We start from the raw sequence: 56,970 nt of genomic DNA, 5'->3' as shown, positions 1-56,970 counted from the left end.
GACGCTGGCCGTAGCGGTCGGCGCGGCAGCGATCGCCCAGACGGTCCGCCCGTCCAGCCCGGACACCTCGGAGGTCGCCAGTCCGCGCGGGGTGGACCCGGGGATGGTGCTCGTGCCGGTGGCGTACGGCTCTGGCACCCGTGATGCTGCAAGCGAACTGCGCGCGTTGGCAAGCAGGCTCGTCGACGCGCAGCACGACAGCCGCACCGGCCGGTACATGTACCACCACACGAAGACGTGGGGCGACCCAGTGATGAGTTCTGCCGACGGTCGCTACCAAGTCGCTTTCGCAAACGACACCAAGGTCTGGCAGGCGGCGGACGGGACTGGTGAGCAGGTCACAGCTCAACTTGAGCCACAGTATCCGGACCAGGAGTCCCGGGACTACTGGCAGCGCAACCTCGAACCCACGGCTGCCGCCTCCGCTGCGCCGAACAGGGTTGTGCTGCCACCGATGGACCTCGCGCCGCTGCCGTCGGGTCGAGCACAACTGAACGAACTGCTCAAGGTCAGGTTCGGTGGCACCGCCGTCAGCAAGGAAGCCGCAACGGTGTACGGGCGGTATGTCGTCCCGCGCCAGACGCGAGCAGGGATCTTGCGGGCCCTTGCCGATGTACCCGGGTTCGTGTGGCGGGGTCAGGTCACCGATCGGGCCGGTCGGAAGGGGGTGGGCATCACCTTCGACGACCGCGCGCACAACGCGCAGTCTTTGCTGATCTTCGACCCGAACACAGGCGAACTGCTCGCTCACGAGCGGCTGACCCTCTCGCCGGTGCGGATCAGCTTGTACCAGGTAATCCTCGACACCGCCTGGACCGATCGACCCAACTGAATTGCCGGCGCCGGGGCCGCTTCTACGAGGTGGTCCCGGTCGGCGTTGCGCATTCACGGTGGGCTGGGCAATCCGCGCACGGGGTGGATCCTGCTCGCCGGTAGGGATATGCGTGGCGCGTATGCCGTGAGCGCGTGTAACGGCTTGAATGGATACGCTCGACGGAGCGCGACGGACACAGCCACCCGCGAATGGCGAGGTTTGCCGGTGAAGTCTGCGAAATGCCCCCGGTGTGGAGGCCGCCTGGCCCGTGACAACGGCACCGGGCGCTGCGCGCCCTGCCAGAGCGCGGAACGGGACCGGCTCAGCGCGCCGCCGCAGGTGCCGGCGTCGTTCTGGGACCACGAGCCGGTACGGCGCGCACTGGCGGAGCGGCATCTCGGGCGGGTGATCCGGGCGTACCGGCATCACCCCTACCACGGGCGGGCCGCGTTGCCGCAGGCCGTGGTCGCGGAATGGCTGGGCATCACGCAGCCCCAGCTCAGCCGCATCGAGAGCGGACCGCGGATCGTCCACCTTGACCGGCTTGAACACTGGGCGAGGTTGCTTCTAATCCCCACCAGCCAGCTGTGGTTCGACACGTCGAAAAGCAAGCGTGATCTTGGAATCGCATCGGCGTACCAAGATGTCGCCACGGGTCCTGACGAGAGGCGGCGGATGCTGTTGGCCGGTATCGCCGCCGTCGCGGCCGGCGCGGGATTTCTCGGTGGCGCCACCGTCATACGATCCCGGCGTATCGGCGCTGCCGATGTCACTCGACTGACCGCCCTGCTGGAGCTGTACCGGTCGGTCGACTACGAGTGCGGTGGCGGTGTGCTGTACCGGGAAGTGGCCCGGTTCGCAGAGTCTGTCTACCGGATGCTCGACTGGTCACACTCGGCCAGCTTGACGCCCCAACTCGTCGCGGCCGTAGCAGCGGCTCGTCAACTGGCCGGATGGACGGCGCTGGACGCGGGCCGACACGCGGACGCGCAGCGGCACTTCGTCGCGGGCGAACGGGCGGCGTTGGCCGCAGAGGACGCGCCGTTGACTGCCAGGATCCGCTACTGCCAGGCCAAGCAACTGCAGCACCTATGGCACAACCGCGATGCCCTCGCCACACTGCAGCTTGCGCACGCGCAGCTCGGCGCACAGGCGACCCCGGCGGTCAAGGCCCTGCTCGGGGGCGCGGAGGCAGCCTCGCTCGCGGCTCTTGGCGATCACAGGGCGGCTGAACGAACCCTCGGTGAGGCCAGCAGACAGTTCGAGCGGATCTCCCCCGACCGCGAGCCGAGCTGGATGGGCTTCTACGACCGGGGAGAGTTGCTGGCCCAGTATGGCCGGGCCTATCGCGACAAGGCCCGACACGACAAGAGGTACGGATCGGCAGCGGTCCGCTTCGTGACCGACGCGATCGATGCCTTCGGTACCGGGAATGTGCGCAGCAGCGTGCTCAACGAGGTCGGACTGTGCAGCGCGCTGTTCCTCGCCGACGAACCTGAGCAAGCGCTGGAGGTCGGACGCCGCGTGCTCGATCAAGCTCAGAGCATCAGCTCGGCCCGGGTGATCGACCGGATCAGCAACCTTCATCGCGATCTGGCGCGACACCGCGAGCTGCCAGCCGTTGCCGAGTTTTCGCAGAATCTGGCCGCACTCCGGGTGCGGGAGTGAGCGTGGGAAGCGCCGGCCGCTTCACCGAGGAAGCGATGACTGCTGCCATGCGGGAGATCGCTGCTCAGCTTGCCGTGCCGGCCGAGGGTGCCCGACTGCTGCAGCTCACCAACAACGCCGTATTCGCCCTCCCCGACGCAAAACTTGTCATCCGGATTGCCCGGACTCATCGGCTCCATGACCGGGTGACCAAGGTGATCGACCTCGCGCGCTGGTTCGCGGCGATCGACGCGCCCGCGATCCGGCTGGCCCCAGCAGCTCAGAAGCCCATGGGCGTGGGTGAGCTCCTCGCCTCCGTGTGGACCTACGTCTCGCCCACATCCCCGGCCCTCACCGTCGACGATCTCGGTCAGGTCCTTCGGGAGTTCCACTCCCTCTCTGCTCCTCCGATCACCGTGCCCGAGTGGGATCCGATCGGGGATGCTCGCCGCCGCCTGGCCGACGCCGAAGGGCTCAAACCGGACGAGCGCGACTTCCTCTCCCGGTGGTGCGATCGCCTGGAACCACAGGTGGCAGCGCTGATGCGAGGGGCAGAGCCATGCCTCGTTCATGGGGACGCCCACGTCGGGAACCTCCTCAGAGAGCCCTCCGGGCGCGTCGTCATGTGCGACTTCGACGCCACCTGCCTCGGCCCCTGGCAGGTCGACCTCGCTGCCGTGGCGGTGGGCGAGGCCCGTTTCGGCAAGGTCGGCAACCACGCCAAGTTGGCTGCCGCCTACGGCATCGACGTCACCACCGATCCGTGTTGGCCGCTGCTCCGAGAGGCGCGCGAACTGAAGATGATCGCTGCCGCCACACCACTGCTGGCTAGCTCACTCGCGGTCGCTGAGGAGTTCAGACACCGTCTCCGGGCTGTTCGCGAGGGTGACGATGGCTCGCCGTGGACACCGTTCGCTCACCTTCGAACAGCAACGAAAGGTCTCGGCGCATGCAGACTCGGGGCCACCGGTCCAGGCCGTGTGCGGCCTCACGTCGGCGGATGGCCCGAAGGCCGGGGGTGAGGTCGCTGTCGTCGAGGGCCCGGAATGCGCAGCGGACGTAGTACGGGGCGTTCCACGGCACGTCCGCGAACGTGGTGAGGGTCAGGGCAGGTACGCCGCGGGTCGTTGCCTGGTCGGCGAGGTGGGCGAGTAGTTGACGCCCGATCCCGCGCCGCGCCCAGCGGGGATGCACGGAGACCTGCTCGACGTGGAAGTTGTTGTCGACGACGTCGGTGATGAGATAGCCGATCGGCACGTCGGTGGCGTCGGTGGCGACCCAGGCATGGCCTGCCTCGTGGTACCGGGCGAGTACGTCCAGCGGCAGCGGATCGTCGTCGGCGATCTGCGGCATGGCGATGTCTCGGAAGCATTCTCCGGCGGCGCGTTCGATGTCCTGCAGGGCGGTCAGCTCGGCCTGGCGAACTTCGCGGATCTGCATCCCGCCATCGTGCCGGCGCTGCCGGTCAGCAGCTACTCCTTTTGCGTCGCCGCGCCTGGGCTCGCCCGACCGGGACCGCGATCCGTTTGTGCAGTCAGCTCGACAGCGTCAGCTCGGATGTGTTGGGGGAGCGGAAGAAGGCGGGCGGTAGCGTCGAGGGGGTGAGCACCGGATCTCCTCGCGTCCTGCCCGCCGACGGCGACCTCACCGAGGCCGCGACCGTTCTGCGTACCGGCGGGTTGGTGGCTTTTCCTACCGAGACCGTCTACGGCCTGGGGGCGAACGCGTTGGACGCGCGGGCGGCGGCCCGGATCTTCGAGGCGAAGCAGCGACCGAGCTTCGATCCGCTGATCACCCACCTTGCCGACGCGGCCGACCTGGAAGCGCTGGTGGGTTCGGTGCCGCCGGCGGTGGCGGCGTTGGCGGACAGGTTCTGGCCGGGGCCGCTGACGTTGATCGTGGATCGGCCGGACGCGATCCCGCCGATCGTCACCTCCGGGCTGGCCACGATGGCGGTCCGGGTGCCGGACAACGAGTACGCGCGGCGGCTGATCGCCGCTGCGGGCGTGCCGGTGGCCGCGCCGAGCGCCAACCGGTTCGGCCAGCTCAGCCCGACTCGCGCGGAGCATGTGGTACGCGGGCTGGGTGCCGCCGTGGAGGTGGTGCTCGACGGCGGGCCGGCCCGTTGCGGGATCGAGTCCACGATCGTGGACGCGCGGGGGGACCGTCCGGTGGTGCTGCGGCTCGGCGCGCTGCCGGTCGAGGAGGTGGAGAAGGTCACCGGCCCGGTGACCGTTCGCCTGGGCAACTCGGGCCAGCCGGTCGCGCCGGGCACGCTGGCCGCGCACTACGCCCCGCGTACGCCGTTGCGGTTGTTGGCGGCCGGTGAGTCGGCGGCCGGGGGCGGACCTCGGCGCGGTTATCTGGCCTTCCGGGACCGGCCGGCACAGAGTTGGGCGGCGGTCGAGGTGCTCTCGGCGTCCGGTGACCTGACCGAGGCCGCGGCACGGCTCTTCGAGGCGTTGCACCGGCTGGACGCGGCCGGGGTGACCGAGATCGTCGCCGAGCCGGTGCCGGAGACGGGCGTGGGTCGGGCGGTCAACGATCGGCTTCGTCGTGCCGCCGCTACCTGGCAGCCTGCTGGCTGAGATGCTGCTCGCCGTCGAGCTGCGGTAGGCGGGCGACCAGGCGGGTGAGGGCGCCGTTGGCGAGGGTGGCGCCGAGCGCGGAGCCGGTGGCGATGGTCCAGCCGACCGGCCCGAGCGGGGTGCAGCCGAAGAAATGGCTCACCCCGGGGGTCTGCACCACCGCAGCCAGCACACCGACCGAGGCGGCGGTGGAGACGAGCACGGCCGGGCTGGTGCCGCCGGCCAGCACGGTCTGGCCGAGTTGCGTGCCGACGAGGGAGACCAGGGCGACGGTGCCGGCCCGGCGACGGGTGCCGGTGTAGCGGGCCAGGGTCCAGCCGGCGGTGGCGCCGAGCGTGGTGGCGGCGGCCCGGAGCCCGATCTCCCGGGTCATGGTCGCGCCGAGCGACGTGTCCGGCCCTTCGCGGAGCAGACTGTCGGCGTGGTCGCCGCCGGGTGGTCGGACGGCGATCGCGAGCGCGGGTGCCATGTCGGTGAGCAGGTTGACCAGGAGCAGTTGGCGACCGTTGAGCGCGGCCTGTCCGGTGGTGGCGGCGGTCAGCACGCTGAAGGCGATCTCGCCGAGGTTGCCGCCGACCAGGATGCTCAGCGCGTGGCGTACCGACGACCACATCGCCCGGCCCTCGACCAGCGTGGCGATGATGGTTTCCAGCCGGTCGTCGGTGACCACCAGGTCGGCCGCCGCGCGGGCCGCCGGGGTGCCGCGTTGGCCGAGGGCGATGCCCACGTCGGCCAGCCGGATGGCGGGCGCGTCGTTGGCGCCGTCGCCGGTCATCGCGACGGTCCGTCCGTACTTCTGCAGGGCCTGGATGATGCGGACCTTGTGCGCCGGGGTGCATCGGGCCACCACGTCGGTGGCGGCGATCCGGGCGGCGAGGGCGTCGTCGTCGAGCTGGTCGAGTTCCGTCGCGGTGACCACCCGCTGCGCGTCCCCGTCGCTGATGGCGGCGGCGATCGCCTCAGCCGTCGCCGGATGGTCGCCGGTGATCATGACGGTGTGTACGCCGGCCTGGCGGATCCGGCGTACGGCCGGCGCGGCGCTGGTGCGTACCACGTCGGCGAGTGCCAGGAAACCGGTGAAGACGAGGTCGTTGACGTCGTCGTCGGTGATGGCGGGGTCGCCGACGACGGATTCGGCGACGGCCAGGATGCGGTGGCCCGCCCCGGCCCGCTCGGCGAGCAGCCGGTGCAGTTCGGCCCGGCCGGCGTCGTCCAGCGGCTCGTCCCGGCCGCCCGCGCGGCGGGCGGTGCAGCGGGGCAACACCTTCTCGGGTGCGCCCTTCACGCTGAGCAACTTTCGTCCCTGAGTCTCGCCGACCGTGGCGTGATAGCCGCGGGACGGCTCGAACGGCAGGCCGCCGATGGCGCGCCACCCCGGCGCGCCGTCCTGCTCGGAGACCTCGACGGCAATGGCGCCCCGCCGCACCGCCCGGTCGGTGTGCATGGACAGTTTCTCCGGGTCCGCCGCGCCGGGGGTGGCCCGCAGCGCCGCCGCGAGGGTCCGCCGCAGCCGCTCGTCGAGTTTCTCCACCGGCGCGTACCCGTCGGTGTCGCCCACCGTGGCCAGCATCAGGTGCCCCTCGGTGAGGGTGCCGGTCTTGTCGAAGCAGAGCACGTCGACCCGGCCCAGCGCCTCGATGGTGCGCGGGTTGCGGACCAGCGCGCCGTGCTCGGCCAACCGGCGGGCGGCGGCCAGTTGGGCGGCGCTGACCAGGAACGGCAGTCCCTCCGGCACCGAGGCGACGGCCAGGTTCGCCGCGGTCGCGGCGGTCTGGGCCAGGGGTACGCCGTGCAGCAGCCCGGCGCCGACCACCGCCACGGCCGACCCGGCGGCCAGCGGGACGGCGGCACGGGTCAGCCGACCCAGCCGTGCCTCGACCCCGCTGCCGGGTGGCGCCTGCCGGGCCAGGGCGAGACTGCGTCCGGCCTCGGTGTCGGCGCCGGTGGCGACCACCACGCCGATGCCGTGCCCGGCGGCGATCGTGGTTCCCTCGTAGAGCATCGACCGGCGTTCGGCCACGGCCGCGGCGACCACCGGCTGCTCGGTCTTGGCGACCGGGAGCGACTCGCCGGTGAGGGAGGACTCGTCGGCCTCCAGCCCGACCGCCTCCAGCACCCGGCAGTCGGCGGGTACGGCGTCGCCGGAGGCGAGCACGATCACGTCGCCGGGTACCAGGTCGTCGGCGGGTACCACCCGCTCGGTGCCGGCTCGTCGGACCCGGGCCGTGACCGCCGAGCGGGACAGCAGTTCGGCCAACGACTTCTCGGTGTTGCGCTGGTGTATCGCGCCGACCAGCGCGGAGCTGCCGATCACTCCGCCGACCAGGGCGGCGTCGACCAGCGAGCCGAAGCTGGCGGAGAGCACCGCTCCGGCGGCGAGCACCGGGGTGAGCGGGTTGGCCAACTCGTCGACGAAGGCCCGCAGCAGGCCACCCGGGCCGGGTGTCTCGCCGGGGCCGGCGGCCTGTCGGCGTTCGGCCTCGGCGTCGGTCAGCCCGTTCCGCCTCGTGTCGAGCTGGTCGAGGACGGTCGGTGCCGGCATCAGGTGCCAGGCGGTGATCGCGGGGGCGGGTGACTCGGTGCGTCCGGAGAGCCGGCCGGCCCGCCACACGCCGTGCGCGAAGGCCAGCGCCGCGGCGCCGTTGACTGCGGTGAGCGCGCGGCCCGGCAGTTGGGCGGGGGCGGCGGTGAGGGCACCGAGTGCGCCGAGGCCGGTGCCGGCCAGGCCGATACGCAGGTTCTGCGTGGTCATCCGGCGGGCCACCCCGGCCGCCTCGATGATCAGCGCGACGACCCGCAGGTCGGTGCCGACCAGCAGGTGCGCCCCCCACGGCGGGAGCGCCTCCGGGTCGGCGAGACCCAGCCCGCAGTCGGCTGCGGCGAGCGCCCGCCGGTCGCCGGAGACCAGCATGACCACCGCGCCCTCGAGTTGCAGGCCGTGTACCGATTCGGCGAGCCGTTCGCCGCCGGGTATCAGCGTGTCGGCGTCGTACCGTTGGGCGTTGTCGCCGGCCACCACGAGCCGCAATCCGGCCTGTCGGGCGACGGTCGGCAGGGCGTCGATGCCCGGTGCCGGTTCCGGCTCGATCCGCAGCACCGCGACCAGGGTGTCGCCCTGGGCGAGGCCGAGCAGGTCGCCGCCGCGTTCGCGTAGCCGCCGGCTCTCGTCGGTGTCGCCGGGGTCGCGTGCGTCGAGGCGGTCCAGCGGGCCGAGCCGCCAGCCGTCCAGTTGACGTACGTCGGCCGGGGCGGCGGGTTCGAAGAGCGCGAAGGCCCGCGCGGCGACCTGTGACGTGTCGGCACCGGGCAGCGGGGCCAGGTCGGCCAGTACGCACCGGTCGGAGCCGAGTACCCGGTCGTCGAGTACCAGTGTGTCGATCCGGTCCAGTTCGCGTAGCACGCTGCGGTCCATCGCGATGACGCCACGTCTGGCGAGGACGCGGCCGAGTTGTGCCGCGTACCCCTCGCGTCCGCTGCCGGGCGCCTTGGGCAGCGCGGCGAGGCCCAGCGCCGCGGCCCGTTTCGGGCCGATCACCGGTGTCGCCGCGGCGAAGGCCGCCGCTCCGCTGCCGAGCATCCGGTTGAGGTACCGCTCGACGGGACCGTCCGGCTTGGGGCAGGGACGTTCGTCGGCTGGTGTGCGGGCGACGGCGCGGTCGGGATCGCCGGTGAGTCGGGGTTCGGCCTTGCTCCAGGCGCGCTGCTGGGCGAGCCCTTCGCCCCATTGCACGATCCGCTGCGCGCCGTCGAGCACGATGCCGGTCCAGCCGCCGGTGAGGCCCTGCACCACCGCCTCGGCCAGCGGAAAGATGACGTCGGCGCGTGGGTCGCGACGGAGGCCCAGCCCGGCGAGGGAATGCAGTTTCGGGTGCAAATCGAAGGCGGTGAGCAGGCCGGACACCTCGGCCGGGACCGGGGTGACCGGCAGGATCCGGGTGGCCGCGGAGATGGTGAGGCCGAGCGCGTCGGAGGCGAGCGCGCCGAGCGTACGCGGGGTGCGGGGTCCCTCCTCGGGTGGGTGCGGCGGTGGGATCTCCGGGTCCGGCTCGTGCGGGCAGGTGCGTTCGGCGCGGGCGACGGTGGCGATCAGGTCACGTAGCTTCGGTTCCGGAGTGTCGACGGCCACGACCACCCGCCCGGATGGCGCGTTGACCCGGGCCCAACGGACTCCCGGCATTCGTTCCAGCGCCGTTTCGACCTGACGGGCCAGTGTGTCGCCGCCGTTCTGGCAGACGCCGTGCACCTCGATGTGGTGCCGGCCGGGGCGGGACCACACCCGCCGGCTGGTGAGCCCGAGCGTGCGGGCCAGTCGGGTGGCGGCGGCGCCGAGGCCACGGGAGGCGTCGTTCACCAGCGGTACGGCGACCGGGGTCCGGAGGCGGCGAGCGATGTCGCCGAGGGCGATCATCGACGGGTACGGGTTCGGTGGTCGACCGGCCGCCCGCTGCTCCTGCCGTGCCGCATCTCGCCTCCCACCGTTCGTGCCCGGTGGCCTGGTTTCCCACCGGCGCGTCCGATATGCCCGTCCGCGTGAGGAAAGTTTCCTGCTCACGGCAGGCATGGCGGGCCGGGCCCGTGGAATTCGGGGTGCGTATCGACGCCAGGGAGGCCGACATGAGTGCGCTGACGCGACAGCTCAGCGGGACGCACGAGACGTTGCGGGCGTTCACCCGGCGAGTGGACATCCCGTGGCTCGGCGAGGTGGCGGTGCCGCCGCCGGACAAGCTCGCCTACTACGCGGGCATCGGGGTGCTCACCGCGCTTCAGGTGATCGAGTGGCCACTGGCGCTGGTGATCACCGCCGGGCATCTGCTGGCGGACCAGCACCTGTCGCAAGTGGCGAGAGGGATCGGTGGAGCGCTCGAGTCCGCCTGAGGGTAAGCGGGGTCACCCTTGACCTGAAGGGGGGTTGAGGTCCGAGGCTATGCGGCATGACCGCCACCCTTGAAGCGCCGCCGGTCGCGGCGGGTTCGCTTCTCGTTCCTCGGCTACGGGCGATGACGGTGGGCAGCGTGGCGCTGGTCTCGTTGCTGGCGTTCGAGGCGTTGGCGGTGGGTACCGCGATGCCCACCGTCGCCCGTGCCCTGGACGGGCTGGCCCTGTACGGGATCGCTTTCGGCGGCCCGTTCGCCGCTGCTGTGGTGGCGATGGTCCTCTCCGGCGCCTGGTGCGATTCCCGGGGACCGCGCGCCCCGATGTGGTCCGGTCTCGCCGGATTCGTCGCCGGGTTGTTGCTGGCCGGCGGGGCGACCGCGATGGGCATGCTGGTGGTCGGTCGGATCGTGCAGGGCTTCGGCTCCGGCCTGCTGTCGGTCGCGCTCTACGTCATCGTCGCGCAGGCGTATCCGGAGCACCTGCACCGTCGGATCTTTGCCGCGTTCGCCGCCGCGTGGGTCGTACCGTCGCTGGTCGGGCCGGTGGTGGCCGGGCTGGTGGTGGAGCATTTCGGCTGGCGGTGGGTGTTTCTGGCGGTGCCGGCGGTGGCGGTGCCGGCGGTGTTGCTGATCCATCCGGGCCTGCGGTCGGTCGGCCCGGGCCGGCGCGCGGGTGCGTCGGACCACCGGGGCTCACACGTTGGGGCGCATCGGCTGGGCCTGCGGGGCGGGGGTGAGCGCGGCACTGTTGCACATCGGGGGTCAGCAGCGCGGCGCTGTCGCCACGGCTCTGGTCGGGGCGGCCCTGGTCGGGTTGCTGGTCTGCGCCCCACGGCTGCTGCCCGGCGGGTTCCTGCGTGCCGGGCGGGGCCTGCCCACCGTGGTCGGGCTGCGTGGTCTGGCTTCGGGGGCCTTCGTCGCCGCCGAGGTGGTGATCCCGTTGATGCTGTCCCGGGAACGCGGGTTCTCGCCCACGGCGGCCGGGCTGGTGCTGACCACCGGCGCGCTCGCCTGGTCGCTCGGCTCGTGGTGGCAGGGACGCATCCGCGCGCCCCGATCCCGGGCCACGCTGCCGAGGGCCGGACTGGCCTGCATCACGGCCGGCACGGCCGTGGTAGCTGCCACTGTGGTGCCGGCGGTGCCGGTCTGGGTGGGCGTGCTCGGCTGGGCGGCGGCCGGTCTCGGCATGGGGCTGCTCTACCCGTCGCTGTCGGTGCTCACCCTGGAGTTGTCCGCCCCCGGCGAGCAGGGCCGCAACAGTTCGTCGTTGCAGCTGTCCGACTCGCTCGCGGCGGCGACCATGCTGGCGCTGACCGGTGCGCTGCTCGCCGCCGGCGCGGCGCCGGGACCGGGCAGTTACGCCGGAACCCTCGTGGTGGCGGCCGGGCTGGCGCTGGTCGGTGCGCTGCTCGCCGGGCGGGTGGTGCCGCAGGACACGTACGGGCGAACGACCGCAAGATGACGCCCGCTCTCGTTCATGTTCGGCCTACCGTCGGCCCATGCTCACCTTCATCGCCACCAGCATCCTGTACGTCTGCGGGTTCGTCTTCCTCTACGGGGTGATCCGGCTCGCTGTTCGGCATGCCCTAGAGGACATCGAGGTCCGGCGGGTCCAGGCCCAGCGTGCCGAGGAGATGGCCATGGCTCGGGACCAGGCGATGCTTCGGGACCACAACTACCTCACCAACGGCTGATCCTCCCAGCATCCGGTGCCCCCGGTTCTGGTCGGAGGCGGGTACCGCTGACCACGCGGGGCGACGGATGCGACGATCACATCCGTGATGGGAACGTTGAAGACCGAGCCCGCTCGCACCCGAGGCGACCTGCTGGCCCCGCCGGTCACCGCGGCGCTGGCCCAGTGGCCCGCCGACGCCGGGGTGGACGTCGACTCGGTGCTGGTGGCGCCGATCGACGCCGACCTCGCCGACACCGCCGCCTTCTGCGAGGCGTACGGCGTGGGGTTGGCCGAGTCGGCCAACTGTGTGGTGGTCGCCGGCAAACGCGAAGGAGCGATCCGGTACGCGGCCTGCCTGGTGCTCGCCAACACCCGGGCCGACGTCAACGGGGTGGCCCGGCGGGCGCTGGACGTACGCAAGGCGAGCTTCGCGCCGATGGCCGACGCGGTCGAGCTGACCGGGATGGAGTACGGCGGCATCACCCCGATCGGCCTGCCACCGGAGTGGCCGATCCTGGTCGATGCGCGGGTGGTGGCCACGTCGTACGTCATCGTGGGGTCCGGCGTACGGCACAGCAAGATCGCGTTGCCCGGGGCGGCGCTCGCCGAGCTGCCCGGTGCCCGGGTGGTGGAGGATCTGGCCCGGCCGATCTGACCTTCGGTCAGCTGGCGGAGGACTCCCGCTTGTCGACCTCGGTGAGGGCGGCGAGCAGGGTGTCCGGTTCCTGGGCGCCGGTCACCACGTACTTCTCGGCGAGCACGAAGGTGGGCACGCTCGTCACCCCAAGTTGCCGGGCGGCGGCCAGTTCGGCGGTCAACTCCTCCGACCCTTCGGCGGAGTCGAGGAACCGACGGGCCTCGGCGCCGTCCAGGCCGATGGCGGCGGCGACCTCCGCGAGCGCGTCCCGCGAGCCGATGTCGACGCCGTCGGTGAAGTGGGCGCGGTGCAGGGCCTCGACCGCTTCACCGCCGTGGCCGCGCTCGGTCGCCCAGTTGATCAGTCGATGGGCGTCGAAGGTGTTGGCGGCGATCGCGCGCTCGAAGTCGAGGTCCAGACCCACGCTGGCGCCGACCTCGGTGACCTGGGCGGTCATCTGCCGGGCCCGCTCCGGCCCGCCGAACTTGGCGGCCAGCGCGTCGAGCAGCGGCACCGGCGCGGTCACCGGCGACGGGTCGAGCTGGAAGGGCCGATGCCGCACGGTGACCTTGCCGTCGTACGAGGCCAGGGCCTGGTCCAGGCGACGTCGGCCGATCCAGCACCACGGGCAGACCACGTCGGAGTAGATGTCGATCTCCATGACCGGTAACAACCCGCTGGTCAGCCGATCTGTTCCCGTCGAGGGGGTGGGCGCTGTCCCCTTCCGCCGACGGCGGTCAGTTGGTTCGTTCGCGGAGCTGTCGCTTGAGCCGGGCGAGGATGGCCGTGCCGCCGCGTACCCGCAGCGGGCTGATCGCCTGCGCCAGGCCCATCCGCTGGTACAGGTCGTCCGGTACGGCGAGCACCTGCTCCGGGGTGGCGCCGGCCAGCCCTTCGGCGAGAATGCCGGCGAACGCCCGGGTGGTGGGCGACTCCGGCGGGCAGTCGAACACCGTGTGCACGGTGCCCTCGGTCGTCACCTCGGCGCGCAGGAAGAACGGGGTCTGGCACTCCGGCACCTGCTCCATGCCTTCGTGGCCTGCGTATTGCGCAGGTAGCGGCGGGACGGCGTCGGAGTACTCCAGCAGCATCTCCAGCACCACGTCGCGGGGCGCGGCGGCGAACTCGTCGACGATCTCGGCCAGCTTGCTCGGCATCTCGGGCATCCCGCCAGGCTACCGACGTCGCCGCTCACACCGTGGGCGACTGTTCGCTGATCTCGCTGAGGACCGAGGTCGGGTCGAGCTGCATCGCCAGGTCGCCGAGGGACACGATGCCGACCAGCTTGCGCTCGTTGTCGCAGACGAGGACCCGTCGGATGCCACGCTCGCGCATCAGCGAGGCGGCCTCCCCGGCCGTGCAGAACTGCTCGATCATCACAACCTCCCGGGTGGTGATCGAGCCGATGGTGATGCTTGCCGCGTCGGCGTTCTCGGCGACCGCGCGGACCACGATGTCGCGGTCGGTGAGCACGCCGGCCAGGTTGGCGCCGTCGGTGACCACGACGTCGCCGATGTCGGCCTCCTTCATCACCCGGGCAGCCTCGTCCAGGGTGGTCTCCGCGGGCAGATAGATCACCTGCCTGGTCATCACGTCAGCGACCCGGTAGTCGGTCATGAGAGCCTCCAGACACAGTTAGCCGATCGGGATGCCGTACCCCGTCACCTGACGGCTACACCCTGCGTACCTCGCCCGAGAGGCGTTCCGCCAGCTTTTCCACGGGAAGGTCGGCCCGCTCGCCGGTCGCCCGGTCACGCAGCTCGACGTATCCCTCGGCGAGGCGGCGTCCGACCACGACGGTGCGCGGGATGCCGATCAGTTCGGCGTCGGTGAACTTGACCCCGGCGGAGACTCCGGCCCGGTCGTCGACCAGCACCCGCAGGCCACCGGCGGCCAGCCGCTCACCGAGGTCGAGCGCCGCCGCCAGCTGCGGGCCCTTGCCGGCCGCCACCAGGTGTACGTCGCAGGGCGCGACCGCCGCCGGCCAGACCAGTCCCCGCTCGTCGTGGTGCTGTTCGGCGATGGCCGCCACGGCGCGGGACACCCCGATGCCGTAGCAGCCCATCGTGGGCCGGACCGGCTTGCCCTGCGGGCCGAGGACGTCAACGGCGAAGGCGTCGGTGTAGCGGCGGCCGAGCTGGAAAATGTGCCCGATCTCGATGCCCCGCCGCATGGTCAGCCGGCCCGTGGCGCACCCCGGGCAGGGGTCGTCGGGGCGCACCTCGGCGGCCTCCACCGTGCCGTCGGGGGTGAAGTCCCGGCCGCACACCACGTTGGTGGCGTGTCGGCCCGGCTCGTTCGCGCCGGTCAGCCAGGCCGTCCCCGGCACGACGCGCGGGTCGACAACGTACCGGATGCCGAGCTTGTCGAACACCTGCGGGCCGAGGTAGCCACGTACCAGCTCGGGATGCTCGGCCCAGCCGTCGAAGACGCCCGCGGTGGCCGGGGCAAGGGCGGCGGCCAGCCGCCTCAGGTCCACCTCACGGTCGCCGGGCACCCCGACGACCAGCAACTCGGCCGCCTCGGCGCCCGGCCGCCGCACGGTCAGCACGACGTTCTTCAGCGTGTCGGCGGCGGTCCAGTCGGCCCGGCCGGCGAGCCGGCGCTCGTTGGCCAAACCGACGAGGCTGGCGATGGTCGGGGTCTCCGGGGTGTCGTGCACCTCGGTCGCCGGTTGCGCCTGCGGATCGCCGGCCGGTGGTGCGGGCGTGGTGACGGCCTCCGTGTTCGCCGCGTAGTCGCAGTCGGTGCAGCCGACGTAGGTGTCCTCGCCGACCGGCGTGCCCGCCAGGAACTCCTCCGACGCGGAACCGCCCATCGCGCCCGACGTCGCGTGCACCACCGTGTAGTCCAGGCCCAACCGGTCGAAGATCTTCTCGTACGCCTCGCGGTGCCGGCCGTACGCCGCCCGCAGGCCCGCCTCGTCCAGGTCGAAGGAGTACGCGTCCTTCATCAGGAACTCACGCCCACGCAACAGGCCGGCGCGGGGTCGGGCCTCGTCGCGGAACTTGGTCTGAATCTGGAACAGCGTCACCGGGAAGTCCCGGTACGAGGTGAGCAGGTCCTTGACCAGCAGCGTGGCCAACTCCTCGTGGGTGGGGGCGAGCAGGTGCTCGGCGCCGCGCCGGTCGGCCAGGGTGAAGATGTCGTCGCCGTACTCCGTCCACCGCCCGCTGGTGCGGTACGGCTCCGCCGGCAGCAGCGCCGGGAAATGCACCTCCTGGTCGCCGATCGCGAGCAGTTCGGCCCGGACGATCTCGGTGATCCGGTCCAGCACCAGCTTGCCCAGCGGCAGCCAGGTGTAGCCGCCCGGTGCGGCCCGGCGGATGTAGCCGGCGCGCAGCAGCAGCCGGTGGCTCGGCACTTCCGCGTCGGCCGGATCCTCGCGCAGGGTCCGAATCAGCGTGGTCGACATCCGCAGCAGCATTGCCGCAGCGTACGGCCGGAGGCGGCCGGCGGCGATCCCATTTGCCCGGTGCGTGGCCGGTAACGGTGCCGACCGGGAGTGGCCGGCCGCACCGGGTTTCGGCTCAGCTGCTGTCGGGGTCGCTCAGGCCGGCGCGGTGGGCGATGACCGCCAGCGCGGTCCGGTCCCGCGCATCCAGCTTGGCCAGGAGCCGACTGACGTAGGTGCGCGCGGTCGCCGGGCTGATGAACAACGCGCAGCCGATCTCGTCGTTCGTCTCGCCCAGCCCCACCCGGGACAGTACGGCGCGCTCCCGGTCGGTGAGCACGGACAGCCGGGGGTCGGGCGGGGGCTGCCTCGGCGCGGCGGCGAGCTGCTCCATGACCCGGCGGGTGACGGTGGGGGAGAGCAGGTTCCCGCCGGCCGCGGCGGTGTGCACCGCTCGCCGCAGGTCGTCCGAGGGCGTGTCCTTCAACAGGTAGCCGGCGGCGCCGAGGCCGACCGCCTCAATGATGTCCTCGTCGTCGTCGAAGGTGGTGAGGATCAGCACCCGGGTTGCCGCCAGGGTGTCGTCGGCGCGGATCGCCGCGGTAGCGGCCAGGCCGTCCATGACGGGCATCCGGATGTCCATCAGCACGACGTCCGGCCGGCACTGGCGGGCCAGGCGGAGCCCGGAACGCCCGTCGGCGGCCTCCCCGACCACGCTGATCTGCGGGTCGGCCTCCAGCAGCGTGCGGATGCCGGTCCGGACGAGATCCTGGTCGTCGACCACCAGCACGCTGGTCACGCCGACCCCGCCAGCGGCAGTGCGGCCCGTACGACGAAACCGCCGTTGCGGTGCTCGGCGATGAGCGTGCCGCCCAGGCTCTCGGCCCGTTCCCGCATGCCGGCGATGCCGTGCCCGGGGCGGTCGGCCGCCGGATCCCCGGCGGTGTCCGCCCGGCCGGCGTCGAGCTGGCCGGCGGCCCGGTCGGGGTCGGCCGGTGTCGTGGTGGCGTCGCCGTCGTCGGCCGACCGATCGGCGCCGGTGTCGGTGACGGACAGGGTCAACTGCCGCTCGTCCTGGCGTACCCGGATCTCGACCCGGCTGCCCGCCGAGTGGCGCACCACGTTGGTGACCGCCTCCTGGACGATCCGGAACGCGGCGGCCTCCACCGGCGCCGGCAGTGGTGGGTCGAGGCGTACCCGCACGTCGACATCGAACCCGGCGGCGTCGGCGGCCCGGGTGACCGCGTCGAGGTTGGCCATCGAGACGACCGTCCGGGGCCGGTCACCGGGTGACCGCAGGAGCGTGACCGTCCGGCGCAGGTCGTCCATGCTGCGGCCGGCTGCGGACCGGATCAGGTCCAGCGCCGACCGGGCGGCGGCGTCGTCGCGGCCCAGCGTCTCCCGGGCGACATCGGCGTGCAGCGCGATCACCGAGGTCGTGTGGCCGAGCGAGTCGTGCAGGTCCCTGGCGATGGCCATCCGCTCGTCCTGGACGCGGGCGTCCGCCTCCTGCCGGTAACGCGCCTCGGTCAGCTCGGCGATCCGCCGCGCGTCCGCCTGCACGGCCCGGCGGGACCGCACACTGTCCCCGAGCGCGATCGCCGCCCCCATCAGCAGGACGTGCCCGGCCAGCTCGTAGCCGACGACGAAGGAGAAATCCTGTCCCTCGGCGAGCCGGAAGAACACCGAGACCACGACCACCACCACGGCGGCGCCGACCGACGCGGCGAGCCGGCCGTGTTCGGCGGCGGAGAAGAGGGCGGCGGCGACCGGCACCGCCAGGCCGACCGCCGGGTACCCGGCGGCGTAGTAGGCGAACAGGCCCAGCACGCTGACGGCGAGCACCACCACCGGGTAGCGGCGACGGGCCAGCATCAGCGCGCCGAGGCCGATCGCCCACAGGTACGCCACCTGGTCGGGTCCGTGTCGGCCGCCCTCGTTGGCGGTGATGACGATCGAGACGGTGGCGGCCACACCGGCACCGAGGAGCACGTCAGTGACCCAGGGACGAATCCCGCGTACTGTCCGCTCGCTCGACTGACCGGCCACGGGCTCAGCGTACGGCGAGGCCGGACCCGCCGGAGTCGTCGGAAGGCGACAGCCACGTCGCTCACCGACGTACCGCGATCGGGTCCGCAGGCGGATGGCGCGGCGACCGGCCTTTCCTAGCGTTGCCGTCATGACTGCTGCGAACGCACCCACGTCCCGCCGGCCGGCCCTCGGCCTGCCGCTGCTCGCCCTGTTCGGGCTGGCGCTGCTCGGCCTGCCCCGGGTGGTGCTGCACGACCTGGGTCTGGTGCACGGACGCACCTTCGTCAACCTGCTGCTGGTGGTTCTACCGCCGGTCGTGTGGGTCTTGGTGGTGCTGGCGAAGCGGGTGCCCAACCCGTTCCTCACCCTGCTCGTCGTCGGCCTGCTCTACGGCGTCCTGCTGACGTTGACCCACCAGCTGCTCTGGGGGTTCGCCTTCGACGAGCCACCGACGCTCGGCGGCAACCTCAGCGACCTCGCTCCCGGCGCGCAGACGATCATCATCCGGGTCTTCGCCGCGATCAGCAGCCTCTTCACCGGCGTCATCGTCGGCGTGGTGGCGGGAGTGGTCGCCTGGGGCCTCTCCCGCGTCCGCACCTGAGCGCCGGAAGGGCCCCGGGTGGATCCCTGACTCAGCAGGGCTACGTGAGGATGGGGGGATGATGCGGGCACCTGGTGGTTTGTTGTTGGATTTTGGGGGCGTACTGGGCGACGCGCCGGCTGGTGGGGCGGCAGCGCCGGAACTGGTGCGGCGGCTGGGCGAGGTGGTCGGTGGCGAGGTTCCCGAGGAACGGATCGCGGCCGACCTGGTCGAGGGGGCGCGGGCGTACTCGCTGTGGCGGGACGAGATGAGCGCCTCGGCCGAGCCGGTCGAGCTGCCGCACAACCGGGTGTGGGCCGAATTCGTCACCCACGGCTGGCCGGAGCAGGCGCGGACCGCCGTCGAGCGCGAGGCCACCTCGCTGGCGTACGCCTGGACCTGGCGCGACGAGTGGCAGGTGCGGCCGGGTATCCCCGAGGCGCTACGGGCCGTTGCCGAGGCGGGAGTGCCGATGACGGTGGTCAGCAACAGCCTTTGCGGCGCCGCCCACCGGGACTTCCTCGCCGGCGCCGGGCTGTCCGGGCTCTTCGTTGCCGAGTTCTACAGCGACGAGACGGGGCTGCGTAAGCCCAACCCGAGGTTCGCGGAGTTGGCCGCCGAGGCGATCGGCGTACCGATCGGCCAGTGCTGGTTCGTCGGCGACAGTCTGCACCGCGACATCGCCTGCGCCCGGCGGGCCGGCACCGGCGCGGCCGTGCTCATGCGCTCGCCGCGCACCGACCGCGAACCGGAGCACCCCGACGTGACACCGGACGCCCGGGTCGAGGACGGGCACGGACTGCTCACCCTGCTGCAGCGGAGCTGGGCCGCGAACCGGACGGGCTGACCCGTGCTGACGCTCGCGCCCCGGCTGACCTGCCGGCGATCAGTGCCGCTCGCGTGCTGACCTGGGCTGGTCGGGTCAGTGGCGCTTGGCGCGGTCGATGAAGCTGCGCCAGGCGGGCTGGGTGAAGGTGAGCGTCCCACCTGCTTGCCGAAATCATCCTGAGTCATGCCGGCGGCCAGTCGCAGCCGGCGCAGCTGTGTTCGGATCAACTCGGCGGTCGGCTCGTGTTCCACAGTGCCTCCACAGTGTGTGAGCTGCTCGGATCGGCTTCCCGGGCGGGCGCTGCCGGCACCACGGGCGAGGTCTACGCCTTCCGAACCTAGTCGCAGAGTGAGCATGCTGTCACGCAGCGGTCCTGCTCTCATCCACCGGGGACGGGGTGGGACCTGCGTCGGGGCCGCCCCGCTCTTCCCCCGTGCCGGGGCGGCCCCTCCCGTTGCTGGAGTCCTGCTGGCAGCTGAGGGCGGCGGAGCTGCGGCAGGTCGCGGTCGACTCGGTAAATCGAGTCAGCGGGAGCTGCGGTCAGCGCGGGTCGGAACGCGCCACGCGGAAGCCCACGTCATCGACGGCGAACGTGGGGTGGCTGCGGCGACGTACCGAGGCGCGGCAGCTCCAGTGCTCGTCGAACCAGCCGCCGCCACGTAGCACCCGGTAGGTGCCGTAGACCTCCGCGTCGTAGACGTCCCAGCACCAGTTCCACACGTTGCCCAGCATGTCGTGCAGGCCCCAGGCGTTGGGTTGCCTACCGCCCACGTCGTGCGGGCGTTCGCCGGAATTGTCGCGGTACCAGGCGATCTCGTCCAGCGGTCCGTAGCGGGGGCCGGTCGTGCCGGCGCGGCACGCGTACTCCCACTCCGCCTCGGTCGGCAGCCGGTACCCGTCGGCCGTGCGGTCCCACTGGACGTCCTCGTCGTCGAGCCGGTACGCGGGCTCTCGTCCTTCCCGTTCGGACAAGGCGTTGCAGAACCGGACCGCGTCCCACCAGGAGACGCTCTCGACCGGCAGCTTCGCTCCGGTGAACGCGCTCGGCCGCTCGCCGGTGACCCGCGCGTATTCCGCCTGGGTGACGGGAAGCGTGGCGATCTCGTACGGCGTCAGCTCGACCGGCCACCGGCGCTGCGTACGCCGATCCGACAGTACGACCTGACCGGCGGCCACGGAGACCATCGTGATTGCTGTTCGGCTGCCCATCCGGGCGATCCTACCCAGCGGATGACCTTTGCCACGTTCCGCTCTGCGGGGCAGCCCGGCGAGCGTGCCCGGTGCCACACTTTCCGGTGTTAAAAGGGGGCCCTTCCTCTACCGCAGGCGTTAACAAGGGGCCCTTCCTTACTCCGAAGGAGTAGCGGTGCGCTGGGGTAGTTTCGTCGCGGTCGGGGACAGCTTCACCGAAGGGTTGGACGACGCGTATCCGGACGGCAGCTTCCGGGGCTGGGCGGATCTGGTCGCCACCCGACTGGCCGCCGAGGCGGGCCCGGAATTCCGGTACGCCAATCTGGCCGTCCGGGGTCGTACCTTCCCGAACGTGGTGGCCGAGCAGGTGCCGGCCGCGCTGGCGATGAAGCCTGATCTGATCAGCTTCGCGGCGGGTGGCAACGACGTGCTGCGTCGTAGCTTCGATCCGAACACGCTGGTCAGCCGCTTCGATGAGGTGGTCGCCGAGTTGCGCGGTGGCGGTGCCGACGTGGTGTTGTTCCGGTTCGCCGACGTGATGGCGCGGCTGCCCGGGCAGCGGCTGATCGCGCCTCGGGTCGCCTTGCTCAACCGGGCGGTGGGCGAGACCGCGGAACGGCACGGCGCGATCCTGGTCGACCTGTACGCCGACGACACGTACCTCAACCCGATGCTGTGGAGCACCGATCGGCTGCACCTCTCATCGGCCGGGCACCGCCGGGTCGCCGGCCAGGTGCTCACCGCCCTCGGCGTCGGCTGCGACGAGGAGTGGCTGCTGGTCCCGCCGCACCCGGAGCCGACCCCGTGGCTGGCCGCCCGCACCGCGGACCTGCGTTGGGCCGGCCAGCACCTGGCCCCCTGGATCAAGCGCCGCCTCACCGGCCGCTCCTCCGGCGACACCGTCCTCCCCAAACGCCCCACCCTGACCTCCTTGCCCCCACACCAACCCCGTTGACCATGAAGTTGTTGTCACCCCGTCCGGCGTGTCCGGGCAACAACTTCATGATCAACGCGTCCTGGCGTACGGCGGTGCGGACTCGCTGGTAGAAGTCGGCGAAGTCAAGGGGTGGCGAGGTGGCTCCGATGGACCGTCGACCCGTGACGGTACGGTCCTCGCCGCTATGCGTGCGGCAGTCGGTTCCGGCGTCGGGCGAGGAGCAGCATGATGCCGCCACCCGCCAGCATGGCGAGACCAGCGCCAGTGATCAGCCCGGCCGGCGGCCCGGTGACCGGCAGACCGCCCCCGCCGCCGTCGTCGTCACTGCGGGGTGCGGCGACCACGATGGCGAATCCGTCCTGGTTGTCGCTGGCGTCCACGTCGGCGGCCGGTACGGCGACGGCGTTTGCCGGCAGCTCGGTGCGCTTCAGGACGGACTGGGCATCGACTTGCTCGGTCAATCCCTCGACCTGTACAACTCCGCCCTGCAAGGTGATGGGCGCCTTGGTGGTGGCCGGCACCGTCACCAGGTTGTGCAGCTCGACGGCGGAGTGGATGCCGTCCTTCGGGTTGGTGTCCTGATCGACCGGTACGAGCGCGAGCGTGTCGTAGGTGCAGACCGCCGAGCGTCCGACGTTGTCGATGACGCATTCCTTCGGTGGCTGGGTGAAGCTGACGCCGTCGGGCAGGCGTAGCGTGACCTTGACTCCGCTGACCGCCTTGCGGCCCTGGTTGACGATCCGGTACCGCACCGCGCCGGTCTCACCCGGGTTCAACGGACCGGTCGCCTCGAGCCTGCCGTCCGCGCCGATGCGCACCGACTGCTTCACGTCCGGCGCCATTACCGACAGGTCGGCTTCGGGGTCGTCGACCACGTTGAGCGTGAGCCACTTCCTTTCCTCGATCCACTTCCCGGGCTCATCGTCGTCCCAGGCCGTGTCCACCTGGACTTCGAACCTGCCCTCGTACGGTTCGTGCTTCTCACGAACGTGAATATCAAGGGGAATTTTCACTGTCCCGCCCGGCGTCGGCAGCAACTCGGGGAACATGCCCGAAGAGATGTGGCAGTAGAAACGATCGGGCTCACCGTCGCACTCGCCGATGCCACCTTCCTCCGGCCACTCGACTGTGGCCTTCTCCCAGGCCAACTCGGTGGGCCAGACGTGGAACTGCAGCGCGACCGGGGTTTCGTCGGTCAGATTGGTGATTGCAAGGTAAATCCTCTTCTTCTTGACCCCCAACGACACCGTCGTACCAGTAAGATCAAATTTGAACTTCGGATCCGTATCCACCGCGGCGGCGGGACTGGCGGGAATAGCCATCCCGGCAAGGAGGAGCAGCGCGGTGGCGACTGTTCGCGACAGCCAGCGACGACCAACAGCCACAGCAGAACCTTTCAGGTGAACGGGCAGTGTGGTTGAAGACACTATTGGCAATGCGTTCGCAGCGTTGTCCCGCTCATCCGGAGGGCACCACCCGGGCAGCTCTCGACTGGGTACCTTGGCATCATGTCTGTGCCGAGTGATCCCGATCCCCGACTTCAGTCCTACGCCGATCCGCAGCGGCTGGTCACCACCGACTGGCTGGCCGAGCATCTGAACGACGAGGGCCTGGTCGTCGTCGAGTCAGATGAGGACGTGTTGCTCTATGACACCGGCCACATCCCCGGCGCCATCAAGGTCGACTGGCATCTCGAGCTGAACGACCAGGTGACCCGCGACTATCTGGACCCCGAACGGTTCGCCGAGATGTGTGCCGCCAAGGGCATCGGTCGCGACGACACCGTCGTCTTCTACGGCGACAACTTCAACTGGTGGGCCGCGTACGCCCTCTGGGTCTTCACCCTTTTCGGTCATCCCGACGTGCGGCTGCTCGACGGCGGCCGGCAGAAGTGGATCGCCGAGGGGCGGGAGCTGACCCGGGACAAGCCGAACCGGCCGCGGGCGGAGTACCCGGTGCCGCAGCGTGACGACTCGCCGGTGCGGGCGTTCCGCGAGGAGGTGGCGGCGCACATCGACGCCGGCCGGCCACTGGTGGACGTGCGTTCGCCGGGTGAGTACACCGGCGAGATGCTGCACATGCCGGACTACCCGCAGGAGGGCGCGCTGCGCGGCGGGCACATCCCGGGCGCGGTGAGCAAGCCGTGGAAGTCCGCCGCCAACGATGACGGCACGTTCAAGTCAGCCGAGGAACTGCGCGCCATCTACGCGGACCAGCTCGGGCTGAGCCCGGACGACGACGTGATCGCGTACTGCCGGATCGGCGAACGCTCCAGCCACACCTGGTTCGTGCTGCGCCACCTGCTCGGCTACCCGAAGGTGCGCAACTACGACGGCTCCTGGACCGAGTGGGGCAACCTGGTCCGGGCCCCCGTCGTCAAGGGTCCCGACCCGAGGTGACCGACGAAGTCGGCGGGCTGTTCGAGCCCGCCGACTTCATCGTCGATCCGGGCCGGGAGCGGCGCGGAGGTAGCGCTGGATGGTGGGGGAGAGCCAGGTGATCAGGTCGGCGGGGGAGATGTCGACCATGGGCGGTAGGCGCAGGACGTAGCGGGTCAGGGCCACGCCGAGCAGTTGGCTGGCGACCAGGGCGGCCCGGCGGGGGGCTTCCGCCGGGTCGGCGACCATGCGGGCCACGGCGGCGCTGAGCTGGGTGGCGAAGATTTCGCGTACGCGTTCGGCCGCGCTCGGGTTGGTGCTCGCCGTACGCAGCAGTGCCGGCAGCGTGCTGTCCTCCTCCCACCGGGTGAAGAAGTAGCTGACCAGTGCCGCGCCGAGACGGTCGGGTGGCACGTCGCTCAGGTCCGGCAGCCGCAGGTCGAACTCCGCCGCCGTGGCGAACAGCTCCTCCTTGCTCCCGTAGTAGCGGATCACCATGGACGGGTCGATCCGCGCGTCGGCGGCGATGGCGCGGATCGTCGCCCGGTCGTAGCCGTCCGCCGCGAACCTCTCGCGAGCGGCCCGCAGGATCGCCGCGCGGGTCACGTCCGAGCGACGCGGGCGATGGACCCCGGCCGCCGACTCCGCGTCCGACCCGCCCGCTTCCGGGAGTACGCCTTCCGTCATGCGGCGACGATATGCCAACGCTTGTTGACTTCTGCTCCCGGGGGCGCCTAGCGTTGCCAACAAGCGTTGGCAAACACTTGTTGGCAACTGCTCCACGGGAGGTCGTAATGCTGCCCGAGCGAACGGACGTGCTGATCATCGGAGCCGGTCCGACCGGGCTGACCGCCGCACTCACCCTGGCCCGTCGGGGAGTCGAGGTCACCCTGGTCGACCAGCGCGAAGAGCCGGCGGTCACCTCGCGGGCGGCGGTAGTGCACGCGTACACCCTGGAGGTGCTGGACCGGCTCGGTGCGGGCGCGCCGCTGGTGGCCCGAGGGCTGCGGTCGACGCGCTTCAGCGTCCGGGACCGGGACCGGCTGCTGCTCACCGTGCCGTTCGACCAGCTACCCAGCCGCCATCCGTATGCGCTGATGGTCTCCCAGTCGGTGACCGAGGCGGTGCTGACCGAGCGGCTGGCCGACGCGGGCGTCCGGGTGCTGCGCCCGTACCGACTCACCGGCCTGCAGCACGACGGCGGTGGCGCGGTGGCCCGGTTGGACGGTGCGACCGTGCGCGCCCGCTGGGTGGTCGGCACCGACGGCATCCACAGCACGGTGCGTGAGTTGGCCGGCATCCCCTTCACCGGCCCGGCGGACTCGGCGGAGTCCTTCGTGCTGGCCGACGTACGCGTCGACAGCGCTCTCCCCCGCGACGGCGCGTCCATCTTCCTCGCCCGCGGTGGCCCGTTGGTCTGGGCGCCGCTGCCCGACGGCCGGGTACGACTGGTCGCCACCGTCGCCGAGGCGCCGCCCGAGCCGGACGCTGGTCACCTGCAACGGCTGCTCGACGAGCGCGGTCCGGTACGTCGGCCCGACCGGGTGCGCGAGGTGCTCTGGTCGTCGCGCTTCCGGCTGCACCGGCGGATCGCCGAGGCCTTCCGCATCGGGCCGGTGCTGCTGGCCGGTGACTCCGGTCACGTGCACAGCCCGGCCGGCGGGCAGGGGATGAACCTCGGCATCTGTGACGCGGTCGACCTCGGTGAGACCCTCGCCGACGTGCTGGCCGGCGGTCCCGACCAGTTGCTGGACGAGTACGCTGCCCGCCGGCGCCCGCTCGCCCACGAGGTGGCCGGCTTCGCCGACCGGCTCACCCGGCTGGCCACCGCACCGCCCTCCCTCCGCCCGGCCCGGGACGTGCTGCTGCGCCTGGTCGGGGTGCTGCCGCCGGCCCGACGCCGGATCGCCCTGCGCCTGTCCGGCCTGGAACAGCGGACCACCGACGATGCCGCCCGGGGTCCTGCGCCCGACGGCGTCGTGCCGGGTGGTCCTGCGCCCGGCGGCGTTCCCGGTAGGCGGACTGACTGGTAACCGAGACTGCCCACCGTCAGCACCCTGGGTCTACGCTTGCCCGGTGACGGTGGAGCAGCAGGCCCGGGTAACGAACGGCGGGGCCACGGGGGCTAGGCGGCGCCGGTCCCGCAAGGACGAGATCCTGGAGATCGCGGTGGGGCTCTTCGCCTCCCGTGGCTATCACGGCGTGTCGATGGACGACATCGGTGCGGCTGCCGGCGTGACCGGCCCGGCGCTCTACCACCACTTTGCCGGCAAGGAGGCGATGCTGGTCGCCGCGCTGGTGCCGGTGAGTGAAGGGCTGCTCGACGGTGGGCGACAGCGGGCCGCCGCCCACCCGGGCGACCCGCGTCCCGCCCTGGAGTCCTTGATCGACTTTCATGTCGACTTCGCGCTGGCCAATCCCGCCGTCATCGCACTTCACCTGCACGAGCTGGACCGGATGCCGGAGGAGCCCCGACGGCGCATTCGCCGCCTTCAGCGGCTCTACGTCGAGGAATGGGTCGCCGTGCTGACCGCGCTGCATACCGGGCTGCCCGACGGCGAGGCGCGCGTGTTGGCGCACGCCGCATTCGGCCTGATGAACTCCACTCCCTTCCTCGGTGGTGAGGTCGACCGCCGGCGCCGCGCCGAGCTGCTGCGCAGCGCCACCCTAGCCGCGCTCCTGGCCCCCACCGACCCGGCCTGACCCCTCGTCGTGTTAATAGGGGGCCCCTCCTCTACCGCAGGCGTTAATAGGGGGCCCTTCCTTACACCGGAGGGGGCGTGGTTTCCTAGCTCGCGTCCCACAAGATGGAACGCTCGGAGGAGCCATGATCGAATCGCTGCTGGTCGCCAACCGGGGCGAGATCGCCCGGCGGATCATTCGGACCGCGAAGCGGCTCGGGGTACGCGCGATCGCGGTGCACTCGGAGGCCGACGCCGACCTGCCGTTCGTGGTCGAGGCCGACGAGGCCGTCTGCGTCGGCCCGGCCAACCCGGCGCAGAGCTACCGCAACACCGAGGCGATCCTCGCCGCCGCCAGGTCGACCGGCGCGCAGGCGATCCACCCCGGCTACGGCTTCCTGTCGGAGAACGCCGACTTCGCCCGTACCGTTGAGGCCAGCGGTCTGATCTGGGTCGGACCGGGAGCGGACGCGATCAGCGCGATGGGCGACAAGATCAATGCGCGGAACCTGATGGCGGCGGCCGGGGTGCCGGTGGCGCCCGGCACCACCGAACCGGCGGCGGATCTGGCGGCGGCGGCCGCTGCGGCCAACGAGATCGGCTACCCGGTGATGGTGAAGGCCGCCGCGGGTGGGGGCGGCATGGGCATGGGCGTGGCCGCCGACGAGGCCGCGTTGCGCACCGAGTACGACAAGGTGCGGTCGTTCGCCGAGCGGATGTTCGGTGACGGCTCGGTGCTGATCGAGCGGTACTTCCCCAGGGTGCGCCACGTCGAGGTGCAAATCCTCGGGCTGGCCGACGGCCGGGTGGTGGCGCTCGGCGAGCGGGAGTGCTCGGTGCAGCGCCGCAACCAGAAGCTGGTGGAGGAGTCGCCTTCCCCGGCGGTGTCGCCGGAGCTCCGCTCGCGCCTGCTCGCGGCGGCGGTACGCGCGGGCGAGGCGGTGCACTACCGCAACGCCGGCACGGTGGAGTGCCTGTTGGTCCCGCGCCAGCGGGACTTCAAGGGTGACGGTTCCGGCGTCGACGAATTTTTCTTCCTGGAGATGAACACCCGGCTCCAGGTGGAGCACCCGGTGACCGAGCTGGTTTATGGCCTGGACCTGGTCGAGCAGCAGTTGCGGGTGGCTGCCGGCCTGGCGCCGACTTTCGACCCGGATGCGCTGACCCCGCGCGGACACGCCATCGAGCTGCGGATCAACGCGGAGGACCCGAAGCGGTTCCTGCCCGGCCCGGGTGCGATCAGGACCTGGGTGGAGCCCACCGGCGAGGGGGTGCGCGTCGACTCCGGTTACGTTGCGGGAAACACGGTCACGCCGTTCTACGACAGCCTGATGGCCAAGCTCATCGTGCACGGTGCCAGCCGGACTGAGGCGATCGAGCGGGCGAGGGCGACCGTAGCCGCCTTCGAGATCACTGGCCCAAAGCAGAACCTGCCCTTCTTCGCCGAACTGCTGGAGAACGGGGAGTTCACCTCCGGCGACTACGACACCGCGATCGTTTCCCGGATGCGCTGACCGGCACCGGGGCCGCCAGCGTCCGGCGCAATCCGGCAGTGGTGCGTCCGCGTCCGCGTCGATGTCGGCTGGACCGGGCGGCCCCGATTCACCTCGGTAGCCGCGCCTCGCGTCCCCACGTGTGCTCCCGCGTACCGGCTAGTTCGATGGCCGGGGCGTGCTGAGATCGGAACATGGTCATGTCGACCCGTAAGCGCTGCCGATGCTCCGGATCGTTGCCGCCGACGTCACCGTGCTCGGTGGAGAAGGGCCCCTGGTTGCGGGACGCACCGCGCGGCAAGATCGTGGCCAGCTCGTTGTGCGGGGGCGACGTCGATTCAGGCTCGCCGGTGGGCATCGTGGTGCCGGTGCCGCGCAACTGGCCCTGCAGCCGGTGGATCTCAGCTTTGCTAGTGGCCAACCTGCGCCGGAGATCGGCGTTCTCGCGCTCCAGGTCGGTCGGATCCCGCCGCTGGTCCGGCTGGGTGTGGGCGCTGCTCTCGCCCACTTCGCGGGCCTGTGCGCTGGCGTGTTCGTGGGGCGGCGGTTCGCCGCGTGCCGCATTGTGCAACCGGCCGAACTCGGCCAGTAGGGCGGGGCGGCCCGGCGACGGGACAATGCACTTCACGATGCGGTCCACGGTCTGCCACGGCGGGCCCTTGCACTCGGCGGTGAAGTGCCGGGACAGCTTTTTACGCCAGATCCTCTTTTCGCGTTTCCCGCCCTGGCAGAGCCGCTCCGCGAGCCTGCTCCAGGTGTCGACTGGGCCAATGTGGCGTTCCACGAGGTCACGTACCGCCAGCGCGTACTCGGCGACGGCTGGGTCCTTGTAGCGGCGCAGGTACGCGGCGGCGAGCTGATCGGACGGGGTGAGCCGGTGTCTTGGCGTTCTCCCTTGGGCAGGCAGCGGCTCGGCGTTGTCGGTGGTCATGTCGGTCCTTCCAAGAGCTACATGACACGGACCTCGTATTTTGCCCTCTCCGGTCAACCCCGACCATCAACTTCCGCGGCGGTCGCCCGGTTTCTGGCCGGGTCATTGGCCGGGCTGGAGGGCCCGAGTCGAGACGAAAGCCCTTGTCCGGCCGGGATTCCTAGCAACGGCCCGGATCAGTCCACTTTGGCCGGGTAGCGGCTTCGGTACCCGGCCAGTACGGGCGTACGCGCCCGGTGGTCAGTCGTTGTTCCAGGTGCGTGATCAGCGAGGTCATCGTGTGCTGACGACGGTCAACGGGGCGCGGTCAGCCCCGTGCGCCAGCCGCGCCGCACGCCCTGGAGGCTGTGAAAGGAGAACATGAAGCGACGTATGGAGGACGACTGGCCGGCGGTCGGCCTGCTCAGGAAGGGGGCCTGCTGGATGGATGTCTTGCTCCTGCTGGCCCTGGTCGTGGGTCGGGAGGACGCCGCTACCTGCGCCGGCGCCCTCTCGACCACACTCCGGTGCGCTGCGGAGCTCTTGGAAGGACCGACGCAGCGTTAGATTCCCCGGAGGCGGTTTCGGAGCTGACCGTCAGGTCGGCTTCGAAACCGTGCCGAACTCAAACTAGTCAGCCGCGCGATGCTCGCTCCATGAGGAAAATCCCGAATCGACCATACGGCTGCTGATGTCCCCCGGTAGGGGGATTGCAGCCCGGCTGGAAGGGCCACCTCCAGACGAGCTAGACGCACACCCGGTCCGTCCCTCGGACTGGATCCTGAGCTAGCGACTTCAGCTACCCGGCCGTGCGACGCGTTACCGTACGGATCAACTGGTCGAAATGACGTCACACCGAGGTGACCCATGACTGAACTGCCGGCGTTCGTGTCGATCCGGGAGGTCGGACCGCGTGACGGATTGCAGAACGAGGAGCCGATTCCCACCGAAGCCAAGGTGCGGCTGCTCGACGCGCTCTCCCGCACCGGCGTACGACGGATCGAGGCGGTGTCGTTCGTGCACCCGAAGGCGATCCCGCAGATGGCCGACGCCGACGAGGTGTGGCAGCGGGCGACGAAGGTCGACGGCATCCGCTACTCGGCGCTGGTGCCGAACACCCGTGGGGCCCAGCGTGCGCTCGCCGCCGGGTTCACCGAGATCGAGGTGGTCGTTTCGGCCAGCGACACGCACAACCGGCGCAACGTCAACCGCTCCACCGGCGAATCGCTGGACGACATCGCCGAACTGATCGACCTGCTGCACGGCGCCGGCGCGCAGGCCGAGGTGATCATCGCGACCAGCTTCGGCTGCCCCTATGAGGGGGACACCGATCCGGCCCGGGTCGCGGCCATCGTGGACCGCGTGGTCCGGGACGGCGCCGATCGCGTCGCGTTCGGCGACACCACCGGCATGGGTACGCCCCGAAGGGTCCGTGACCTGCTGACAGCGGTACGCGACCGCAACGCGCACATCCCGGTGCTGCTGCACTTCCACAACACCCGGGGCACCGCGCTGGCCAACCTGCTGACCGCGCTGGAGTTGGGCGTGACCGAGTTCGACGCCAGCGTCGGTGGCCTCGGCGGCTGCCCGTACGCGCCGGGAGCCAGCGGCAACCTGGCGACCGAGGAGGCCGTGCACATGCTGCACGACATGGGCATCGACACCGGCATCGACCTGGACGCCCTGCTCGAGGTCGCCGCGTTGGCCGAGGAGCTCACCGCCCGCCCCCTCCCCTCCGGAGTCCTCCGCGCCGGCCCCCGCACCCGCCTCACCCCCCTCCCCTGACCCCGCGCCCCTCTCTCCCCCTGCCCCCAACCCCCGCGCCGGGGCTCGCAACCCCCGCGTCGATCATGCAGTTTGTGTCGGCCATACGCGGCTTTTGCCCCGATAAGCGGCGACGAAAACTGCAAGATCGCGAGGGTGTGGGACGTGGTGAGGCGTGGCTGGGGTGGGGTAACCTAACGATCGTTCAGGCTGGCGATTCGGGCCGGAGTGGCGGAGTGCCGGTGGCGGGATGGCGGCGAGGGGGCGGCGTGAAGCTCGACGGTGAGGCGCTGGAGCAACTGCGTGAGCGGGTTCGGGCGGGCGGCGCGGAGAAGTACCACGCGGCGAACGAGGCCAAGGGGAAGCTGTTCGCCCGGGAGCGGGTTGCGCTGCTGGTCGACGAGGGGTCGTTCGTCGAGGACGGGGTCTACGCGAACGTGCTCGCCGAAGGGCTGCCCGCCGACGGGGTGGTCACCGGCACCGCCACCATCGACGGCCGTCCGGTCTGCCTGATGGCCAACGACTCGACCGTCAAGGCCGGCAGTTGGGGCGCGCGTACCGTCGAGAAGATCATCCGGATCATCGAGCGGGCGTACGACACCGGTGTGCCGATGGTCTACCTGGTCGACTCGGCCGGCGCCCGGATCACCGACCAGGTGGAGCTCTTCCCCGGGCGGCGCGGCGCCGGGAAGATCTTCTGGAACCAGGTGCGCGCCTCGGGCTCGATCCCGCAGGTCTGCGCGTTGTTCGGGCCGAGCGCGGCCGGTGGCGCGTACATCCCGGCGTTCTGCGACGTGGTGGCGATGGTCGACGGCAACGCCAGCATGTACCTCGGCTCCGACCGCATGGTCGAGATGGTCACCGGCGAGAAGACCACCCTGGAGGCGATGGGCGGGGCGAAGGTGCACTGCGCCGAGTCGGGCGTCGGGCACTTCCTCTGCAAGTCCGAGGCCGAGGCGCTCGACGTGGTGAAGCGCTACCTGTCGTACCTGCCGGCGAACTGGACCCAGCGCCCGCCGACGGCCGACGCTGTCGACGCGCCCGCCAGGACGGACCTGGCGGCGTTGGTGCCGGCGAGCGAGCGCCAGGCGTTCGACATGCGGCGGTACGTCAAGGGCCTGCTCGACGAGGGTTCCTTCTTCGAGATCCAGGCGCTCTGGGCCAAGGAGTTGACCATCGGCTTCGGCCGACTGAACGGCGAGGTCGTCGGCGTGGTCGGCAACAACTCGATGTTCAAGGGCGGGGTGCTCTTCGTCGACTCGGCCGACAAGGCGACCCGGTTCGTGCAGCTCTGCGACGCGTTCAACGTGCCGCTGCTGTTCCTGTCCGACGTGCCCGGGTTCATGGTCGGCAGCGCGGTGGAGAAGCAGGGCATCATCCGGCACGGCGCCAAGATGATCACCGCGATCTCCGAGGCGACCGTACCCAAGATCTGCGTGGTGGTCCGCAAGGCGTACGGCGCCGGCCTCTACGCCATGGCCGGTCCGGGATTCGAGCCGGACGCCACGATCGCCCTGCCCACCGCGAAGATCGCGGTGATGGGCGCGGAGGCGGCGGTCAACGCGGTGTACGCCAACAAGATCGCCGCGATCGGGGACGAGGCCGAACGGGCCGCCTTCGTCACCGCGAAGCGCGAAGAGTACGAGCGGGACATCGACATCGTCCGGCTGGCCAGCGAACTGGTGATCGACGCGATCGTCGAGCCGCACGAGCTGCGTGCCGAGCTGGTCCGCCGGTTCGCCGCCGCCGGTGGCAAGGAACGCCACTTCTCCCGCCGTCGGCACGGGGTCACCCCCGTCTGAGCGGGCCGACCCAGCACGACCCGCCCTGGCGTCACGAGCGCCCAGCGGCCCGTCCACCCAGGAGGAACCCGATGGACTTCCGGCTCAACGAGGAGCACGAGGCGCTGCGCGCCAGCGTGCGGGACTTCGCCCGCGAGGTGGTCGCGCCGGTCATCGCCGAGCACTACGAGCAGCACACCTTCCCGTACGAGATCATCCGGCAGATGGGCAAGATGGGCCTGTTCGGCCTGCCCTTCGGCGAGGAGCACGGCGGCATGGGCGGCGACTACTTCGCCCTCTGCCTGGCCCTGGAGGAGCTGGCCCGGGTCGACTCCAGCGTGGCGATCACCCTGGAGGCGGCGGTCTCGCTCGGCGCGATGCCGATCTACCGCTTCGGCACCGACGAGCAGAAGGCCCGGTGGCTGCCGAAGCTGCTCAGTGGTGAGGCGCTGGCCGGCTTCGGGCTGACCGAGCCGGGCTTCGGGTCGGACGCCGGCGGCACCGAGACCCGGGCCGTGCTGGACGAGTCGACCAACGAATGGGTGATCAACGGCGCCAAGGCGTTCATCACGAACTCGGGCACCGACATCACCGCACTGGTCACGGTCGCCGCCGTCACCGGCATCCGGTCGGACGGATCGAAGGAGCTGTCCACGATCATCGTGCCGAGCGGTACGCCCGGCTTCACCGTCGCGCCCGGCTATTCCAAGGTCGGCTGGACCGCCTCGGACACCCACGAGCTGGCTTTCGACGACTGCCGGGTGCCGGCGGAGAACCTGCTCGGCGAGCGCGGCCGGGGCTTCGCCCAGTTTCTGCGCATCCTCGACGAGGGCCGGATCGCCATCGCCGCGCTGGCCGTCGGCCTCGCTCAGGGCTGCGTCGACGAGTCCGTCAAGTACGCGAAACAACGCCACGCCTTCGGCCAGCCGATCGGCAACTACCAGGCGATCCAGTTCAAGATCGCCGACATGGAGATGAAGGCGCACACCGCCCGGCTGGCGTACTACGACGCCGCGGCCCGGCTGCTGGCCGGCGCGCCGTTCAAGCGCCAGGCGGCGATCGCCAAGCTGCACGCCAGCACGATCGCCGTGGACAATGCCCGCGAGGCGACCCAGATCCACGGCGGATACGGCTTCATGAACGAGTACCCGGTGGCCCGGTTCTGGCGGGACTCCAAGATCCTGGAGATCGGCGAGGGCACCTCCGAGGTGCAGCGCATGATCATCGCTCGGGATCTGGGCATGTAGGCATCGGGCCGCAGGGCCCGGTCGGGGCGGTCGTGTCGGGTTTCGGCATCCTCCGGTCGGGTGGCCGACGATGGCGTGTCGGCTGTCCGGACGGGCCCGTAGTGTCCCTGCCCATGGCTTCGGGTCATGATCGTCAATCCGGTTCGGAACCGTCGACCACCCTGCCCGGGCTGTTGCGGGGGCATCGCCTGGCCGCCGGCCTCACCCAGGCCGAGCTGGCGGCGCGTGCCGGCATCGGCGTACGGACGGTCCGCGACCTGGAACGGGGGCGATCGGCGCGGCCCCAGCGCACCACCGTCGAACTGCTCGCCGCTGCGCTCGGAATGAGCGATGCGGACCGGGCCGCCTTCCTGGCCGCCGCCCGGGGAATCGGCGCGACGGCAGCATCGCCTGATCCGGGCACGCCACTGCACATCCCGCCGCCGCCCGAGCTGATCGGCCGGGAGCGGGACCTGACCGAACTAACCACGACGCTGGCCGATCCGCGCGGCCCCCGGCTGGTGAGCCTGGTGGGGCTGGCTGGCGTCGGCAAGACGGCACTCGCGTTGGCCGCGGTCCACGCCGTCGCCGCCGCCTACCCCGGCGGCACCGCCGGTGTGCTGGTGGGGGCCGGATCGGACGCCCCCGACGTGCTCGCCGCCGCGGTGACGGTCTTCGGTGCGGCCCGGGTGGCCGAGTTGGCTGCCCGCCTCGGTGACCGACGGGCGTTGTTGCTGGTGGACGCGGCCGAACGGGCACCCGACCCGGTGGCCGGGACGTTGCGACGGCTGCTCGACACGGTGCCGTCACTGCGGGTACTGGTCACCGGCCGGCACCCGGTGGGGCTGCCGGGGGAGCGGGTCCGCCCGGTGTCACCGCTGGACGTGCCGCCGCCCGGCGTCACCGATCCCGCGGCGCTCGCCGGAAATCCGGCGGTGGCGCTGTTCACCGCGCGGCTCGCCCAGGTCCGGCCGGAGCCACCGTCGGATGCCGAGCTGCCGGCGCTTGCCGCGCTGGTCCGGCGGCTGGGTGGACTGCCGTTGGCCATCGAGCTGATGGCGGCGCGTGGCCGGCTGCTCGACCTCACCGAACTGCTCGACCGCTACGGGGACCGCGTCCTGGATCTGGACACCTCGGTCGCGCCACGCAGCGGCTGGGCGGCGGACCAGTCGTGGGGCGACGACGCGCGGGCGGCGGTGGCGGAGACGCTGCGGGACGCGGTGGCAACCAGCTACCGGCTGCTCGCGGAGGAGGAACGGATGGCGCTGCGCCGGCTCGCCGCCTTCCGCAACCGTTGGTCGGTCGAGTTGGCCGAGGAGATGCTCGCCGGCACCGACCGCACCCCCGACCCGGTACCGCTGCTGAACCGGTTCCTCGACCTGGGGCTGCTGAGCGTACGCGGCGGTGGGCCGTACCGTTTCCGGCTGGTCGACGCGGTCCGCGACTACGCCGTCGAGCAGGCTGCCGGTGCCGGCGAGTCGACCGCGATCCGCCGCCGGCACGCCCGGGTGGTGACCCGGCTGGTGGAACGCACCGCACCCGGGCTGGCCGGTGCCGCCACCGCCGCCGCCCATCGCCTCGACGAGGTCACCGCCGACATCAGCGCGGCGCTCGGGTTCGCGGCGGTGGACGATCCGCTGACCGCGTTGCGGCTGGCGGCCGGCCTGCCATGGTGGTGGCGACTGCGCGGGCGGGACGTGCCGGGCCGGCAGTGGCTGCTGCGGCTGCTCGCCGATCCGCGTACCGCCGACGCCGATCCGGCGCTGCGGGCCTGGGCGTCGCTCGGCGTCGCGCTGCTCGCCGACGAACACGGCGCGGCCGGCGAGGAGGTACGCAGCGCTCGCGTGGCACTGGAGGCGTTCCGCCGCCTCGGCGACGTTCCCGGTGAGTTGGAGGCGCGCATGGTGCTGGGTGCTCTGCTGGCCGCTACCGGCCGGCCGGATCAGGCGCGGGAGCAGGCGGAGGCGGTGCTGATGGTGGCCACCGAGGGCGGGTTGGTCGGTCAGATGGCAGTCGCCCACCATCACCTCGCGTGGCACGAGATCCACGTCGGCGAACTCGCTGCCGCGCGTCGTCGGCTCGCCACCGTGGACCGGCTCAGCGGGCAGTGCGGGGAGCGGCGCCTGCGGGTGCTGGCCCGCGGCACGGTCGCGGAGGTGTTCCGTCTGGAAGGCCGGTACGCCGAGGCGACCGACGAGGCGCGGCGGATCCTGACTGCCCTCGCCGACCTCGGGGCGCCCCGGCAGCGGCGGCGGGTGCTCGGCACGCTGGGGCTGGCGCTCGCCCAGGACGGCCGGGCCGCCGAGGCTGCCCAGGTGCTCGTCGAACTGCGTCCGCTGGGTGCCACCGGCGCACTGGTCGAGGGACACCTCGCCCTGCACCGGGGCGATCGGGAGGTGGCGGCGGAGTGGTTCGCCGCCGCGGCGGAGACGGTCGGGGCGGACCGGCGTCGGACGGTGGTGGAGGCGCTGGTCGGCCTGGCGGTGAGCACCTCGGATCCGACCGTGCTCGACCGGCTGGACCGGGTTTGCCGGGAGACGGGCATCCGGTTGTTGCGGTCGGAGGAGGAGTTGCTGTACGCGTTGTCCGCGGCTCGGAGCACGGCACCTGTGGACGCTACCGCCGAGCGCGGCCGGCCGGGCCGACGGCCCGGCCGGCCAGCGATGCGAACGGGGGTGGCGCGGGCGAGGAAGCCCCCTGTTGTCACCCCTCGCTCATCGCCCGCGCCGGCACCCCCCGATGCGCCCCCGCTGAGGCGAGAGTAGCCAGGCGGCGCCAGGCCAACTGTCGGGTTTGCGGAACTATCGACCATTGGCCGACTGGTTCTGCCGGTCTTTCTGCCGGTGTCCGTCACGCTCGGCTGGATCGCCGCACACCGAGAGTCTTCCGCCGGACGGCTGGGCGAGGAACGACGATCGGGCACGCCGCGAACATCAGCAGGGACCCGTCCCCTCCTCGGGGTCATCGCCACTGCCGGCCGTGGCGCAGGGATTGACGGCATCGCGTACCCGGCGCAGACCGTCGAGCACGGCGTCCAGCGCCGACGGATCGAGCTGACCGGTGAACCAGTCCTCGATTATCTGCAGGTGGCCGGGCAGGCACCCGTCGAGCCGGCTCAACCCGGCCGGCGTGACGACCGCGTACGAACTGCGCCGGTCGGAGGGGCAGGCGCGTCGGGTGAGCAGGCCGTCGCGCTCCATGCGGTCCACCACCCGGGTGACACCACTGGTGGAGAGGGAGGTCTGGGCAGCGAGGTCGGTCATCCGGAGCTGGGCGCCGGGCGATCGGGCGAGTCGGGTCAACACCTCGAACTCGACCGGTGACAGCCCGTGCTCGTCGAGCTGGGCCGCGAATCTGGCGGACAGCCCGGCATGCACCTCGAAGAGCAGGCCGACAGCGGTGATCCGAGGGTCGTCGAACACGTTCGGGTTCACCAGTCCATCATACCAGTACTTGACACGGGGAATGTTGTCTAGCGTATAGTTGCTTACACAGCAGTCGGCGCAGCAAACAATCTCTTGAAGGGCAGTCTCTCATGACCAGCAGCACCGAGTCGGTTACCCGCGACTGGAACGGCCTCACCATCCCGGCGGCTGGCACCTACCTGCTGGATGCGGCGCACAAGCGGGTCGGCTTCGTCGCCCGACACATGATGGTCAGCAAGGTGCGCGGTGACTTCGCCGAGGCCAGCGCGACCATCACCATCGCCGAGGAGCCCCTCCAGTCGTCGGTCACCGCCACCATCCAGGCGGCCAGCATCAACACCGCGCAGGCCGACCGGGACGCGCACCTGCGCAGCCCGGAGTTCCTCGACGTGGAGAAGTTCGCCACCCTGGAGTACCGCAGCACGGGGGTGAAGTCCCACGAGGGCAACGAGTTCGTCCTCGCCGGTGAGCTCACCATCAAGGACGTGACCCGCCCGGTCGACCTGAAGGTCGAGTTCGAGGGCGCCGGCCGCAGCCCGTTCGGTCAGGACATCTTCGGCTTCTCGGCCACCGCCGAGATCGACCGCGAGGAGTTCGGCCTGACCTGGAACGTCGCCCTGGAGTCGGGCGGTGTCCTGGTCGGCAAGAAGATCAAGATCGAGATCGAGGGCGAGGCCATCCGCCAGGCCTGATCGCCGTACGCCCCGACCGGCCCGCACCGCGCGGGCCGGTCGGCTTTTCTCCGACCGCGCCGCCCTGCGGTCTTTCCGGCGGCGCAACGTGAATTGTCACAGCTTGTTCGCTGGTCGGCCTGCTGCTCTGCCCCCTCTGGCTGGGTAGAGATGCTGGCGGAGGCGTCCGACCCGGTCCGTCGGGGTTCCGCTCGGCAACCGGGTGGACCACGGCAACGGACCGGCCTTCCGGGCCGACCGGTTCGGCGCTTTTACCGAGTATGGTTCACAATGCGCTGCGGAGCGGAGACCGTTCCGTCGCGTTGCGCGCCGGGAGGAAACATGGGCAGGGACGTCGACCGAACCGCCTTCTCCCGTGAGGACCGGGTCAGTTACCGGCAGAAGGTCCGTCGCTGTCTGGATGTCTTCGCGCTGATGCTGGACGACTTCGGGTTCGACGCCGACCGGCCGATGACCGGGTTGGAGATCGAGCTCAACCTGGTGGACCCGAACGCCGAACCCGCGATGCGCAACGACGAGATCCTCGCCGCCATCGCCGACCCGCTGTTCCAGACCGAGCTGGGACGCTTCAACCTGGAATTGAACGCGAACCCGCGGCTCATCGAGGGCAGGGGATTCGCCGATTACGAGCGTGACCTGAGCGGCAGTCTGACCCGGGCGAACGACCGGGCGGCCCGATCGGACACCCGGATCGTCCTGGTCGGCATCCTGCCGACGCTGACCGAGCGGCATCTGGTGGCGGACAACCTCTCCACCAACGAGCGGTACCGGGTGCTCAACGACCAGATCGTCGGTGCCCGGGGCGAGGACATCGAACTCGACATCCGCGGCGTCGAGCGGCTGCGTACGCACACCGACTCGATCGCGCCGGAGGCGGCGTGCACCAGTCTCCAGTTCCATCTTCAAGTCGCGCCAGACAGCTTCGCGGACTACTGGAACGCTTCACAGGCGATCGCGGCGGCGCAGGTGGCGATGGGTGCCAACTCGCCGTTCCTGTACGGACGGCAGCTCTGGGCAGAGACCCGGATCGCCCTGTTCGAGCAGGCCACCGACACCCGGCCGGACGAGTTGAAGGCCCAGGGGGTACGCCCCCGGGTGTGGTTCGGTGAGCGCTGGATCACCTCGATCTTCGACCTGTTCGAGGAGAACGTCCGCTACTTCCCCCCGTTGCTGCCGATCTGCGAGACCGAGGACCCGGTGGAGGTGCTGCACGCCGGCGGCGTACCCGAGTTGGCCGAGCTGCGGCTGCACAACGGCACGGTCTACCGGTGGAACCGGCCGGTCTACGACATCATGGACGGCCGCCCACACCTGCGGGTGGAGAACCGGGTGCTGCCCGCCGGGCCGACCGTCGTCGACATGCTGGCCAACGCCGCCTTCTATTTCGGGCTGGTCCGCGGCCTGGCCGAGTCCGACCGGCCGATCTGGAGTCAACTCACCTTCAGCTCGGCCGAGGAGAACTTCCACGCCGCGGCCCGACGCGGGATGGACGCCATCCTGCACTGGCCGCGGCTCGGCGAGGTGCCGGTGACCACGCTGGTGCGCGACGTGCTGCTGCCGATCGCCTCGGCCGGGCTCGACGGCTTCGGGGTGGCTCCGGCCGAGCGTGATCGTCTGCTCGGCATCATCGAGCAGCGCTGCCGTACCGGCCGTAACGGGGCGGCCTGGCAGACCGCCACGGTCTGGGCCGCCGAGCGGCACCGGAACCTGGACCGCCACGCCGCCCTGCGCCACATGTTGCAGCGCTACGCGGAACTACAGCGCACCAACGAGCCCGTGCACAGTTGGCCGATCGACTGACCGCGCTGTTTCTCCCCGTGATTGCAGGAGGCCCGTCAGCCCTGCTCGTCGCCCGGCCCGGTGGTGCTGGCCGACTCCGTGGTCCGGGTGGCCTTTGCCGCTGGCTTGCGGCTCCTCGCCCCCCGAGTGGTTGGTGCGGCGGGTACTGGCGTGGCTGAGTCGGTGCGTACGGCTGGGTTGTCGACTGCGGTGGTGACCGGATCGGTGCCGAGCGTGTCGTGGTCGCCGACGCGCTGCCCGGGCACGGCGGTGGCTGCGCCGGGGGCGGGCCTGTTCGTCGCGCGCCGGGCCGAACGCTGGGCGAGCGCCGCGACCAGGACGGAACTGCCGATGCCGACTATCACCGCGTACGGGGCGATGAGGTGGGCGGACACCTGCTCCGGGCTGATCGCGGTCAGCCTCGGCACAGCCAGGAAGTACGCGACCGCCACCAGCAACGGGCCGGCCGCACCCGAGGCGGTGGCGCCGACCCGGCGGCCGGCGTCGCGGACACCCGTCCGGGCGGCCAGCGCGCCGATCAGCAGCGCCGACCCGAGCGAGAGGGCGGCTCCGGGCCAGTAGAAGTAGTCCCGGATCCAGAACTGGTCGCTGCCCGAACTGAGCTGCCAGATGCCGAGCTGTGCGGTGGTCAGTCCGCGACCGGCGAGCACCGAGTCGACCACGGCGATCACCGCGAGCAGCCACAGCCAGCCAGCGGTCGCGATGATGTTGGTGGCTGCCGCCCGGCAGCGCAGCGCCCAGAGCGCGACGAGCGCACCGACCAGTACGCCGAGCGCCGCGTATCCGCCGGCCATGTCCCGGGGGGACGGAGTGTCCGGCACCACCGCGACCCGGGCGGGTACGGCGATCAGCAGCACCGTGATCAGTGCGCCCAGCGCGGCGGCGCCGGACAGGGCGCTCCACCACAGGCTGCCCCCGTCCCACCGGCCGGCATCGGCGCCCTGCTCCGGGCCGGCATCGGTACCCTGCTCAAGGCCGGCGGCGGCACCCTGCTCCGGGCCGGCGGCGACGAAGCGGCGATCGTGCAGCCGCTGCGCGCAGACCGCACCGAAGATGGTCGAGGTGGCGGCGATCCAGGTGGCCCAGATCAGGCTGGCCACCCAGGCCGCCGTGCTGGCGGTGGTCTCGGCCGGCGCCCAGTTGAGGATGCCCAGGCCGTAACCGAACCCCAGTTGGGCCGCCCCGGCACCGGCCGCCACGCCGGCCGCGGTGGCGATCGATGCTCCCCAGCCCACTCTGGCCATGCCGGGCAGCGTAACGTCCTGTGCTCGGTGCGGCGAGTCGTGCGCAGTACCAGACCGTGAACGGTGACGGACAGTGCTTGGCATCGGCGGATACGGTCGCCGGTGATAGGGCGGTGGGCGGTATGAACGACGGGACCATGGACGGGCGACCGGGGCGCGGTGACGCCGGTCCGGACCGCACGCTGATCATCGGCGGCGGCCTCGCGGCCGTGCTGCTCGCGATCATCGGAGCGACCGGCGGCTGGGTGCTGGCCGGTGACCAGAAGCCGCCGAGGACCCTGTCCGCCGATGGGACCGGCGGCCCCACCCCCAGCGCCCAGCCCACCACCTCGCCGCCGCGCGGCAAGCCGACACCGGCCGCCGCGCCGAGCAGCATCGCGCCGAGCAGCACCGCGCCGACCCGGCCGACCGGGCTCATCGTGCCGGACCTGGTCGGACTGGACTTCGAGGAGGCCCGGGAGGAACTGCGGGACCGGGGACTGGGCTGGTCGTTCGTCTTCGGCCGCGGAGACAGCTCCAGCGTGCGCAGCACCAACCCGACGGCGGGCACCCCGGTGAAGCGCGGCATCACCGTCGTGGTCGACGTGGCCGGGGCGGCCCCGCCGAACGAGGTGCCGGACCTGATCGGGGACGACTGCCACGACGCGCGCGCCGACCTCGTCGACGCCGGTTTCTCGCCTCGCTACCCGACCGGCAGGTCCGGGACGGTCACCGCCCAGGACCCCCCTGACGGCACCATCGGACGGTGGAACGACGTCGTTTCCATCTGGTGCGGTAGCGCATAGCGGGGAGTGCCTCCCGAGGGCACTCCCCGACCAAGATCTCTGCAGGTGACACGTTTCTGACGCGGAAGGTTGGGGGCCGTGGGGGTGGTTGGGCAGTAGGTTGACGGTCGGGGCCTGATGCCTGCTCGGCTGGCGGAAGGGGACGTGCGATGAGCGACGACCGCCAGGAACCGCCCGACGACCAGACCCGCCCGTGGCCACCGACCGCTGCCGGGGACTCCGAGCCCACGCCGACCGGGCGCGCGCCGGACGAGACGGCGCCGTTGGGGCGTACGCCGGAATCCGGAAGGCCCGAGGAGACCGCACCGTTGCCGCCGGCACAGCGGTCGAGGCCGGCGGCGTGGTCGGGGCGCGCGGAGGTGCCGTCGATCCGGCCGGGCGACGACCGGGAGCTGGCGGCCGGTGACTGGTACGGCGACGAGCAGCCGGGCCGTCCCTGGTGGTTGCCGATCCTCTGGGGGATCGTCCTGCTGCTCCTGCTCGGCCTGATCGGGGTGGGGGTGTGGCTGGCGCGCCAGGCCGTGGACGAGGAGGGGCCGGCTCCGCAGCCGCCGACCGCGGCGCCGCCGACCACCCGATCGACCTCACCGACTCCGCGCTCGCCCTCGCCCGCGCCGACGACCAGCGCCGCCTCGGTGCAGCTGCCGCTGCCGCCGCTGGTCGGCCGCTCGGAGGCCGCGGCGCGGGCGGTGCTGGACCGGCTGGGTCTCGACCATCGGGTGGAGTACCGCCCGTCGGAGGAGCGGGCGGGCACGGTCATCGCGACCGATCCGGAGGCGGGTGAGCTGGTCGAGGTCGGCGACGAGGTCACGCTGGTGGTTGCCGAGGCCAGTGCGAGCCCGTCGCCGACGACGGGTGCGCCGACGACGGGTGCGTCGACCACCGAGCCGACCGCCGCGGTGAGCCCCACCGGGTGAGTGAGCGCTGGCGATTCACCACCCGCGGCGTCTGGTGCCGACGAGCCCCAGGCCGGCGAGGGAGATCGCCAACCCGAAGATGCCCGACCAGAACAGCGAACGGCTGAGTTCATCGGGTGTGCGCTGCTCACCGGTCGCGTGGTCGGTGCCCGCCGGTCCGTCACCGGACGAAAGGGGCTGGCCGTACCCCGCCGTCGGCTGGTCGTGCGGCACCCCGGCCGGATCGCCGGGTGCGAACTCGTCCCAGGCGCCGCCTGTCCCGTCCGGATTGAGCGGGTCGCCCTCCACCACGGTGATCTCGGGAGCCGGAAGTGGCTCGGCCAGCCGGGTGGACGACAGGGTGGGATCGCGGATCAGCACTACCAGGATGGTGGCACCGAGCAGTGCCAGGAGTCCGAAGGAGTGGACGATACGGGACCGACGGGGCCACCGCGCGGACAGATTGACCATGACCATCCCAGGTTCGAGGTCCTGGACGCGCGGGGTGGAGACGTGCCGGGGTGGGCACACCGATTCTATGGCGTCGGTATGCCCGCCCGACGGCTGTTCGCGATGCTCAGGCCACCCGCATCGAGCCTCGGGCGGCCGGTCGACGAGCCGAGCGCACGGCGTGCGGACGCGGCTGTCCAGCCGCCTGCAACTGTCGTAGCCCGGCCCGCTGGACAAAGATCGAGCGCCGGTTGACCGCGTCCCCCGCCGCGTTCAACTCGTAGCCTTCGAGCCAGAGCCAGCCGTCGTAGGTCGGCCGGTCGAGCACCCGGATCACCCGGAACAGAATGGGTCTGCGGAACTGGACGCTCGCCGCGCGTGTCACGTGCAGTACGTCACCGGAGCGGGGAAGCACATGGGCTCCTGAGGAGTTCGGCCGGCGCGACGGCCGGCGAGGTGGTCGGGGGATTCACTCCGGCGACGAGGTCGTGTCTCGTGGCCGGTACGCGTACGGTTTTGCCCGGCGGGCCCGGAATCCGCTGGTGGCGTACCCGATGCCCGACCGCGGGGACCGCGCCGCCCAGAATCCCTGATGATCACTTGGAGAGACAGAGTCGGGACGGTGCGTGACCCGGATCGTACGGACAGAGTGCATCAGGGACGTGCTCTGTGCAAGTTGCAGGTCGCTGTTTGCCAAGATGTGAGCGGCTCGCGCGAAACGGCGCTTGAACGTGTGACCGCCCGGACGGCACACTGGGGGCCGGTTTCTCCCGCCGCGGCCGGGTCGAAGACCGGTTCCACCCCCACGCCGCGAACGCCCGCCGCCCAATGGCCGCGTCCCAGGCGGGTGAGAGCGACGCGTCGAGCGGAGAGGTGACACCGTGAGCGAGCGGCGCAGCCCGACCATCCGGCGGCGCCGGCTCGGCGCGGAACTGCGCCGCCGGCGCGAATCGGCCGGCATCACCATCGAAGCCGTCGCGGAGCAGTTGGAGTGCTCGGCATCGAAGATCTCCCGGGTCGAGACCGGCCACACCACCGCGACGCCCCGCGACGTACGGGACATGCTCCGGATCTACGGGGTGGTGGGTCCCGAGAGCGACGAGCTGGTGCAGATTGCCCGCGAGGCGCGACAGAAGGGCTGGTGGCACCCCTACAGCACGGTGCTGGTCGGGGCGTACGTGGGACTGGAGGCGGCGGCGAGCTCGATCCGTGCGTGGGAGCAGCAGGTTGTTCCCGGGTTGCTGGAGACCGAGGACTATGCCAGCGCCATGATCCGCGCCGCCCGCCCCGACTTCACCATCGAACAGGTGCGGCAACGGGTGCGTGTCCGACTCGGGCGCCAGTCGTTGTTGTCCCAGGATGACCCGGTCGATCTATGGGTGGTGCTCGATGAGGCGGTGATGTGCCGTCCGGTTGGCGGGGAGGCGGTGATGCGTGAACAACTGCGCCACTTGGTGGAGGTGGCCCAACTGCCGAACGTGACGCTACAGATCCTGCCGTTCGAGGTGGGGGCGCACGCCGGCATGGACGGCACCTTCACGATCCTCAGCTTCCCCGAACCCGGTGATCCGGATGTCGTGTACGCGGAGAACGCCACGGGTGGGCTCTTCCTCGAGAAGAGCGACGAACTACAGAAGTACAGCTTCATCTTCGATCACATTCGAGCAGCGGCCATGCGTCCGGAGGAGTCCGTCGGATACATCGCGAGACTGGCAGAGGAGCCGTTGTGGAAATGGCCGCAAAAGAATTCAGGGTCGACCTGAAGCAGGCGAACTGGTTCAAGAGCTCGAAGAGCGGGCCGAACTGTGACAACTGCGTGGAGGTGGCCTACGTGACCGGAGCGATCGGAGTCCGGGACTCGAAAGACAAGGCAGGTCCGGCTCTAGTCTTCGCTCCGGGTGACTGGCACGCCTTCGTCACCAGCACTCGGGACGGCGCCTTCGGTCGGGGCTGACTTCCGGGGCAGTGCTGAAAGGGTCCCCGCCCGGCATGGCCGGGCGGGGACCCCGTGCGCCCGCCGAGGGTCGGCGGGCGGCACCGGTCGCGCGGGATCCGCCGGCCGCCGTCGCCACAACGTGCCCGCCTCGTTGTACCTGTCGGTACGCGCTGGTCGACATCCCCCCGAGCAGGGCGGGTAACCGAGCGAGGCAGGCGAAACGATGACGAGTATCGGGTCAGAGAACCTCACCAACGGGCCGGGGAAGCCGGAGCGGTTCGGCGGCAAGTACCGCGGTGCCCGCCGGGACACCGTGTTGACCGAGGTGGTGTCGACGGAGACCGAATCGGCCGGGCGGGACAGCGCGGTGGCGACCGAGCCGGCCACGCCGCCGCTCACCCTGCCGTCGCTGGACCCCAACCCGCTCACCGAACCGTCGTTCCCGGCGTCCGGCTGGTCGACCACGGAGAGCGGCTCCCTGGTGGATCACCCGTTGCTGCGGGGCCTGATGATGGAGTTGCCGCCCAGGGGCAGCGTGCCGCCCCCGGGCTGGCTGGATCGCTGGTTCGAGGCGACCCGGGCGATCCTGGAACTGCTATACGTGCAGGACGCCGGCCGGACGCGCTGAGGCCGCCGACCGTTCCGGCATGGCCCGCTCGGCGAGCCGACTGTGACGCAGCGCGTGGCGTACGCCGATGGCGCCGACGCCCAGCGCCCCGACGGTGATGGCGGGCCCGGTGACCCCGGGTCCGAGGAACTGGCCGGCGCCGCTCGCCGCGATCAGGGCCGGCACCAGAGCCAACCCGGTCACCTGCAGTGGCAGCCCGATCAGCGGGTGGGCGGCGGTGGCCCGCAACCCGTGCGGAGCCGGTGTCCGGGGCGTGACGGCCAGCGCGCCCGCCCCGGCGCGGAGCCGCCGCAACCGGCGTACGGTGCAGAACGCCACCACCAGCGCCGGGATCGTGGCCAGTATGAGCCCGCTCGCGGCTCGGTCCGCCAGGGTCGCGCCGGCGGTGGCCAGGCCGGCGACCGGCAGAGCCACCGTCAGGCCGAGCCCGGCCAGGGTCAGCGCGAGCAGCCAGCCGGCGTGCCGGCGGAGCCCGCGGGCGTGGGTCAGCCGGGGCAACCTGTCGGCGAGGTAACCGGCTGCCCACCACACGGCGGCGACCGGGAGCAGGAGGGCGAGATGGCTCTGCATGCCTCTCAGCCTTTCCCGATTCCCCGTCCGTCGAATCGGGCCCATCCCCCCGTTGATCCCGTACCCGTCCCCTAGGGGAACCATCGCGTCAGTGTTATGGGGAATCCAACATGTTCATCTGTCCTCAGGCGTCCCACTATCCTCATCTTAATCGGCATTCATCGATGAATTCGCCGCAAGCGGGTGAACGGTCGATGCCGGTCGGAGGGAGGTAGGAAGATGGCTCTTCCACACAGGTCCGTACTCGTCGGGGTGGCCACACTGGCCATGGTGGCGGCGGCGACGCCGGCCATGGCCGGCGAGCCGGTCGGCACGATCCGCAGTGCCGGCGGCGCCACGGCCGTCGAGGGCAGCTACATCGTCGTGTTCAAGGACAGCGAAGTGAACCGCAGCGCGATCGGCTCCTCGGTGGACCGGCTGCTGCACCGGCACGGCGGTGCGACGGCCCGCACCTACAGCGCGGCCGTCCGTGGCGCCGAACTGCGGGTCAGCGCCAAGGCCGCAGCCCGGATCGCCGCCGACCCCGCAGTGGCGTACGTCGAGCAGAACCACACCGTGTCGATCGTCGCCACCCAGCCGAACCCACCGTCCTGGGGGCTGGACCGGATCGACCAGCGCAACCTGCCGTTGAACAGCTCGTACACGTACCCCAACACGGCCGCGAACGTGACCTCGTACATCATCGATACCGGCATTCGGATCACCCACTCGGACCTCGGCGGCCGGGCGACCTGGGGCACGAACACGGTCGACTCCAACAACACCGACTGCAACGGCCACGGCACCCACGTCGCCGGCACGGTCGGTGGCTCGGCGTACGGCGTGGCGAAGGGCACCCGGCTGGTGGCGGTGAAGGTGCTCAACTGCTCCGGCAGCGGCACCAACGCCGGGGTCATCGCCGGTATCGACTGGGTCACCGCGAACGCGGTCAAGCCCGCCGTCGCCAACATGAGCCTCGGCGGCGGGGCGAGCGCCGTGGTCGACAACGCCGTCGTCAACTCGATCAACTCGGGCGTGACGTACGCGGTCGCGGCCGGCAACGGCAACCTGCTCGGCCAGCGGCAGAACGCCTGCAACTACTCGCCGGCCCGGGCCGAGCCGGCGATCACCGTCGGCGCCACCCAGAACAACGACGCCGCGGGGAGCTTCTCCAACTTCGGCACCTGCGTGGACATCCTGGCACCAGGTGTGAACATCACCTCGGCCTGGTACACCAACGACACCGCGACGAACACCATCAGCGGCACCTCGATGGCCTCGCCGCACGTCGCCGGAGTGGCGGCGCTGGTGCTCTCGGCCCACCCGTCGTGGACCCCGCTCCAGGTCCGCAACCACCTGGTCGACAATGCCACCCCGAACGTGGTCACCAACGTGGGCACCGGCACTCCGAACCGGCTGCTGCACGTGGTGAACGGCGATGCTCCGCCACCGACCAACGACTTCTCGGTCTCGGTGTCGCCGACCTCGGGCTCCACCGCGCCGGGCGGCCCGGTGACCACCAGCGTGGCCACCGCCACCACCAACGGCTCCGCCCAGCCGGTGAGCCTGTCGGCCAGTGGCCTGCCGTCCGGGGCGACCGCCTCGTTCAGCCCGGCCACGGTCACCTCGGGCGGGTCGTCGACGCTGACCATCAGCACCACGGCCGGCACCCCGGCCGGCACGTACACGGTGACGGTGACGGGCACCGCGGCCTCCGGCACGAAGACCGCGACCTACTCGCTGACGGTGACCGGCGGCGGCAGCGGTGGCTGCACCGGCACCAACGGCACCGACGTGACGATCCCGGACGCCGGCTCGGCGGTGACCAGCTCGATCACCATCTCCGACTGCAACCGGAACGCCTCGTCGACCTCGACCGTGGCGGTGAACATCGTGCACACCTACCGCGGCGACCTGGTCATCGACCTGCTCGCCCCGGACGGGTCGTCGTACCGGCTGAAGAACAGCAGCATCCTCGACGGCGCGAGCAACGTGAACGCCACCTACCAGGTGAACCTGTCCAGCGAGGCGGCGGGCGGCACCTGGCGGTTGCAGGTGCGCGACGTCTACCGAGGCGACACCGGCTACCTCAACACCTGGACGCTGACCCTCTGACACCGGGCAACCGTCACCGGGCCCCGACAAGCCGAGTCGGGGCCCGGTGACGAGCCGGTGATCAGACCGCGAACCCGGCCGGCCGTTCAGTGGCCGGCGCGGGCGGCCGGGCCTTCCACAGCCCGGTCTTCTGCGCGAACAACCTGCCCAGGTACGCAGGGTTGAGGATCACGTAACGCCGCCACAGCCGCTTCGGCTCCAGCCCCAGTCGCCAGAACCACTCCAGCCCGGCGCGCTGCATCCACGGCGGTGGCTGGCGTAGCAGCCCGGCGTGGTAGTCGAAGGCGGCACCGACCGCCATCAGCGGCATGTCCAGCAGCGGGCGCATCGCGTACGCGAAGACCTCCTGGCGGGGGCAGCCGAGCCCGACCAGGACGAGCCGAGCCCCACTGGCCTTGATCCGGTCGGCGATCTCGGCGTCCTCACCCGGCTGCACGACGCGGAACTTCGACGCCTCCACCCCGGCGATCTTCAAGGCCGGAAACATCCGCTCCAGCGCCGGAATCAGCCGGGCCAGAGTCTCCTCCGTCGAGCCGTAGAGGTAGACCGGCAGCCCCTCGTCGGCGAAGCGGGAGAGCACGTGCAGGGTCAGCGTCGGCCCGTAGACCCGGTCGGTGAGCCCGGCGCCGTGCAACAGGTTCAGCGCCCAGCGCACCGGCTGACCGTCCGGGGTCACCACGTCGAACGAGTTGAGCCGGGCGTTGTGCGCCCGATCCAGCACCCCGGTCATCACGCCGTGCACGGCGAGCGCGGTCAGCGCCAGCGGCCGGCGGTCCTGTGCGGCGGCCACCACCTGCTCGGTGGCCTCCGCGTAATCGGTGGCGTCGACCAGCACGCCGAGGACATTCCGCTTTCTCACGCTGCCGGCACCCACTTGTCCATGTTGGCCTCGTAGATCTCACGCATGATCATTGGTACGTCGTAGACCTGCTTCCAGTCCGGGTAGTCCGCCTGGAACGCCTCGTTGGAGCCGATCCACCACTTGTGGTCGCCGATCCGGTTGGCCTCGACGTACTCGGTGACCATCTCCTGGCCGGTGATCTGCTCGGCCAGCGCGAAGGCCTCCCGGTTCGAGACGTTGGAGTGCCGGCCGCCACCCAGGTTGTAGACCGCCGCCGAGCGCGGGTTGCGGAAGAAGGCCTCGAACGCGGAGACCACGTCCGAGCTGTGGATCGCGTCCCGGACCTGCTTGCCCTGGTAGCCGAAGATTTTGTACGTCCGGCGCTCCATGTTGGCGCGCATCACGTAGCCAAGGAAACCGTGCAGCTCGGTCGCCGAGTGGGCCGGCCCGGTCAGCGTCCCGCCCCGGAAGCAGGCCGTCCGCATGCCGAAGTACCGGCCGTACTCCTGCACCATCACGTCCGCGGCGACCTTGGAGGCACCGAAGATCGAGTGCAGGCAGGCGTCGATCGACATGTCCTCGCGGATGCCCTGCTCGTACGGGTGGCCCGGCTCGATCTCCCACCGGGTCTCGAGCTCCACCAGGGGCAGGCTGTTCGGCCGGTCGCCGTAGACCTTGTTGGTCGAGCAGTGGATGACGGCCGCCTCGATGCAGTGCTCGCGGACGCTCTGCAGCACGTTGAGGGTGCCGGCGGCGTTCACGTCGAAGTCGGTGAACGGATCGCGTACCGCCCAGTCGTGCGAGGGCTGCGCGGCGGTGTGGATCACCACAGCCACGTTCCGGGCATACCGCTTGAACAGGGCGCCGAGCGCGGCACGGTCACGGATGTCGATGCTGTGGTGCGAGTACGCCCCACCCAGTTCGTCGGTCAGCCGGCGGACGTTCCACGCGGTGGACGCCTCCTCGCCGAAGAACTCCTGCCGCATGTCGTTGTCGATGCCGACGACGTCGAGACCGAGGCCGGCGAAGTGCCGGACCGCCTCGGAGCCGATCAGCCCGCCCGAACCGGTCACGAATGCGACACTCACGAGCCACTCCTGGTGCGTCGGCGGCAGAATCCATCGGAGCATAGCGTGACGTCCGGAACGCCCCGATACGGTGCGAGGGCCCTGCGTCGCCGCAGAGCCCTCGTCAATGGTGGGGAAGGGGGGAGTTGAACCCCCACGCCCTTTCGGGCACACGGACCTGAACCGTGCGCGTCTGCCATTCCGCCACTTCCCCGTGGCTCGACCGTCGGAAGCGTGTTCCGGGCCGTCCCCGCTGTCGCCAGCGGACCTCGGCCATGTTACGCGGTCCTGGTCATCGCCGCGAATAGCATTCGCTGCGGACAGCGGTTACCGTTCGTGGCGGACGAAAGAGTAGCACGAGGATCGCCGAGCCTCCGAACGGGCCGTGGCCCGCTGGCAGAGCGGCGTGTGAGCTGCGTGCGCTCTGGACCGATACCATCATGTCCTCGGGACCCGAGGAGGAGCCGGTGAGCGTGCTGCAACGCTTCGAGAAGCGTCTGGAAGGCCTGGTCGAAGGGGCCTTCGCCAAGGTCTTCAAGGGGGTCGTACACCCCGTGGAGATCCTCAACGCCATGCAGCGGGAGGCCGAGGCGCACAAGGCCATCCTGGCTGGTGGGCGCACCTTGGTGCCCAACCGCTACGTGATCGATCTCTCGCCGTACGACCATAGTCGGCTGGCGCCGTACGCCGCCGCGCTGGCCCAGGAACTGGCCCAGTCGCAGGCGGAGTTCATCGGCGAGCAGGCCTGGACGGTCTACGGCGACGTGATCGTCGAGATCGAGCGGGGCGAAGGGCTCGACACCGGCATGTTCCGGGTCACCGCCGAGGTCTACACCGGCGGCGAGGTCGCCCCGGTCTCGGCGCCCGGCTACGACGCCGGCCCGCCCGGTTACCCCTCCTACGACCAGGGTGGCGGCTACGGCCCGCCGCCGGGTCACGGCGGCGGGCGCAACGTCCGACTGGTCTCCGGTGACGGGCGTACCTACCCGCTCCAGATGGGCTCGACCGTGATCGGTCGGGGTGACCAGGCCAACCTGCGCCTGCCGGACGTCGGCATCTCCCGCCGGCACGCCCGACTGGACTTCGACGGCGGCCAGGTCGTGCTGACCGACCTGGGCTCGACCAACGGCACCATGGTCAACGGCCAGCGGGTCTCCGCCGTGGCGCTGAACCCCGGCGACATGATCCAGCTCGGCACCACCACCCTGACCTTCCGCGTGGACGGCTGACCCGCCTTGCCGGAACTCGTCATCACCGTCGCCCGGTTCGGATTCCTCATCCTGCTGTGGATCTTCGTGTTCACGGTGGTCGGTGTCATCCGCCGGGACCTCTTCGCGGGGGCCCGCTCGGGCCGGCTGGTGGCCGCGCCCCGCGCGGTTGGTGCGTCGACCGGTCAGGCGACCGCGAGGCCGGCGAAGGTGAAGCGAGGGCGGGCGGCACACCAGTTGGTGGTGACCGCGGGCCAACTGGCCGGCACCCGGATCACTCTGGGTGAGGCGCAGATAACCATCGGTCGTGCCGAGGATTCCACGCTCGTCATCACCGACGACTATGCCTCCGCGCGACACGCCCGGCTCGTGCCCCGCGACGGGCAATGGTTCGTCGAGGACCTCGGTTCGACTAACGGGACGTACCTGGATCGCGCTAAGGTCACCGGACCGACCCCCGTCCCCCTCGGCGTGCCGATCCGGATCGGCCGCACCTCTCTCGAATTACGGCCATGACTCTGACCCTGCGCTATGCGGCCCACAGCGACCGCGGTCTGATCCGAGACGGAAACCAAGATTCCGTCTACGCCGGACCGCGGCTACTCGCCGTTGCCGACGGCATGGGCGGCATGGCCGCCGGTGACGTCGCCAGCAACATCGTCATCGGCGCCATGGCGCCACTGGACGAGGACGTCCCCGGTGACGCCCTGGTCGACGCGCTCCGTTCCGCGGTGGGCACTGCCAACCAGCAGCTCCGCGAGACCGTGGACGCCAACCCGCAGCTGGAGGGGATGGGCACCACGCTTACCGCGACCCTCTTCTCCGGCAGCAAGCTGGGCATGGTCCACATCGGCGACTCGCGGGCCTACCTGCTGCGTGAGGGCGAGTTCGCGCAGATCACCAAGGACGACACCTACGTTCAGATGCTCGTCGACGAGGGCCGGATCAGCCCGGAGGAGGCGAGCAGCCATCCGCAACGCTCGCTGCTCACCCGGGCCCTGGACGGCCGCGACATCGACCCGGAGTACTCGGTCCGTCAGGTGCTGCCGGGCGACCGATATCTGATCTGCTCCGACGGCCTCTCCGGGGTGGTCAGCGCGGAGACCATCGCCGAGAGCATGCGTGAGTACGCCGACCCGCAGCAGTGCGTCGAGCGGCTCGTCCAGCTCGCCCTGCGTGGCGGCGGCCCGGACAACATCACCGTGATCATCGCCGACGCCACCGACCGCGACATCGTCGAGGCCGCTCCGATCGTCGGCGGCGCGGCGGCCCGCGACCGGGGCATGGCGACCTCGGCCGACGTCTCCACGCCCGCCGCCCGAGCCTCGGCGCTCTCCGCCCCCCGTCCGGCCACCCCCGAGGACCCGGCCGCCAACGACGACGAGCCGGAGGCCCGCCGCCGCCCGCTGCGCGCGCTCGCGATGACGACCGCCCTGATGGTGATCGTCGGTGGCGGCGTCTTCGCCGGGTGGAGCTACACGCAGCGGCAGTACTACGTCGGCGCGACGGAGGACGGCCAGGTCGCCGTGTTCCGCGGGATCCAGGGCCAGATCGCCGGCATGGATCTCTCCACCGTGCACTCGAAGAGCAGCGCCCAACTGGACGACCTCACCCTGGCCGCCCAGGAGCAGGTCAAGCAGGGCATACCGGCCAAGAGCGAGCCGGACGCGGAACGCCGGCTGGCGGAGCTGACAAGCGACAGCCCGACCAACGTCAACCTCAAGCCGATCTGCCCGCCGACTCCCGGCCCGCCGCCGAGCCCCACCCCCACGGCGCAGCTGCCCTCCCCGGCGAGCGCTCCGGTCGGTTCGCCGAGCGCGGTGGGCAGCATCGCACCATCGACCAACGGCGGATCGGTGGCCTCGCCGGCCAGTACGCCGGACGCCCCGCCCGCCGACACCTTCACGCCCACGGTCGACCCGGCGGCCTGCCGGTCGCCCGAGTAGGCGCCGGCACCCGAACCGAGGACGATCGTGACCGCAGCGGCCACCCCGGCAAGCTCGCCCGCGACCGCGGGTGAGCGGCCCGGCGTGCGCCTGGCCCGATCCCGGCGCAACGCCGAGCTGTCGCTGCTGCTGCTGGCGATGGCCCTGGTCGCCGCTTACGGTGCGATGGTCGAGGCGAAGGTGCTCGACACGGTCACGCCCACCTTCTGGGTGCCGGCCGCCGCGCTCACCGCGGTGTTCCTCGGCATACACCTGGTGATCCGGTTCCTGGCGCCGTTCGCCGACCCGGCCCTGCTGCCGGCGGTGGCCCTGCTCAACGGGCTCGGCGTCGGATTCCTGCATCGACTGGACCTGGCCAACGCGGCCCCGGAGGAACGGGCGGAACTGGCCACCTTCGCCGGCATCGGCGGCCGGCAGTTGGCCTGGACGCTGATATCGGTGATCCTCGCCGCCGGGCTGCTGGCCCTGATGCGCGATCACCGGTCGATCTCCCGGTACGCGTACACCCTGGGTCTGGCCGGCATCGTGCTGGTCATGCTGCCGGCGGTGCTGCCGCGCAGCATTTCCGAGATCAACGGCGCCAAGCTGTGGGTACGCATCGGCAGCTTCTCCATCCAGCCCGGCGAGTTCGCCAAGCTCGCCCTGCTGGTCTTCTTCGCCTACTACCTGGTCCGCAAGCGTGAGGTGCTCTCGCTGGCCAGCCACCGGTTCCTCGGCATCGACTTCCCGCGCGGACGGGACCTCGGCCCGGTGCTCGTGGTCTGGGTGATCAGCCTGCTGGTCCTCGTCTTCGAGAAGGACCTGGGCACCTCGCTGCTCTACTTCGGCATGTTCGTGGCCACGGTCTACATCGCCACCGAACGGGTCAGCTGGCTACTCATCGGCCTGGTCCTCTTCTTCGGCGGCGCCTATCTCGCGTACGTGCTCGGTGAGGCGGTCGGCGGGCCGTTCGCGAACTTCTACCTGCGGGCGGAAATCTGGCTCGACCCGTTCGGCGACCCGTACGACAAGGGCTACCAGCTCGTGCAGGGGCTGCTCGCGCTGGGCACCGGCGGGTTGTTCGGGGCCGGGCCGGGTGGCGGCCAGCCGCTGTTGCTGCCCGAGGTGCAGAACGACTTCATCTTCGCCGGCATCGGCGAGGAGATCGGTCTGTTCGGCCTCTCCGCGCTGCTGATGATCTACCTGCTGATCGTCGAGCGGGGGCTGCGGGCCGCGCTGGCGGTGCGGGACTCGTTCGGCAAGCTCCTCGCCGGCGGCCTGGCGTTCACCCTCGCGCTCCAGGTCTTCGTGATCGTCGGCGGGATCAGCAAGCTCATCCCGCTCACCGGCCAGACCACGCCGTTCCTCTCCGCCGGCGGCTCCTCGCTGATGGCGAACTGGCTGATCATCGCGGTGCTGCTACGGATCTCCGACGCCGGGCGCCGCCCGGTCACCGGGGCCGGCGGCAAGGTCAACCGCCCCTCCGGCGGCCCGCCCGAGCAGCTGCACGGTGCTCCCACGGAGGTGATCAGGCCGTGAACGCACCCCTGCGCCGGGTCGGTGTCGTGGTCATCGTCCTGTTCGGCCTGCTCTTCGCGAACCTGAACTGGATCCAGGCCTACAAGGCCGACGAATACCGCACCAGCGACTACAACGGTCGGGTCCAGGTCGCCAAGTACGACCGCAAGCGGGGCAACATCGAGGCGGGCGGCACCGCCCTGGCGGTCAGCAAGGAGACCGACGGGGAGCTGAAGTACCTGCGTACCTACCCGGGCGGCGCGAAGTACGCCCACGTGCTCGGCTACGAGCCGGTCAACGGCTCGGCCACCGGCCTGGAACGATCCGAGAACGACTTCCTCGCCGGCACCAGCGACCAGCTCATCGTCAACCGGCTGCGGGACATGGTCACCGGTGACCGGACCGCCGGCGGCAACGTGCTGCTCACCCTCTCGAAGCGGGCCCAGGACGTCGCGTACGACCAACTGCGCAACAACAACCGGGGGGCGAACAAGGGCGCCGCGATCGCCCTCGACCCGCGTACCGGTGCCGTGCAGGCGCTGGTCTCCATACCCAGCTACGACCCGAACCCGCTGTCCAGCCACAGCCGGAACGATGCGACCGCGGCGTACAACAAGCTGGAGCAGGACCGCAACCGTCCGCTGCGGAACCGGGCGCTGGCCGAGGTGCTGCCCCCGGGCTCCACCTTCAAGATCGTGGTGGCCGCCGCGGCGTTGGAGAACGGGATCGGCAAGGACACCAACATCTCGGCCGGCCCGAGCTACACCCCGCCCACCTCGGGCCAGTCGATCACCAACGCCGCGCCGTCGATCTGCCCGCAGTCACAGGTGACCCTGATGAAGGCGGTCACCGACTCCTGCAACACCGGCTTCGCCCAGCTCGGCGTCCAACTCGGCCCCGACGCGATCAAGAAGAAGGCCCAGGAGTTCGGGTTCGAGCAGGAGGACCTGACCGTCGGCCGGCTCGGCGAGGGCGGCCACTCGGTGGCGGCCAGCCGCACCGGCAGCATGGAGAACCCGGACGGCGGGGCGGATCCGGCGGCGCTGGCCCAGTCCTCCATCGGGCAGCGGGACGTGCGGATGACCCCGCTGGAGGGGGCCATGATCGCGGCGGCGGTCGCCAACAACGGCAGCCAGATGCGGCCCTACCTGGTGCGCCAGCTGCTCGCACCCGACCGGACCACGGTCTACGACACCGCGAAGCCCGGCGAACTGCGCCGGCCGGTCAGCGGCCAGGTCGCCGCGGACCTGCGAGACATGATGGTCAGCGTGGTGCGCAACGGCACCGGCCGTAACGCGCAGATCGACGGCTACACGGTCGGCGGCAAGACCGGCACCGCCGACGTTGCCCCCGGCGTTCCGCCACACTCCTGGTTCATCGGTTTCGCGCTGGACAAGGACGGTAATCCGGTCTCGGCCGTGTGTGTCCTGTTGGAGAACGGCGGAGACGGCGGCAGCGCCGAGGCCGCCCGGATCGCGGGGCAGATCATGCGGGCCGCCATCGCCGAGCCCGGGGGTCGCTGACATGCTCAGTCCCGGAGTGCAGCTCGGCAACCGGTACCGCCTCGACGAGCGGATTGCCAGCGGTGGCATGGGCGACGTCTGGCGCGGCACCGACCAGGTGCTCGGTCGTACGGTGGCGGTCAAGAGCCTGCTCCCGGCGCTGCTGGACGAGCCGGGGTTCGCCGAGCGGTTCCGGGGCGAGGCCCGCACCATGGCGACGATCAACCATCCGGGCGTGGTCGACGTCTACGACTTCGGCAACGACCAGCACATCGCCTTCCTGATCATGGAGTACGTCGAGGGCGACCCGCTGTCGGCCACCCTCAGCCGGGTCGGCCGGCTCACCCCGGCCCGGACCATGGCGCTGGTCGCACAGGCCGCCGACGCGCTGCACGCCGCCCACGTCAAGGGCATCGTGCACCGGGACGTGAAGCCCGGCAACCTGCTGGTCCGCCCGAACGGGACGCTGGTGCTGACCGACTTCGGCATCGCCCGCTCCGAGCTTGTCGGGCAGCTCACCGCGGCCGGCTCGGTGCTCGGCACCGCCTCGTACATCTCACCGGAGCAGGCGACCGGCCAGGTCGCCACTCCCACCTCCGACGTCTACGCGCTCGGCGTGGTCGCCTACCAGTGCCTCGCCGGGCGCCGGCCGTTCGAGGGCGACAACCCCCTCGACATCGCCATGCGGCACGTCCGGGAGACCCCCAGGCCGCTGCCCTCCGACATCCCGCCCCAGGTCTGCGCGCTGGTCGAGCGGGCGATGGCCAAGGACCCGAAGGAGCGTTGGCAGAGCGCCGCAGTCCTCGCCGGGGCGGCCCGGCAGTTGAAGGCGGCGCTGTCCCGGCAGGCGCGGGGCGGCGCTGGCCAGGCGGCGCCGATCTCGGCTGCGCCGGCGTCGCCGGCTCCCGGCCGGGCCGCGCCGATCTCGGCCGCGCCGGCGTCGCCGGCTCCCGGCCGGG

The 56,970-nt window shown here is 71.2% G+C and carries 50 protein-coding genes, 1 tRNA gene and 3 pseudogenes (1 of these 54 only partly in view); 34 read left to right on the top strand and 20 right to left on the bottom strand.

Features of this window, described 5'->3' with window-relative positions; genetic code table 11:
* The 3 genes from IEY61_RS20070 to IEY61_RS20060 form a co-directional block, all read left to right on the top strand.
* Window positions 1-832, top strand: the 3' portion of a protein-coding gene (locus tag IEY61_RS20070; RefSeq protein WP_189046592.1) for a CU044_5270 family protein. The gene continues 179 nt to the left of window position 1, outside the view; the window shows 832 of its 1,011 coding nt (coding positions 180-1,011); the start codon falls outside the window, past its left edge; it ends in the stop codon at window positions 830-832.
* A 321-nt stretch (window positions 833-1,153) separates the two neighbouring features.
* Entirely contained in the window at window positions 1,154-2,482 is a 1,329-nt protein-coding gene (locus IEY61_RS20065) for a helix-turn-helix domain-containing protein (protein ID WP_229706134.1), read from the top strand.
* 35 nt (window positions 2,483-2,517) lie between these two features.
* Entirely contained in the window at window positions 2,518-3,483 is a 966-nt protein-coding gene (locus IEY61_RS20060) for an aminoglycoside phosphotransferase family protein (RefSeq protein ID WP_268240666.1), read from the top strand.
* 31 nt (window positions 3,484-3,514) lie between these two features.
* Here IEY61_RS20060 and IEY61_RS31315 read toward each other — a convergent pair.
* Window positions 3,515-3,814: pseudogene (locus IEY61_RS31315) on the bottom strand (GNAT family N-acetyltransferase); the annotation flags it as partial.
* Between the two features lie 272 nt (window positions 3,815-4,086).
* Between IEY61_RS31315 and IEY61_RS20055 the strand changes: the two are divergent.
* Window positions 4,087-5,049, top strand: a complete 963-nt coding sequence (locus IEY61_RS20055; RefSeq protein ID WP_189046671.1) for an L-threonylcarbamoyladenylate synthase — start codon at window positions 4,087-4,089, stop codon at window positions 5,047-5,049.
* Here the strand turns inward: IEY61_RS20055 and IEY61_RS20050 are convergent.
* Entirely contained in the window at window positions 5,027-9,457 is a 4,431-nt protein-coding gene (locus IEY61_RS20050) for an HAD-IC family P-type ATPase (protein ID WP_189046591.1), read from the bottom strand. The two genes, IEY61_RS20055 and IEY61_RS20050, sit on opposite strands and share 23 nt — an antisense overlap.
* A gap of 206 nt (window positions 9,458-9,663) precedes the next feature.
* Between IEY61_RS20050 and IEY61_RS20045 the strand changes: the two genes are divergently transcribed.
* The 5 genes and pseudogenes from IEY61_RS20045 to IEY61_RS20030 all read left to right on the top strand — a co-directional run bounded on the left by IEY61_RS20045 (window position 9,664) and on the right by IEY61_RS20030 (window position 12,253).
* On the top strand, window positions 9,664-9,924 hold the full coding sequence (locus IEY61_RS20045; RefSeq protein ID WP_189046590.1) for a hypothetical protein: 261 nt from the start codon (window positions 9,664-9,666) through the stop codon (window positions 9,922-9,924).
* Between the two features lie 56 nt (window positions 9,925-9,980).
* A pseudogene (locus tag IEY61_RS31310) lies at window positions 9,981-10,493 on the top strand (MFS transporter); the annotation flags it as partial.
* Window positions 10,494-10,656: 163 nt separating this feature from the next.
* Window positions 10,657-11,385, top strand: a complete 729-nt coding sequence (locus tag IEY61_RS31305; RefSeq protein WP_229706132.1) for an MFS transporter — start codon at window positions 10,657-10,659, stop codon at window positions 11,383-11,385.
* Window positions 11,386-11,422: 37 nt separating this feature from the next.
* Window positions 11,423-11,617: a hypothetical protein gene (locus IEY61_RS20035; protein ID WP_189046589.1), complete on the top strand. Its 195-nt coding sequence runs from the start codon at window positions 11,423-11,425 to the stop codon at window positions 11,615-11,617.
* Window positions 11,618-11,704: 87 nt separating this feature from the next.
* On the top strand, window positions 11,705-12,253 hold the full coding sequence (locus tag IEY61_RS20030) for a YbaK/EbsC family protein (RefSeq protein WP_189046669.1): 549 nt from the start codon (window positions 11,705-11,707) through the stop codon (window positions 12,251-12,253).
* Window positions 12,254-12,260: 7 nt separating this feature from the next.
* On the opposite strand, the gene IEY61_RS20025 is transcribed toward IEY61_RS20030, so the two are convergent.
* The 6 genes from IEY61_RS20025 to IEY61_RS20000 form a co-directional block, all read right to left on the bottom strand.
* Window positions 12,261-12,896 carry a DsbA family oxidoreductase gene (locus tag IEY61_RS20025; RefSeq protein WP_189046588.1) on the bottom strand — a complete coding sequence of 212 codons (636 nt, stop codon included), beginning with the start codon at window positions 12,894-12,896 and terminating at the stop codon, window positions 12,261-12,263.
* Window positions 12,897-12,972: 76 nt separating this feature from the next.
* Window positions 12,973-13,401, bottom strand: a complete 429-nt coding sequence (locus IEY61_RS20020; protein WP_189046587.1) for a SufE family protein — start codon at window positions 13,399-13,401, stop codon at window positions 12,973-12,975.
* A gap of 25 nt (window positions 13,402-13,426) precedes the next feature.
* Window positions 13,427-13,852 carry a CBS domain-containing protein gene (locus IEY61_RS20015; RefSeq protein ID WP_189046586.1) on the bottom strand — a complete coding sequence of 142 codons (426 nt, stop codon included), beginning with the start codon at window positions 13,850-13,852 and terminating at the stop codon, window positions 13,427-13,429.
* A gap of 55 nt (window positions 13,853-13,907) precedes the next feature.
* Complete coding sequence (locus tag IEY61_RS20010) at window positions 13,908-15,662, bottom strand: proline--tRNA ligase (protein WP_189046585.1); 1,755 nt, start codon at window positions 15,660-15,662, stop codon at window positions 13,908-13,910.
* A gap of 103 nt (window positions 15,663-15,765) precedes the next feature.
* Window positions 15,766-16,428 carry a response regulator gene (locus IEY61_RS20005; protein WP_189046584.1) on the bottom strand — a complete coding sequence of 221 codons (663 nt, stop codon included), beginning with the start codon at window positions 16,426-16,428 and terminating at the stop codon, window positions 15,766-15,768.
* Window positions 16,425-17,678: a sensor histidine kinase gene (locus tag IEY61_RS20000; protein ID WP_189046583.1), complete on the bottom strand. Its 1,254-nt coding sequence runs from the start codon at window positions 17,676-17,678 to the stop codon at window positions 16,425-16,427. The genes IEY61_RS20005 and IEY61_RS20000 overlap by 4 nt, the downstream gene beginning before the upstream one ends.
* Before the next feature lie 130 nt (window positions 17,679-17,808).
* Here IEY61_RS20000 and IEY61_RS19995 point away from each other — a divergent pair, with 130 nt between their 5' ends.
* Window positions 17,809-18,261, top strand: coding sequence for a hypothetical protein (locus IEY61_RS19995; protein ID WP_189046582.1), 453 nt, complete (start codon window positions 17,809-17,811; stop codon window positions 18,259-18,261).
* A gap of 58 nt (window positions 18,262-18,319) precedes the next feature.
* Window positions 18,320-19,087, top strand: coding sequence for an HAD family hydrolase (locus tag IEY61_RS19990; RefSeq protein WP_189046581.1), 768 nt, complete (start codon window positions 18,320-18,322; stop codon window positions 19,085-19,087).
* Between the two features lie 522 nt (window positions 19,088-19,609).
* On the opposite strand, the gene IEY61_RS19980 is transcribed toward IEY61_RS19990, so the two are convergent.
* Window positions 19,610-20,278 carry a formylglycine-generating enzyme family protein gene (locus IEY61_RS19980; RefSeq protein WP_229706125.1) on the bottom strand — a complete coding sequence of 223 codons (669 nt, stop codon included), beginning with the start codon at window positions 20,276-20,278 and terminating at the stop codon, window positions 19,610-19,612.
* Window positions 20,279-20,435: 157 nt separating this feature from the next.
* Between IEY61_RS19980 and IEY61_RS19975 the strand changes: the two genes are divergently transcribed.
* A complete protein-coding gene (locus tag IEY61_RS19975; RefSeq protein WP_189046580.1) occupies window positions 20,436-21,215 on the top strand; it encodes an SGNH/GDSL hydrolase family protein in 780 nt (259 codons plus the stop codon).
* Window positions 21,216-21,379: 164 nt separating this feature from the next.
* Here the strand turns inward: IEY61_RS19975 and IEY61_RS19970 are convergent, their stop codons facing one another.
* A complete protein-coding gene (locus IEY61_RS19970) occupies window positions 21,380-22,624 on the bottom strand; it encodes a COG1361 family protein (protein ID WP_189046578.1) in 1,245 nt (414 codons plus the stop codon).
* Between the two features lie 81 nt (window positions 22,625-22,705).
* Between IEY61_RS19970 and IEY61_RS19965 the strand changes: the two genes are divergently transcribed.
* A complete protein-coding gene (locus IEY61_RS19965) occupies window positions 22,706-23,596 on the top strand; it encodes a sulfurtransferase (protein WP_189046576.1) in 891 nt (296 codons plus the stop codon).
* Between the two features lie 36 nt (window positions 23,597-23,632).
* Here the strand turns inward: IEY61_RS19965 and IEY61_RS19960 are convergent, their stop codons facing one another.
* Window positions 23,633-24,262 carry a TetR/AcrR family transcriptional regulator gene (locus IEY61_RS19960; protein ID WP_189046574.1) on the bottom strand — a complete coding sequence of 210 codons (630 nt, stop codon included), beginning with the start codon at window positions 24,260-24,262 and terminating at the stop codon, window positions 23,633-23,635.
* Window positions 24,263-24,369: 107 nt separating this feature from the next.
* Here IEY61_RS19960 and IEY61_RS19955 point away from each other — a divergent pair, with 107 nt between their 5' ends.
* From IEY61_RS19955 to IEY61_RS19945, 3 genes are all read left to right on the top strand, one after another.
* Window positions 24,370-25,608, top strand: coding sequence for an FAD-dependent oxidoreductase (locus IEY61_RS19955; RefSeq protein WP_189046572.1), 1,239 nt, complete (start codon window positions 24,370-24,372; stop codon window positions 25,606-25,608).
* Between the two features lie 43 nt (window positions 25,609-25,651).
* Window positions 25,652-26,278, top strand: coding sequence for a TetR/AcrR family transcriptional regulator (locus tag IEY61_RS19950; protein WP_189046570.1), 627 nt, complete (start codon window positions 25,652-25,654; stop codon window positions 26,276-26,278).
* A gap of 124 nt (window positions 26,279-26,402) precedes the next feature.
* On the top strand, window positions 26,403-27,770 hold the full coding sequence (locus IEY61_RS19945) for an acetyl-CoA carboxylase biotin carboxylase subunit (RefSeq protein WP_189046568.1): 1,368 nt from the start codon (window positions 26,403-26,405) through the stop codon (window positions 27,768-27,770).
* Window positions 27,771-27,858: 88 nt separating this feature from the next.
* On the opposite strand, the gene IEY61_RS19940 is transcribed toward IEY61_RS19945, so the two are convergent.
* The gene (locus IEY61_RS19940; protein WP_189046566.1) at window positions 27,859-28,680 is read right to left on the bottom strand and encodes a hypothetical protein; all 822 of its coding nucleotides are present in this window, start codon (window positions 28,678-28,680) and stop codon (window positions 27,859-27,861) included.
* Window positions 28,681-29,535: 855 nt separating this feature from the next.
* On the opposite strand from IEY61_RS19940, the gene IEY61_RS19935 reads away from it, so the two are divergent.
* The 4 genes and pseudogenes from IEY61_RS19935 to IEY61_RS19920 form a co-directional block, all read left to right on the top strand.
* Window positions 29,536-30,444 carry a hydroxymethylglutaryl-CoA lyase gene (locus tag IEY61_RS19935; RefSeq protein WP_189046665.1) on the top strand — a complete coding sequence of 303 codons (909 nt, stop codon included), beginning with the start codon at window positions 29,536-29,538 and terminating at the stop codon, window positions 30,442-30,444.
* Window positions 30,445-30,692: 248 nt separating this feature from the next.
* Window positions 30,693-32,225 (top strand): acyl-CoA carboxylase subunit beta, encoded by a 1,533-nt coding sequence (locus tag IEY61_RS19930; protein WP_189046564.1) that lies wholly within the window; start codon window positions 30,693-30,695, stop codon window positions 32,223-32,225.
* Between the two features lie 71 nt (window positions 32,226-32,296).
* A complete protein-coding gene (locus tag IEY61_RS19925; protein ID WP_189046562.1) occupies window positions 32,297-33,451 on the top strand; it encodes an acyl-CoA dehydrogenase family protein in 1,155 nt (384 codons plus the stop codon).
* Window positions 33,452-33,564: 113 nt separating this feature from the next.
* A pseudogene (locus IEY61_RS19920) lies at window positions 33,565-36,018 on the top strand (ATP-binding protein); the annotation flags it as partial.
* 345 nt (window positions 36,019-36,363) lie between these two features.
* On the opposite strand, the gene IEY61_RS19915 reads toward IEY61_RS19920, so the two are convergent.
* A complete protein-coding gene (locus IEY61_RS19915; RefSeq protein WP_189046558.1) occupies window positions 36,364-36,864 on the bottom strand; it encodes a MarR family winged helix-turn-helix transcriptional regulator in 501 nt (166 codons plus the stop codon).
* Window positions 36,865-36,965: 101 nt separating this feature from the next.
* On the opposite strand from IEY61_RS19915, the gene IEY61_RS19910 reads away from it, so the two are divergent.
* Window positions 36,966-37,547: a YceI family protein gene (locus IEY61_RS19910; protein ID WP_189046556.1), complete on the top strand. Its 582-nt coding sequence runs from the start codon at window positions 36,966-36,968 to the stop codon at window positions 37,545-37,547.
* 321 nt (window positions 37,548-37,868) lie between these two features.
* Window positions 37,869-39,347 carry a glutamate-cysteine ligase family protein gene (locus tag IEY61_RS19905; RefSeq protein ID WP_189046554.1) on the top strand — a complete coding sequence of 493 codons (1,479 nt, stop codon included), beginning with the start codon at window positions 37,869-37,871 and terminating at the stop codon, window positions 39,345-39,347.
* A 35-nt stretch (window positions 39,348-39,382) separates the two neighbouring features.
* Here IEY61_RS19905 and IEY61_RS19900 read toward each other — a convergent pair whose 3' ends face one another.
* Entirely contained in the window at window positions 39,383-40,591 is a 1,209-nt protein-coding gene (locus IEY61_RS19900) for a hypothetical protein (protein ID WP_229706118.1), read from the bottom strand.
* Between the two features lie 122 nt (window positions 40,592-40,713).
* Between IEY61_RS19900 and IEY61_RS19895 the strand changes: the two genes are divergently transcribed.
* Both IEY61_RS19895 and IEY61_RS19890 read left to right on the top strand, forming a co-directional pair.
* Entirely contained in the window at window positions 40,714-41,376 is a 663-nt protein-coding gene (locus tag IEY61_RS19895; RefSeq protein WP_189046552.1) for a PASTA domain-containing protein, read from the top strand.
* Window positions 41,377-41,525: 149 nt separating this feature from the next.
* Window positions 41,526-42,293, top strand: coding sequence for a PASTA domain-containing protein (locus IEY61_RS19890; RefSeq protein ID WP_189046550.1), 768 nt, complete (start codon window positions 41,526-41,528; stop codon window positions 42,291-42,293).
* A 15-nt stretch (window positions 42,294-42,308) separates the two neighbouring features.
* Here the strand turns inward: IEY61_RS19890 and IEY61_RS19885 are convergent, their stop codons facing one another.
* Window positions 42,309-42,749, bottom strand: coding sequence for a hypothetical protein (locus IEY61_RS19885; protein WP_373293185.1), 441 nt, complete (start codon window positions 42,747-42,749; stop codon window positions 42,309-42,311).
* A gap of 100 nt (window positions 42,750-42,849) precedes the next feature.
* The gene (locus IEY61_RS19880; RefSeq protein WP_189046546.1) at window positions 42,850-43,137 is read right to left on the bottom strand and encodes a hypothetical protein; all 288 of its coding nucleotides are present in this window, start codon (window positions 43,135-43,137) and stop codon (window positions 42,850-42,852) included.
* Between the two features lie 466 nt (window positions 43,138-43,603).
* On the opposite strand from IEY61_RS19880, the gene IEY61_RS19875 reads away from it, so the two are divergent.
* The 3 genes from IEY61_RS19875 to IEY61_RS19865 all read left to right on the top strand — a co-directional run bounded on the left by IEY61_RS19875 (window position 43,604) and on the right by IEY61_RS19865 (window position 45,286).
* Entirely contained in the window at window positions 43,604-44,485 is an 882-nt protein-coding gene (locus tag IEY61_RS19875; RefSeq protein ID WP_189046543.1) for a helix-turn-helix domain-containing protein, read from the top strand.
* On the top strand, window positions 44,455-44,676 hold the full coding sequence (locus IEY61_RS19870; RefSeq protein WP_189046541.1) for a DUF397 domain-containing protein: 222 nt from the start codon (window positions 44,455-44,457) through the stop codon (window positions 44,674-44,676). Before IEY61_RS19875 ends, IEY61_RS19870 begins: the two co-directional genes overlap by 31 nt.
* A 205-nt stretch (window positions 44,677-44,881) precedes the next feature.
* Window positions 44,882-45,286, top strand: a complete 405-nt coding sequence (locus IEY61_RS19865; RefSeq protein WP_189046539.1) for a hypothetical protein — start codon at window positions 44,882-44,884, stop codon at window positions 45,284-45,286.
* On the opposite strand, the gene IEY61_RS19860 is transcribed toward IEY61_RS19865, so the two are convergent.
* A complete protein-coding gene (locus IEY61_RS19860; RefSeq protein ID WP_189046537.1) occupies window positions 45,254-45,856 on the bottom strand; it encodes a hypothetical protein in 603 nt (200 codons plus the stop codon). The genes IEY61_RS19865 and IEY61_RS19860 overlap by 33 nt on opposite strands.
* A 219-nt stretch (window positions 45,857-46,075) precedes the next feature.
* Here IEY61_RS19860 and IEY61_RS19855 point away from each other — a divergent pair, with 219 nt between their 5' ends.
* A complete protein-coding gene (locus tag IEY61_RS19855; RefSeq protein ID WP_189046535.1) occupies window positions 46,076-47,950 on the top strand; it encodes a S8 family peptidase in 1,875 nt (624 codons plus the stop codon).
* Between the two features lie 61 nt (window positions 47,951-48,011).
* On the opposite strand, the gene IEY61_RS19850 is transcribed toward IEY61_RS19855, so the two are convergent.
* The 3 genes from IEY61_RS19850 to IEY61_RS19840 all read right to left on the bottom strand — a co-directional run bounded on the left by IEY61_RS19850 (window position 48,012) and on the right by IEY61_RS19840 (window position 50,072).
* Entirely contained in the window at window positions 48,012-48,809 is a 798-nt protein-coding gene (locus IEY61_RS19850) for a WecB/TagA/CpsF family glycosyltransferase (protein WP_373293184.1), read from the bottom strand.
* The gene (locus tag IEY61_RS19845; RefSeq protein WP_189046531.1) at window positions 48,806-49,921 is read right to left on the bottom strand and encodes an NAD-dependent epimerase/dehydratase family protein; all 1,116 of its coding nucleotides are present in this window, start codon (window positions 49,919-49,921) and stop codon (window positions 48,806-48,808) included. The genes IEY61_RS19850 and IEY61_RS19845 overlap by 4 nt, the downstream gene beginning before the upstream one ends.
* 65 nt (window positions 49,922-49,986) lie before the next feature.
* Window positions 49,987-50,072, bottom strand: a tRNA-Leu gene (locus IEY61_RS19840).
* A gap of 226 nt (window positions 50,073-50,298) precedes the next feature.
* Between IEY61_RS19840 and IEY61_RS19835 the strand changes: the two genes are divergently transcribed.
* The 6 genes from IEY61_RS19835 to IEY61_RS19810 all read left to right on the top strand — a co-directional run.
* On the top strand, window positions 50,299-51,087 hold the full coding sequence (locus IEY61_RS19835) for an FHA domain-containing protein (protein WP_119575106.1): 789 nt from the start codon (window positions 50,299-50,301) through the stop codon (window positions 51,085-51,087).
* A 6-nt stretch (window positions 51,088-51,093) separates the two neighbouring features.
* On the top strand, window positions 51,094-51,582 hold the full coding sequence (locus IEY61_RS19830; RefSeq protein ID WP_189046529.1) for an FHA domain-containing protein FhaB/FipA: 489 nt from the start codon (window positions 51,094-51,096) through the stop codon (window positions 51,580-51,582).
* Window positions 51,579-53,012, top strand: a complete 1,434-nt coding sequence (locus IEY61_RS19825; protein ID WP_189046527.1) for a PP2C family protein-serine/threonine phosphatase — start codon at window positions 51,579-51,581, stop codon at window positions 53,010-53,012. Before IEY61_RS19830 ends, IEY61_RS19825 begins: the two co-directional genes overlap by 4 nt.
* Window positions 53,013-53,039: 27 nt before the next feature.
* Window positions 53,040-54,530 (top strand): FtsW/RodA/SpoVE family cell cycle protein, encoded by a 1,491-nt coding sequence (locus tag IEY61_RS19820; protein WP_189046525.1) that lies wholly within the window; start codon window positions 53,040-53,042, stop codon window positions 54,528-54,530.
* Entirely contained in the window at window positions 54,527-56,032 is a 1,506-nt protein-coding gene (locus tag IEY61_RS19815; protein ID WP_189046523.1) for a peptidoglycan D,D-transpeptidase FtsI family protein, read from the top strand. Before IEY61_RS19820 ends, IEY61_RS19815 begins: the two co-directional genes overlap by 4 nt.
* A 1-nt stretch (window position 56,033) precedes the next feature.
* Window positions 56,034-56,970: serine/threonine-protein kinase (locus IEY61_RS19810; protein ID WP_189046521.1), on the top strand; the 937-nt coding region annotated here is incomplete at its 3' end.

It is taken from the genome of Micromonospora sonchi (assembly GCF_014646235.1).
Taxonomy (GTDB): Bacteria; Actinomycetota; Actinomycetes; order Mycobacteriales; family Micromonosporaceae; genus Micromonospora; species Micromonospora sonchi.
Note: the sequence above shows the minus strand (reverse complement) of the source record. Positions and strands in the feature narration are given on the sequence as shown.

Bases quoted from the DNA above. Each gene is read 5' to 3' on its own strand.
- IEY61_RS20060 (WP_268240666.1), top strand. From the start codon at position 2,518: ATGACTGCTGCCATGCGGGAGATCGCTGCTCAGCTTGCCGTGCCGGCC.
- IEY61_RS20050 (WP_189046591.1), bottom strand. From the start codon at position 9,457: ATGATCGCCCTCGGCGACATCGCTCGCCGCCTCCGGACCCCGGTCGCC.
- IEY61_RS20045 (WP_189046590.1), top strand. From the start codon at position 9,664: ATGAGTGCGCTGACGCGACAGCTCAGCGGGACGCACGAGACGTTGCGG.
- IEY61_RS20035 (WP_189046589.1), top strand. From the start codon at position 11,423: ATGCTCACCTTCATCGCCACCAGCATCCTGTACGTCTGCGGGTTCGTC.
- IEY61_RS20030 (WP_189046669.1), top strand. From the start codon at position 11,705: ATGGGAACGTTGAAGACCGAGCCCGCTCGCACCCGAGGCGACCTGCTG.
- IEY61_RS20025 (WP_189046588.1), bottom strand. From the start codon at position 12,896: ATGGAGATCGACATCTACTCCGACGTGGTCTGCCCGTGGTGCTGGATC.
- IEY61_RS20020 (WP_189046587.1), bottom strand. From the start codon at position 13,401: ATGCCCGAGATGCCGAGCAAGCTGGCCGAGATCGTCGACGAGTTCGCC.
- IEY61_RS20015 (WP_189046586.1), bottom strand. From the start codon at position 13,852: ATGACCGACTACCGGGTCGCTGACGTGATGACCAGGCAGGTGATCTAT.
- IEY61_RS20010 (WP_189046585.1), bottom strand. From the start codon at position 15,662: ATGCTGCTGCGGATGTCGACCACGCTGATTCGGACCCTGCGCGAGGAT.
- IEY61_RS19995 (WP_189046582.1), top strand. From the start codon at position 17,809: ATGACTGCTGCGAACGCACCCACGTCCCGCCGGCCGGCCCTCGGCCTG.
- IEY61_RS19990 (WP_189046581.1), top strand. From the start codon at position 18,320: ATGATGCGGGCACCTGGTGGTTTGTTGTTGGATTTTGGGGGCGTACTG.
- IEY61_RS19980 (WP_229706125.1), bottom strand. From the start codon at position 20,278: ATGGGCAGCCGAACAGCAATCACGATGGTCTCCGTGGCCGCCGGTCAG.
- IEY61_RS19965 (WP_189046576.1), top strand. From the start codon at position 22,706: ATGTCTGTGCCGAGTGATCCCGATCCCCGACTTCAGTCCTACGCCGAT.
- IEY61_RS19960 (WP_189046574.1), bottom strand. From the start codon at position 24,262: ATGACGGAAGGCGTACTCCCGGAAGCGGGCGGGTCGGACGCGGAGTCG.
- IEY61_RS19955 (WP_189046572.1), top strand. From the start codon at position 24,370: ATGCTGCCCGAGCGAACGGACGTGCTGATCATCGGAGCCGGTCCGACC.
- IEY61_RS19945 (WP_189046568.1), top strand. From the start codon at position 26,403: ATGATCGAATCGCTGCTGGTCGCCAACCGGGGCGAGATCGCCCGGCGG.
- IEY61_RS19940 (WP_189046566.1), bottom strand. From the start codon at position 28,680: ATGACCACCGACAACGCCGAGCCGCTGCCTGCCCAAGGGAGAACGCCA.
- IEY61_RS19925 (WP_189046562.1), top strand. From the start codon at position 32,297: ATGGACTTCCGGCTCAACGAGGAGCACGAGGCGCTGCGCGCCAGCGTG.
- IEY61_RS19910 (WP_189046556.1), top strand. From the start codon at position 36,966: ATGACCAGCAGCACCGAGTCGGTTACCCGCGACTGGAACGGCCTCACC.
- IEY61_RS19905 (WP_189046554.1), top strand. From the start codon at position 37,869: ATGGGCAGGGACGTCGACCGAACCGCCTTCTCCCGTGAGGACCGGGTC.
- IEY61_RS19900 (WP_229706118.1), bottom strand. From the start codon at position 40,591: ATGGCCAGAGTGGGCTGGGGAGCATCGATCGCCACCGCGGCCGGCGTG.
- IEY61_RS19895 (WP_189046552.1), top strand. From the start codon at position 40,714: ATGAACGACGGGACCATGGACGGGCGACCGGGGCGCGGTGACGCCGGT.
- IEY61_RS19890 (WP_189046550.1), top strand. From the start codon at position 41,526: ATGAGCGACGACCGCCAGGAACCGCCCGACGACCAGACCCGCCCGTGG.
- IEY61_RS19885 (WP_373293185.1), bottom strand. From the start codon at position 42,749: ATGGTCATGGTCAATCTGTCCGCGCGGTGGCCCCGTCGGTCCCGTATC.
- IEY61_RS19870 (WP_189046541.1), top strand. From the start codon at position 44,455: ATGGCCGCAAAAGAATTCAGGGTCGACCTGAAGCAGGCGAACTGGTTC.
- IEY61_RS19865 (WP_189046539.1), top strand. From the start codon at position 44,882: ATGACGAGTATCGGGTCAGAGAACCTCACCAACGGGCCGGGGAAGCCG.
- IEY61_RS19860 (WP_189046537.1), bottom strand. From the start codon at position 45,856: ATGCAGAGCCATCTCGCCCTCCTGCTCCCGGTCGCCGCCGTGTGGTGG.
- IEY61_RS19855 (WP_189046535.1), top strand. From the start codon at position 46,076: ATGGCTCTTCCACACAGGTCCGTACTCGTCGGGGTGGCCACACTGGCC.
- IEY61_RS19845 (WP_189046531.1), bottom strand. From the start codon at position 49,921: ATGCTCCGATGGATTCTGCCGCCGACGCACCAGGAGTGGCTCGTGAGT.
- IEY61_RS19835 (WP_119575106.1), top strand. From the start codon at position 50,299: ATGTCCTCGGGACCCGAGGAGGAGCCGGTGAGCGTGCTGCAACGCTTC.
- IEY61_RS19825 (WP_189046527.1), top strand. From the start codon at position 51,579: ATGACTCTGACCCTGCGCTATGCGGCCCACAGCGACCGCGGTCTGATC.